This is a genomic window from Pectinatus sottacetonis, from assembly GCF_015732155.1.
Lineage (GTDB): Bacteria > Bacillota > Negativicutes > Selenomonadales > Selenomonadaceae > Pectinatus > Pectinatus sottacetonis.
This window is the reverse complement of record NZ_WIQK01000001.1, coordinates 940,001-997,671: the sequence shown is the minus strand read 5'-3', so window position 1 is coordinate 997,671 and position 57,671 is coordinate 940,001. Positions and strand designations below refer to the sequence as shown.

The 57,671-nt window shown below is 36.8% G+C and carries 42 protein-coding genes, 1 tRNA gene and 2 rRNA genes (2 of these 45 running past the window's edge); 38 read left to right on the top strand and 7 right to left on the bottom strand.

The window, feature by feature from the left end:
• The 3 genes in view from I6760_RS04575 to I6760_RS04565 are tightly spaced (at most 32 nt apart) and all read left to right on the top strand, a layout consistent with a single transcriptional unit that may run on beyond the window.
• On the top strand, positions 1–779 hold the 3' portion of the coding sequence (locus tag I6760_RS04575) for a TIM barrel protein (protein WP_196593294.1). 166 nt of this gene lie to the left of the window's left edge; the window shows 779 of its 945 coding nt (coding positions 167–945); its start codon lies beyond the left edge, outside the window; the stop codon is at positions 777–779.
• Positions 780–811: 32 nt separating this feature from the next.
• Positions 812–1,900 carry an adenosylcobinamide amidohydrolase gene (locus I6760_RS04570; protein ID WP_196593293.1) on the top strand — a complete coding sequence of 363 codons (1,089 nt, stop codon included), beginning with the start codon at positions 812–814 and terminating at the stop codon, positions 1,898–1,900.
• A gap of 11 nt (positions 1,901–1,911) precedes the next feature.
• Complete coding sequence (locus I6760_RS04565) at positions 1,912–2,895, top strand: ABC transporter substrate-binding protein (RefSeq protein ID WP_196593292.1); 984 nt, start codon at positions 1,912–1,914, stop codon at positions 2,893–2,895.
• A 73-nt stretch (positions 2,896–2,968) separates the two neighbouring features.
• On the opposite strand, the gene I6760_RS04560 is transcribed toward I6760_RS04565, so the two are convergent.
• The 3 genes from I6760_RS04560 to I6760_RS04550 form a co-directional block, all read right to left on the bottom strand.
• The gene (locus I6760_RS04560; protein WP_196593291.1) at positions 2,969–4,294 is read right to left on the bottom strand and encodes a (Fe-S)-binding protein; all 1,326 of its coding nucleotides are present in this window, start codon (positions 4,292–4,294) and stop codon (positions 2,969–2,971) included.
• 1 nt (position 4,295) lies between these two features.
• Positions 4,296–5,681: an FAD-linked oxidase C-terminal domain-containing protein gene (locus I6760_RS04555; RefSeq protein WP_196593290.1), complete on the bottom strand. Its 1,386-nt coding sequence runs from the start codon at positions 5,679–5,681 to the stop codon at positions 4,296–4,298.
• A 745-nt stretch (positions 5,682–6,426) separates the two neighbouring features.
• Positions 6,427–7,269 (bottom strand): MerR family transcriptional regulator, encoded by an 843-nt coding sequence (locus I6760_RS04550; protein WP_196593289.1) that lies wholly within the window; start codon positions 7,267–7,269, stop codon positions 6,427–6,429.
• A 169-nt stretch (positions 7,270–7,438) separates the two neighbouring features.
• Between I6760_RS04550 and I6760_RS04545 the strand changes: the two genes are divergently transcribed.
• The 14 genes from I6760_RS04545 (at position 7,439) to I6760_RS04480 (ending at position 27,874) form a co-directional block, all read left to right on the top strand.
• Entirely contained in the window at positions 7,439–9,316 is a 1,878-nt protein-coding gene (locus tag I6760_RS04545) for a TonB-dependent receptor plug domain-containing protein (RefSeq protein ID WP_231036092.1), read from the top strand.
• Between the two features lie 54 nt (positions 9,317–9,370).
• Positions 9,371–10,327, top strand: a complete 957-nt coding sequence (locus I6760_RS04540; RefSeq protein WP_196593288.1) for an ABC transporter substrate-binding protein — start codon at positions 9,371–9,373, stop codon at positions 10,325–10,327.
• A gap of 36 nt (positions 10,328–10,363) precedes the next feature.
• Positions 10,364–12,310: a TonB-dependent receptor plug domain-containing protein gene (locus tag I6760_RS04535; RefSeq protein WP_196593287.1), complete on the top strand. Its 1,947-nt coding sequence runs from the start codon at positions 10,364–10,366 to the stop codon at positions 12,308–12,310.
• A 267-nt stretch (positions 12,311–12,577) separates the two neighbouring features.
• Entirely contained in the window at positions 12,578–14,527 is a 1,950-nt protein-coding gene (locus I6760_RS04530; RefSeq protein ID WP_196593286.1) for a TonB-dependent receptor plug domain-containing protein, read from the top strand.
• 109 nt (positions 14,528–14,636) lie between these two features.
• A complete protein-coding gene (locus I6760_RS04525; protein WP_196593285.1) occupies positions 14,637–14,966 on the top strand; it encodes a hypothetical protein in 330 nt (109 codons plus the stop codon).
• Between the two features lie 189 nt (positions 14,967–15,155).
• Positions 15,156–15,968 carry a nucleotide-binding protein gene (locus I6760_RS04520; protein WP_196593284.1) on the top strand — a complete coding sequence of 271 codons (813 nt, stop codon included), beginning with the start codon at positions 15,156–15,158 and terminating at the stop codon, positions 15,966–15,968.
• Complete coding sequence (locus I6760_RS04515) at positions 15,952–17,250, top strand: nitrogenase component 1 (RefSeq protein WP_196593283.1); 1,299 nt, start codon at positions 15,952–15,954, stop codon at positions 17,248–17,250. The genes I6760_RS04520 and I6760_RS04515 overlap by 17 nt, the downstream gene beginning before the upstream one ends.
• A complete protein-coding gene (locus I6760_RS04510) occupies positions 17,243–18,553 on the top strand; it encodes a nitrogenase component 1 (RefSeq protein WP_196593282.1) in 1,311 nt (436 codons plus the stop codon). Before I6760_RS04515 ends, I6760_RS04510 begins: the two co-directional genes overlap by 8 nt.
• The gene (locus I6760_RS04505) at positions 18,540–19,574 is read left to right on the top strand and encodes a FecCD family ABC transporter permease (RefSeq protein WP_196593281.1); all 1,035 of its coding nucleotides are present in this window, start codon (positions 18,540–18,542) and stop codon (positions 19,572–19,574) included. The genes I6760_RS04510 and I6760_RS04505 overlap by 14 nt, the downstream gene beginning before the upstream one ends.
• 12 nt (positions 19,575–19,586) lie before the next feature.
• Positions 19,587–23,306 carry a cobaltochelatase subunit CobN gene (gene cobN, locus I6760_RS04500; protein ID WP_196593280.1) on the top strand — a complete coding sequence of 1,240 codons (3,720 nt, stop codon included), beginning with the start codon at positions 19,587–19,589 and terminating at the stop codon, positions 23,304–23,306.
• Complete coding sequence (locus tag I6760_RS04495; protein WP_196593279.1) at positions 23,290–24,324, top strand: radical SAM/SPASM domain-containing protein; 1,035 nt, start codon at positions 23,290–23,292, stop codon at positions 24,322–24,324. Before cobN ends, I6760_RS04495 begins: the two co-directional genes overlap by 17 nt.
• 26 nt (positions 24,325–24,350) lie before the next feature.
• Positions 24,351–25,406 carry an ATP-binding protein gene (locus tag I6760_RS04490; protein ID WP_196593278.1) on the top strand — a complete coding sequence of 352 codons (1,056 nt, stop codon included), beginning with the start codon at positions 24,351–24,353 and terminating at the stop codon, positions 25,404–25,406.
• On the top strand, positions 25,390–27,321 hold the full coding sequence (locus tag I6760_RS04485; RefSeq protein ID WP_196593277.1) for a VWA domain-containing protein: 1,932 nt from the start codon (positions 25,390–25,392) through the stop codon (positions 27,319–27,321). Before I6760_RS04490 ends, I6760_RS04485 begins: the two co-directional genes overlap by 17 nt.
• A gap of 4 nt (positions 27,322–27,325) precedes the next feature.
• On the top strand, positions 27,326–27,874 hold the full coding sequence (locus I6760_RS04480) for a hypothetical protein (RefSeq protein WP_196593276.1): 549 nt from the start codon (positions 27,326–27,328) through the stop codon (positions 27,872–27,874).
• A gap of 87 nt (positions 27,875–27,961) precedes the next feature.
• On the opposite strand, the gene alr is transcribed toward I6760_RS04480, so the two are convergent.
• The gene (alr, locus tag I6760_RS04475) at positions 27,962–29,131 is read right to left on the bottom strand and encodes an alanine racemase (RefSeq protein ID WP_330997942.1); all 1,170 of its coding nucleotides are present in this window, start codon (positions 29,129–29,131) and stop codon (positions 27,962–27,964) included.
• Between the two features lie 121 nt (positions 29,132–29,252).
• Here alr and I6760_RS04470 point away from each other — a divergent pair.
• Positions 29,253–29,329 (top strand) — tRNA-Val (locus I6760_RS04470).
• Between the two features lie 30 nt (positions 29,330–29,359).
• On the opposite strand, the gene I6760_RS04465 is transcribed toward I6760_RS04470, so the two are convergent.
• The gene (locus tag I6760_RS04465; RefSeq protein WP_196593275.1) at positions 29,360–30,283 is read right to left on the bottom strand and encodes a DMT family transporter; all 924 of its coding nucleotides are present in this window, start codon (positions 30,281–30,283) and stop codon (positions 29,360–29,362) included.
• A gap of 206 nt (positions 30,284–30,489) precedes the next feature.
• Here I6760_RS04465 and I6760_RS04460 point away from each other — a divergent pair, with 206 nt between their 5' ends.
• The 5 genes from I6760_RS04460 (at position 30,490) to rpe (ending at position 35,199) form a co-directional block, all read left to right on the top strand.
• Complete coding sequence (locus I6760_RS04460) at positions 30,490–32,385, top strand: ABC-F family ATP-binding cassette domain-containing protein (protein ID WP_196594765.1); 1,896 nt, start codon at positions 30,490–30,492, stop codon at positions 32,383–32,385.
• Between the two features lie 77 nt (positions 32,386–32,462).
• Positions 32,463–32,792, top strand: a complete 330-nt coding sequence (locus I6760_RS04455) for a PTS lactose/cellobiose transporter subunit IIA (protein ID WP_196593274.1) — start codon at positions 32,463–32,465, stop codon at positions 32,790–32,792.
• Positions 32,793–33,403: 611 nt separating this feature from the next.
• Complete coding sequence (locus I6760_RS04450) at positions 33,404–33,682, top strand: hypothetical protein (protein WP_196593273.1); 279 nt, start codon at positions 33,404–33,406, stop codon at positions 33,680–33,682.
• Position 33,683: 1 nt separating this feature from the next.
• A complete protein-coding gene (locus tag I6760_RS04445) occupies positions 33,684–34,295 on the top strand; it encodes a hypothetical protein (RefSeq protein ID WP_196593272.1) in 612 nt (203 codons plus the stop codon).
• Between the two features lie 238 nt (positions 34,296–34,533).
• Complete coding sequence (rpe, locus tag I6760_RS04440; RefSeq protein WP_196593271.1) at positions 34,534–35,199, top strand: ribulose-phosphate 3-epimerase; 666 nt, start codon at positions 34,534–34,536, stop codon at positions 35,197–35,199.
• 347 nt (positions 35,200–35,546) lie between these two features.
• Here the strand turns inward: rpe and I6760_RS04435 are convergent, their stop codons facing one another.
• On the bottom strand, positions 35,547–36,359 hold the full coding sequence (locus I6760_RS04435; protein ID WP_196593270.1) for a DeoR/GlpR family DNA-binding transcription regulator: 813 nt from the start codon (positions 36,357–36,359) through the stop codon (positions 35,547–35,549).
• 447 nt (positions 36,360–36,806) lie between these two features.
• Here I6760_RS04435 and I6760_RS04430 point away from each other — a divergent pair, with 447 nt between their 5' ends.
• The 7 genes from I6760_RS04430 (at position 36,807) to truA (ending at position 43,579) form a co-directional block, all read left to right on the top strand.
• The gene (locus I6760_RS04430; RefSeq protein WP_196593269.1) at positions 36,807–37,637 is read left to right on the top strand and encodes a transketolase; all 831 of its coding nucleotides are present in this window, start codon (positions 36,807–36,809) and stop codon (positions 37,635–37,637) included.
• Entirely contained in the window at positions 37,634–38,575 is a 942-nt protein-coding gene (locus I6760_RS04425) for a transketolase family protein (RefSeq protein ID WP_196593268.1), read from the top strand. The genes I6760_RS04430 and I6760_RS04425 overlap by 4 nt, the downstream gene beginning before the upstream one ends.
• 34 nt (positions 38,576–38,609) lie before the next feature.
• On the top strand, positions 38,610–39,080 hold the full coding sequence (rpiB, locus tag I6760_RS04420; protein ID WP_196593267.1) for a ribose 5-phosphate isomerase B: 471 nt from the start codon (positions 38,610–38,612) through the stop codon (positions 39,078–39,080).
• Positions 39,081–39,240: 160 nt separating this feature from the next.
• Positions 39,241–40,758, top strand: coding sequence for a phosphohexomutase domain-containing protein (locus I6760_RS04415; RefSeq protein WP_196593266.1), 1,518 nt, complete (start codon positions 39,241–39,243; stop codon positions 40,756–40,758).
• Positions 40,759–41,138: 380 nt separating this feature from the next.
• A complete protein-coding gene (locus I6760_RS04410; protein ID WP_196594764.1) occupies positions 41,139–42,008 on the top strand; it encodes an energy-coupling factor transporter ATPase in 870 nt (289 codons plus the stop codon).
• Positions 41,998–42,801 carry an energy-coupling factor transporter transmembrane component T family protein gene (locus tag I6760_RS04405; protein ID WP_196593265.1) on the top strand — a complete coding sequence of 268 codons (804 nt, stop codon included), beginning with the start codon at positions 41,998–42,000 and terminating at the stop codon, positions 42,799–42,801. Before I6760_RS04410 ends, I6760_RS04405 begins: the two co-directional genes overlap by 11 nt.
• A gap of 4 nt (positions 42,802–42,805) precedes the next feature.
• A complete protein-coding gene (truA, locus tag I6760_RS04400; protein ID WP_196593264.1) occupies positions 42,806–43,579 on the top strand; it encodes a tRNA pseudouridine(38-40) synthase TruA in 774 nt (257 codons plus the stop codon).
• Positions 43,580–43,816: 237 nt separating this feature from the next.
• Here the strand turns inward: truA and minD are convergent, their stop codons facing one another.
• Positions 43,817–44,608 carry a septum site-determining protein MinD gene (gene minD / locus I6760_RS04395; RefSeq protein ID WP_196593263.1) on the bottom strand — a complete coding sequence of 264 codons (792 nt, stop codon included), beginning with the start codon at positions 44,606–44,608 and terminating at the stop codon, positions 43,817–43,819.
• Between the two features lie 785 nt (positions 44,609–45,393).
• Here minD and I6760_RS04390 point away from each other — a divergent pair.
• From I6760_RS04390 to I6760_RS04355, 8 genes are all read left to right on the top strand, one after another.
• Positions 45,394–49,620 carry a 2-hydroxyacyl-CoA dehydratase gene (locus I6760_RS04390; protein WP_196593262.1) on the top strand — a complete coding sequence of 1,409 codons (4,227 nt, stop codon included), beginning with the start codon at positions 45,394–45,396 and terminating at the stop codon, positions 49,618–49,620.
• Between the two features lie 187 nt (positions 49,621–49,807).
• Complete coding sequence (locus tag I6760_RS04385) at positions 49,808–50,824, top strand: PhoH family protein (protein WP_196593261.1); 1,017 nt, start codon at positions 49,808–49,810, stop codon at positions 50,822–50,824.
• Positions 50,808–51,269: an rRNA maturation RNase YbeY gene (ybeY, locus tag I6760_RS04380; protein WP_196593260.1), complete on the top strand. Its 462-nt coding sequence runs from the start codon at positions 50,808–50,810 to the stop codon at positions 51,267–51,269. The genes I6760_RS04385 and ybeY overlap by 17 nt, the downstream gene beginning before the upstream one ends.
• Before the next feature lie 90 nt (positions 51,270–51,359).
• The gene (era, locus tag I6760_RS04375) at positions 51,360–52,295 is read left to right on the top strand and encodes a GTPase Era (protein ID WP_196593259.1); all 936 of its coding nucleotides are present in this window, start codon (positions 51,360–51,362) and stop codon (positions 52,293–52,295) included.
• Between the two features lie 17 nt (positions 52,296–52,312).
• A complete protein-coding gene (locus I6760_RS04370) occupies positions 52,313–52,927 on the top strand; it encodes a DUF502 domain-containing protein (protein WP_231036090.1) in 615 nt (204 codons plus the stop codon).
• Positions 52,924–53,661 (top strand): DNA repair protein RecO, encoded by a 738-nt coding sequence (recO, locus tag I6760_RS04365; protein WP_231036089.1) that lies wholly within the window; start codon positions 52,924–52,926, stop codon positions 53,659–53,661. The genes I6760_RS04370 and recO overlap by 4 nt, the downstream gene beginning before the upstream one ends.
• 383 nt (positions 53,662–54,044) lie before the next feature.
• Positions 54,045–55,593, top strand: a 16S ribosomal RNA gene (locus tag I6760_RS04360).
• Positions 55,594–56,017: 424 nt separating this feature from the next.
• Positions 56,018–57,671, top strand: a 23S ribosomal RNA gene (locus I6760_RS04355) (it continues 1,266 nt past the right edge of the window).
• Together the 16S and 23S rRNA genes form the textbook arrangement of a ribosomal RNA operon.

Sequence of the window (57,671 nt, the reverse complement as noted above, 5' to 3'; positions counted from 1 at the left end):
GAGTACATTTGGCTTATTGGCCGCAGTGGCTTGATTTTTGGCGGGGAAAATCGGCCGATGATATTTTTATTCTTAAAAATATGGGCATAAATAATGTAAATGTGTGGTTGGAGATTATTAGGGAAAATATTTATGCGGCACTTAAAGAACTCCCTGAATATCTTGTATGGCATATTGCTGACTGCAGCCCGGAAGAAGCATATACTTTTAAATTTAGATATAGTGATGATGATGTAATAACGGCAGCGGCAGAAGTGTTCAATGAAGTTGCTGATTGTATACCAGATTCTGTTTTAGTCTTATTTGAAAATTTATGGTGGCCAGGACTACGCCTTTTAGATGCTAAAACTGTTGAAAAGTTTTTTGCACTGGTCAATAAAAAAAACGTAGGAATAATGCTTGACACGGGCCATTTAATAAATACGAATCCTAATATAGAAGATGAGCAGGAAGCTGTTGCCTATATTTATAAAGTTATTTTACAACTGGGGGATACAGCTAAACGGATAAAGGGGATGCATTTAAACTGTTCACTTTCTGGCAGTTATCAGCGCTCATTTAGTCGTAAAGTACCAGCAGATAATAATTATAGTGGTTTGATAAAACATATAATATCAATTGACCAGCATAAGCCTTTTACACAAGATGGCATAAGAAAAATATTTAATGTAATAAACCCTGAATATGTAACACATGAGCTTATTTATAATGATTTTACAGATTTAGGGAAAAAACTGTCCAAGCAGATGAAGGCTTGTGGTAGATTCTGGCATAAATGAATCTAAGGGCAGATTAATTATGGAGGAAACATATGGCAGTAAAACTTTGTACAGTATCAACAGGTGATGAAGTTTATTTTTATGATAAAAGTATTGTAGTTTTTTTTGCAGGCAGGCGTAAAGTTTTAAGTACATCTGTTTATAATGGTGGATATCATGAAGATTTTAAAGCAGTTTATAACCATGATGCCAAGCAGGGAGAAGGAATGCCTTGTGAAATGCTGGCAGATACATATGTTGAAAATATGCGGCTGGTGTCAAAAAAATTAGCACTTGATCCTGATAAAGTTAGTGGGATGGGAACTGCTGCTAGTATGGAAAATGCAGTAGTAGAAAAAATGAGTTACAAAGATTTAACAGTGACAGCTGTTGTTACTGGGGGGATTGAAACTAATGGTGGCAGGGTCGGGGATCCGGCAGATTATTATCGCCCGATAGAAAAACCGGACAAATTCGGTACTATAAATATAATATTGGTGTTAGGCAGTGATATGCCGCCGGGAACATTGGCAAGAGCTTTAGTTACCTGCACAGAAGCTAAAACTGCTGCTATTCAGGAACTTTTGGAAGGTAGTAAATATTCTACTGGGATTGCCACTGGTTCCGGAACCGATCAAACTATAATAATTGCTGATGCAGCAAGTCCTTTATATTTGGAAGGCGCTGGTAAACATTCTAAAATGGGGGAATTAATCGGTAAAGTTGTTATTAAAGCGGTTAAGAGAGCTCTTGATAAGCAATCAGGTCTTAATCCAGTAAAACAGCATGATGTTTTTCGCCGTTTGAAACGCTTTTCTGTTACACCAATGAAGATTTGGCAGGAATATAGTAAAAAAGGTAAAAAAATTTTAAAGCCGCAATATTTACTACAAGTAGAAAAATTGGCAGTAGAAGATGCAATGCTGACATATACATCACTGTATGCTCATCTTCTGGATCAATTTTTATGGCAGCTTTTACAAAGACAGGAAACGATAAGGGCAGCTAATAAAATATTAAAAGTTTTGGCGGAAGAATATACTGTGGAAACAGCAGTAATAAAAGAAGCTGCTGTTGATGATATGATGGATGCATGGATAGTTGTTTTTAACCGTATACTCGACAAAAGAATTACGGTATAAAAGGAGAAAATATGAAAAAAGCAATATTCAGTAAAGTAATATTTATTATATTCTGCTGTGTTTTTTTTGCTGGGTGTGGAAATAATAGAGCTGATATAAAGGATACAGCGTATAAAGTTACTGATTATCAGGGGACTGTAGTTAATTTTAAAACAAGACCTAAACGCATATTAACGTTATCTATGAGTACTGACGAGATAGTGCTGGGCTTAGTTAAGCCAGATAAATTAGTAGCAGTTAATACACTGCTGGATGATCCAGTAAGTTCTAATATTGCTGCTTTAGCTAAGCAGATCCCGACAAAAATAAAAAATCCTTCAGTAGAAAGAATTTGTTCTTTACAGCCTGATCTTGTTATTGTACCAGATTGGAATAATATATCTATAGTTGATAATCTGCGCGATATGGGAATTAATGTTATAGTAGTTCCCGGGCCTAAAAATATTGCGCAGGTAAAACAATCAATAAATATTATTGCTGATGCATTGGGAAGACATAGTGAGGGAACAGAATTAACAGCACTTATGGATAAAAAGATAGCAGAGATAGAAAAAAAAGTGTCAGCTATTCCTAAGGATAAACGCAAGAAGATAGTTTTGGTTTCTTTGATGACTACCTATGGAGGAATAGGTTCTACTTTTGATGATGCATGTAAATATGCTGGTGTAATAAATGGGGTTTCTGCTGCGGGAATCCATAATGGACAAGCTTTGACGAAGGAAATGCTTGTTAAAATCAATCCTGATATTTTGTTGATGCCTGTATATGACGATCATGGTAAATTTAATGTAAAAACATATAATGAAAAATACTTAAATGACCCTTCATTACAAACAATAAAGGCCATTAAAAATAATGCACTTGTATATCCGCGGGAAGGTTACATCTATAATGCCTCGCAGGATATAGTTTTTAGTATACAGGAAATTGCTAGATGCGCTTATGGTAAAGAGTTTGATTTTCCTGCTAATATGCATTTGTCCGTAGTAAAATAAAAATAGCAATATTAAAAGATTTCCTTTTAATATTGCTATTGGGTTATAAAATCAGCATAAAAATACTACCATACTAATGATTGGATTTACCTGCCTGATAAGCTTTGTCCAGTAATTGTATGACATGCATGACTTCAACGTTGTCTATTTTGTTTTGTACAAGGCCATCAGTGATATGCATTCGGCATGTTCCGCAGCTTGTTACAACAATATCAGCATTTGTTGATTTTATGTCAGCAACTTTTCGGTCGTTTATTTTGCGCGAAATATCATAGTGAGCTAAGCTGAAAGATCCTCCTGAGCCGCAGCAGCGGGCAGGTTCTTTCATTTCTTTAAATATTATTCCCGGAATAGATTTTACTATTTCCCGTGGTTGTTGCGTGACTTTTATACCGCGTACCATATGACAGGGATCATGCATTGTTACAGTAGCATTTAACGTGCCTAAATTGTCCTTGCGGAATTTAACAATATCTACGAGGAACTCACTGATTTCATATGTTTTTTCGGCTATTTTTTCGGCACGTATTTTCATAGATGGATCATCTTTGAACATTTTGGGGTATTCATATTTTAAAGCTTCTGTACACGAACCGCAGGCAGCTATAATATAATCTACATTATATCGTTCAAATGTTTGGATATTATGGCGGGCAAATGCTTTACCTGACTCGATATCACCGGAAGTAAAGACTGGGGTTCCACAGCAATGCTGCATTTTAGGCATAACGATTTCTATGTTATTTTCTTTTAGAACATTTATAACAGCTTTACCAACATCCGTGTAAGCATAATTAATTGTACAGCCAGTAAAAAAGGCTATTTTAAATTTAGCATTGTTAATCTTAATTGTTTCAGGGTATTGCTTTCGTAGCGGGACAGCAGCAAAGGGAGTTAATACTCTTTTTTTGTCCATACCAGGCATGGGAAAACGGGACACTACAGCCATAGGACGGGGAAGCTTTTTCATGCTTATTGGACCGAAAATTCCTGCAGTGCGTAAAGCTAGATCAAATAGAGGCCGATTTTTTAACAAGGCAAATACTTTCTTTTTTACAGGACTCAGCCCATGTGCTTTTACAATAGCTTGTCGACCACGAATAATTAATTCATCGGCTGGAACACCACAAGGACAATTGGCAGCGCAGGCTTTGCAGGAGAGGCACAATCCCATGGACTTTTCAAAGTTGTCGGAAAGGGGGATAACTCCTTTTAAAACTCCTTCGATTAGGGATAATTTGCCGCGGGCTACACCTGTTTCTACGCCGAGTTCCTTGAAAATGGGGCATACAGCCATACAATTACCACACTTCATACAGTTAGCAAGGGCATCCTGTATATCTAAAAGCAAGGTTTTATCACATTCTTTTATTTTTTCAACAGTAAGTTTATTATCCATTTTAACATTCTCCTACTAATTTACCGGGGTTAAGGATTAGATTAGGATCTAGGGCCTGTTTTATTGCCTTCATTGTTTTCATACCTACCGGACCGTGTTGAATATGCATCCATTGTAGTTTACCTAGTCCAATACCATGTTCGCCACTTAATGTGCCACCTAGCTTTAAAGCCGTTCGGAAAATTTCATCCATTGCTTTATGTATGCGCTGCATTTCTTCTTTGTCGCGCAGATCGCAGACAAGTGTTGGATGCATGTTTCCATCACCGGCATGACCAAAAGTACCTATAGTAACATTATATTTTTTAGCGATGTCACTTACGGCATGCAAAAAGACAGGTACTTTACTGCGTGGTACTGTAGCATCTTCACAATAAGTTGTAGGACGGAGTTTGGCCAGTGCTGGTAAAGCAGCGCGACGGGCTGCCCATAATTTGTCAACATCAGCCTGTGTTTTAGCAACTTCCACAGAAAAAGCATTATTTTTTTTCAGGACAGAAAATACTTTCTTTGCTTCTTGTTCGACAACAATGGGGTTTCCGTCAACCTCAATTAATAAAACAGCTTCTGCTTCCAAGGGAAGCCCTACTTTAGCATAATCTTCCACAGTGCGGATTGTTGCGTTATCCATAATTTCTAAAGTAGCAGGGATTATTTTATTAGCGATAATATCGGAAACTGTATTACCAGCATCATCCAGATTTTTAAAAACAGCCATCATACTTTTTTTGGCTTCTGGAGCAGGAACAATTTTTAAAATTAATTTAGTGATAATGCCAAGGGTGCCTTCAGCACCAGTAAATAATTTTGTCATATCATAGCCGGAAACATCTTTTACATTTTTACCACCGCAAGTCATTATATCACCGCTTGCCAGAACAACTTCCATGCCCATAACATAATGTTTTGATACGCCATATTTCAAGCCGCGCAAGCCGCCGGCATTTTCTGATACGGTTCCGCCTAAAGTAGCGGTTGCTACTGTACCTGGATCAGGTGGGTAAATTAGTCCCAAGGGGGCTACTGTTTTGTTTAAATCAGCAACGATTACTCCTGGTTCGACAACGACAACAAGATTTTCTTCATCGATTTCGAGAATTTTATTTAAGCGTGTTGTTACTAATACAATGCCTCCTTTTACCGGACAGGTTCCAGCACTTAAATTAGTGCCAGAGCCACGGGTATAGACGGGAATTTTATGAATATTAGCAAAAGATAAAATCTGCGATATTTCCTGTGTATCAGCAGGAAATACGACTGCTGTAGGTAAATGTTGATGTCCAGGTGAAGCATCATAGGAATAACTGTAAAGACTTTCTAGATCACTTAATATGTGTCCAGGGCCAACAATTTGGGTAAGGGTATTGATAATAATATTGTTTTGCATTTTAAAACACCTCATATTGTAATAGATTAGAATAATAAATTTTGTCTAAATGTTTTCAGTTTAAATTGATAAACTGCTCATTAAGGAAAATACCAAGGTATAAATGTATGGACAATAAGAATAGATAATGATTATAATAGCAAAAAAAGAATTTTTGCTTATTTTAGATAAATATATTTATTCTGATTTAATATTGAATTAATAAAAATTACTTGTGTACTAGTATTAGTTTTATTTATGAATTGTAGCATGCTTAATTCTTTTTGTAAATATACAAGAATACATGTATGTATATAATGAAATATTTAACTTATAAAAAGAATGAATTTTATTATAGTAGAAAAGGCTTTGATGATGATAGCATAAAAAATAAAATTATTATATGAAATTTTTATATCTCATTATTAGAAGAATATATGATAATTGTTGTTATGGATGTTTTGAGATTTCATTTGTACTTAAAAGATGTATGATGGCTACCATATTGAAGCTGTTTATCTATAAGAAAAAGTCTGGCATAAAAGATATATATCTATTACCAAAATTAAGAATATTCAAATCTATTATACAATAAAATAACATAATATTTATTATACCGCAATTTTAACAGAATAGTAAAAACTTGTAAATATAGTGAAAAATTTAACTAAAGGAACTACTTATGTTATGATAAATTTGATAAAAAAAGTGCTATAAAATCTTCTGAAAATGAAGTTATTACAGCACTTTACCAGTAAATAGTAAATTAACAGATATTATCTACTTGTAGGATTATTTTATTGATATACTCTTTTGTGTGGGCAGTAAGCCAATGATTTTCTAGAGGAATGACAAATATATTGCTTACAGGATACATATTATTTACCTGCATGAATTTTTGCAATTTTAGCATAGCTTGTGGGGCATTTTGATAGTAAGTTCCTTTAACGGTTAGAGTAAGATATAATCCAGCAGGACGAATAGAAAGGGGGGGCTTTAATGGTAGGCAATTTTGATCATATACTGAGTAAAAGGCGGTTGATTTATTATATATACCAGAAAAAAAATCCTTTTTATTTATTATCCACCCGACATTTTTTTCTTTAAATTGATCTTTAGAAAATACTTTATATACATGGCGGGCAATCATTTTTATGATATTTTTACCTTTTTGTTTTTCGTTGATAAGAGTCAGGCAAAGTGTCTTCGCCGGTTCATATGTGAGAAATATTTGGTCAAATATTACCTTATTTATGCGTAATGTATTTTCTTTTACTAAAGATAAGCTGCGATGGACTTTTTGTAGATCAGCAATGTTTTTTTGACATTCCTGGTCTTTTTTTTCTATTAGTTTTAGAAAATTTTCCGGGGATCTGTTAGCAATATAAGATTTTATTTCAATAATAGGGATATCAAGTTTGCGTAAATTAAGAATGATTTCTAAAGTCAGATATTGTGTTATATTATAATGCCTGTAACCATTACTGCCGATAAATTCTGGTTTTAGGAGGCCAATACGGTCATAGTACAGTAATGTTTGTTTAGGAATTTTATAAAGGCTGGCCAATTCACCGCTGGTAAAATAATCATCGCGTTCATATTTATTCATTATTACACCTACTAATTAATAAATATAACATACCATATCATTTAATAAATGGCAATCAAAAAGTAAGAATTTCTCTTGACTATATATGTACTATATGGTTTACACTCAACAAGATATTTATGTTTTTATATAATAATAAAATTTATTTATATTAAAGGATGATGGAAAAATGAAAAACGAATTGAACAGTTCTATACTGTTATCAGTTCTTTTAACAGGGAGTCTATTAGTAGGAAGGATGGCTGTTGTTCATGCACAGCAGGATGAACAATCTTTTAATCTGGATCAGACGGTAGTAACAGCTACAAGAACAGCAGTGGATAAATTTAAAGCTAATAGTAACATTTGCATTATTACGGCAGAAGATATACAACGCAATCATTATACAGACCTCAGCGAGGCATTAAGATCTGTTCCTGGAGTGAATATCAGTCAATATGCACCAGCTGGGTATAATGACAGTAATAGCGTATATATAAATGGTTCTAAGAATATTGTTGTACTTATAAATGGAGTAAAACAGAATTTTGCCGGAGGTAATCCTGCTTCATTAATTTTCTCTATGAGAAATCTTGATGATGTAGATCATATTGAAGTGTTACATGGATCTGCTTCTACTTTATATGGATCTGATGCTAAGGGTGGAGTAATTAATATAATAACGAAAAAAATTACCCAGAATAAAACACGATTGAAAACATCCACAGGAAGTTTTGGTAAAAAGACTTATGCTGTAGCTAATCAAGGAGTGAAAAATAGCTGGACTTGGGATGTAATTTATCAAAAAGATAAGAATGGCGATTTTGAAGATGCTCATGGGGAAAATCAGCGTTCTAAATTAGATGCAGATACGTTTAATTTTTCCCTTAATAATCAAGTAAGTAAAAAGTCTGCCATTGCGTTCCATTACAGATTATATAAGGATAAAGAAAAGTTTGCGGCTCCCTGGGAAAAGTTAAAGGATGGAAGTATTGATAAACATGGTTGGGATATAATATACAACTTAAAGCCAAATAATAAGAGTAAAAATCAATTTAGTATTTCCGATGATACATATTATTCGGAAATTGATTCTTATCTTACGGATGTACAGACGTGGCGTATAGCCGACCAGTTTGACCAGAAATTAGGAAGAAATCATTTACTTACAAGTGGATTTGAGTATACACATGATAAAATTCTTCATGATAATGGCATAAGCAAGAATACATTGACCAATAGATCTTATTATTTGCAGGATCAATGGCAGCTTACACCAGCTTTAAAATTGACAAGCGGTGTTCGCTATGATGATAATTCTGGTTTTGGAAAACATTCAACACCAAGTTTTAATTTAGGTTATTTGGTAGATTCTAAAACCAATGTGTATATTTCTTATAGTGATTATTTTTTAACACCGACGCCTAGTCAGCTTTATAATACATATTATGGCAATCCTGATATTAAACCAGAAACAGGTATCAATAAGGAAATAGGAATAAATCATCGTTTTACAAATAGCCTATCAGGATCGGCTCACTTTTTCAAAAGACAGTCAGAAAATACGATTGGTTATTTGTATAGTACAGGCCATTATGGCAATGTTGGAAATGAACATTCCCAAGGCTGGGATGTTCAAATGCAGAAAAAATTTAATGATTTTATTTCCTCTTCAATAGGATTTACACATGTACATATTGATCCAACACAACAGCGGACAGCCAATATAGATGGCTATATTCCAGAAAGTGAATGGAATATAGCAACAAACTACACTAATAAGGAATTTGATGCATCTGTAAATGGCCGCGGAATAATTAATCAAATGGGACCGCAGACTGCCGATGTTTTGGGAAACTTTTTTCCACAGACAACATATTGGGTATGGGATCTGGCCATGAATTATAAATTGACAAGCAATGCGAAAGTCTTTTTCAAGGTAAATAATGTTTTCAATCAGTTTTATGCGGAATGTTCAAATGCCAGAAGTAATTGGTGGGGACAAAAAAATGAATGGTGGAACGCACCTGGGCGCAGCTTTATGATTGGTGTTCAATATGATTTCTAAGGAATATAAATTTTTTGCGGATACTTTTTTATTGCTCTAAGAGGATTTTATGTCATGAATAGAAGATTTTTGCTATTAATATTCAGTCTGGTTTTTGTCAGTATAAATATTTTAGGCTGTGCGGCTGATAATAAAAAGCAGTCACATAATATTTTATATACAGTGACAGATACTCAGGGCAGTGTTTTAAATTTTTCGGAAAAACCGCATAGAATAGTTTCACTTTCTATAAGTACAGATGAAATATTACTTGGTCTGTTACCGCCAGATAGAATATTAGCGGTAACAGCGCTGGCAGATGACAAGGGTATATCCAATGTCAGGGCAAAAGCAAAAAAGGTTTCTAAACGGATACCTAAAAACAGCAGTGCGGAGTATATTTTATCTTTGCAGCCTGATTTAGTAATTGTACCTGATTTTATTAAACCGGAAATGATCAGAAATTTACAGGATATAGGATTGAAAGTTTATGTTTATAAAACACCACATACTATTGACGGAATAAAAAAATGCATAAACGATTTAGCTGTAGTGGTAGGGGAACCACAGAATGCAGCTAAACTTATTACTTATATGAATAAAAAGTTACAAGTGGTGCAGAAGAAATTAGGTTATATACCAGTGCGTAAACGAAAAAGAGTGGTATTTATGCGGTATAACGGAGTTTATTTTAGTAAAAAAACATCATTTAGTGATATTTTCCGCAATGCTGGGTTATATGATGTTACGGATGATATAAAAAACAGGCATGAAGGAATTCTGCCGCGTGAAGAGGTAGTTAAGCTCAAACCGGATATATTCATTATGGCTGATTGGAATTATGACGGAAAACATGATGTCTATGGATTAAAAGAGCAGCTTCTGTCCGATCGGGCATATGAAAATATCCCAGCATGGCAGTATAAAAAGATAATTATCGTGCCGGGAGCAGAGATGCTGTGTATTTCACAGTATGCAGCTGATGCAGTACTTGATTTGGCACAAAAAGCTTATCCAGAAAAGTTTTATTAAAAAATATGCAATAATAATTTTGGGGGAATGGAGTTAATGAATAAATATTTGAGTCGTTCAATGTTGATATCAATAATGGTAACAGGGGATCTGCTCATGGGAGCTGTTTCAACAGCTTATGCACAATCTGACCAAGCGTTTAATTTAGATCAGACAGTAGTAACAGCAACGAGAACTAAAAAAGCAATAATTGATGCACCTGCCAATGTACAGGTAATTACGGCTGAAGAAATAAAAAATGGCGGATACAGTAGTGTATTTGAAGCTGTTAGAAATTTGACACAGGCTGATGCACATACTTATCAGGAAGATGGTATGGATTATGGCTCGATGATGTCAAGAATAAAATTGCGCGGTATTGATGACGGGACATTGGTTCTTATAAATGGAAATCCGGGAAATTATATGAATCATGCTACATTGAATAATATTCCCATAGACCAGGTGGAAAAAATTGAAATTGTAAAAGGGGCAAATTCAGTTTTATATGGACCACAAGCAATTGGCGGGGTGATAAATATTATCACGAAAAAACCTGCTAAGACAGGTAAAGTTACAGGCACTATTTCCGGGACTGTCGGTAGCAGGATTAAGGGTTCAAGTTTGAATATACAGACGGATAATTTTAATGCTGGGATAAAAAAGTCGTACAGCAGGGATTTTTTAAATGTGGAACATGCTGGGATAGCAGGAGCAGGGCCGGCCTTAAATATTAAAGATAAAAGTGCTGAACAAATGTATTTGGATATAAATTTGACTAAAGAGCTAATGTTCAGTTATGGCAGGACGGATAATAAGTCAGATTTTGAAACAGGGAAATTTATTAATTATGTGCCTAATATGTTGTATAAAGGTAACATAGATACTTCTTTTAATAATTATGCATTAATATATAATACTACAAATGGGCTAAGAGCTGTTGCAGGATATAATACTTTTAATTGTAATACTATATATGATAAATCATATCCTAAACATTATACAGATAATGAATTCTGGGGGTATAATGCCAATCTTGATGTACAAAAAAAGTTTGATCTGCGCAATGATAAAGATTCATTTATTTTAGGGACAACACTCACGCGCGAACATATAAAATGCAATTATCAGCCATCTGTGGATAATGAAACAAATGACAGAAATAGTTATTCACTGTATCAGTCATATAATCACCAGATAACGAATAAATTTAATATTATAACGGGCCTGCGCGAATATTACATGACGAGTTCAAAGTTCCAGGACAGCGATTTTCAGGTTTTGCCACAGCTCCAGGGATTATATAAAGTAAATGATAAATCTTCTTATTATTTTAATATCGGTAAATCATTTGAAATGCCGGATATTAGCTCAGGATTTTTCTACAGCAGTAACTATGTAGTTAATTCTGACTTAAAACCACAGTCAGGCTGGTCGTATGAACTGGGGCATAAGTTTGCTGATGGGAAAAAGACAATTACGGCAGATGTATTTTATATGACGGTCAATAATAAATTTTACTGGGATAAAACAGATACTGGGGCTAGTATAATGAAGAATCGTGATAAATGGAAAAATACTGGGCTGGAAGTAAATTATGACCAGAAAATAAACAATGAATTATCAGCTGATATCGGGATCACCTGGCAGAACCCTAAAGCATATTCTTCAAGTACTTCACAATGGACGCAGGATTCAGCTAAATATGTTATTAACACAGGGGCAAGATACAATAAAAATAAATTCATGGCTGATGCGCGTATTTTTGCTTATTTGGATCGAGAACCGGCATATTATAATTATGAACGTACATCTTCCAAAATAAGTGACCATAATTTGAAAAACAGCTGTGATTTGACAGTTACATTGAGTTATGCGCCAACTGATGTAGACAGCTTTAAATTAGTGGGACGGAACTTGTTTAATAGAGATGATGTTATAAATAATTATGAATATTATGCGATGCCGGCAAATGTTGCTTTTACTTATGAACGGAAATTTTAATTAGGGAAATTGTTATTTGGGACTGTTATACGGAGAATATTGCTGCCATAAATATGTAAACCGTAATTATTATGCGGGTGCCTTTTGCAAGAATAAACGAGAGGTGAGAATGCAATTTATGAATGGAAATATTTGCGTGTGACAGCTCCATTTTTTAAGGAATAATTACGAAAATAGAATTTTACCAGATATATGTTGGTGTACAGACCTTATGATTCGGTGTAATATATATGTGATAAATTTCTTAAGAAGGGTCATGGGTATATTATGAAGCAGTTATACAGGAAAACAGCAATCTTGTCTGTGGTAGTTACAGGCAGTGTGCTGTTGGGGAGTGCCGCAACGGTATTGGCAGAAAATTCAACGCAGGATTTTGATCTGGGCAATGAGGTAATAACTGCTGCCAGGACCAAAAATAAACTTATAGATACAGCGGCTAATGTTTTTGTTATAACAGCCAAAGATTTTGCTGATAGAAACTACCAAAATGTAAGTGAAGCATTGGATAATGTACCAGGCGTAATTGTAAAACGCAGCGGGGTTGGGGGAGAAGATCAGCATATTTATATAAATGGTGATTCACGGGTATTGATCATGGTAGACGGACGCCCGCTTAATCTCAGCAAGGGAACAGAAATGGGCGGCAGATCCGGCTTTGATATTTCTAATTTACCATCACCTGAGTTTATTAAAAAAATTGAAATCGTAAAGGGTGCTGCTTCTTCATTATATGGTTCGGATGCTGTGGGCGGGGTTGTTAATATTATAACTAAAAGTGGCAGTAAAAATGAGATTACATTGAATGCCGATGCGGGTTCATGGGGAACAAGAAATTACTCTGCATCAATGGGCGGCAAGGTAAAAAAGACAGATTATTTTATTACACTGGCAAAATCGCACCAGGATTATATAAAGTATAAAAATGCGCAGACTGGACACGATGAAGAGTGGCCTAATTCTGCCAATAATACTAATAGTGCAACTGTTAAACTGGAACAGCATATAGGAACTGACCAGAGTGCCGCGTTATATTTTTCTCATTTTTTTAAGGATGGACGTGATCCCTATGCCTCCCCGGAAAGTGGAAAAGTTTTTAAGACTGGAGCATGGGGAACAGATCTTGATAATGATGCTGCTTTTAAATACATATGGAATGAAGATAAAGATAATAATGGGTTTGCTCAGGTTTACCGCAATTATTCTTTTACTAACTTTGCTTCTGATACTACACGCGGCAATTATGGAGAAACCAGAGACGGGGCAGAGGTACAACAAAATATACGCTTAAATAAAGCTGATAGATTAGTAACAGGTATTGAATGGCATAAATCTAAGATAAAAAGTTCTTATTATGGACAGGAACATGAAATCAATACGAAAGCGGTCTATCTTCAAAATATTTGGGATATCAACAGATTATGGAACTTGACATCCGGTGTACGCTATAATAAACATAATTATTTTGGACATAAAACAACACTGCATATGGCTGTAAATAGAAAAATAGCTGATAATGGACATGCATATTTTTCTTGGGGGCAGGTATTTGATGCACCGCAAGGCAATGATATGTTTTATTATCTGCCTAATGGATATTATGGACCTGTTATAGGCAATCCAAATTTGAAACCAGAAACCGGCAATGTATATACTCTGGGATATGACAGCAAGCTGGATAATAAAACTAATATAGGTGTGAGTGCTTTTTACAATGATCTGACAAATGCTATTGAGTGGGATTATATAGATCCGGCTAATCATGCGGCGGGCAGGACCGTCTACAATATCGGCCGGCAGAAAAGAAATGGTATAGAAATAGATTTCAATCATCAGTTTGATGATACATGGTCAGCAGATGCCAGTTATACATATGTGAGAAGCAGAGAAGACAAGGGAACCGGGGATGGGTTCCAAAAAGATTTGAAGTTGCCGCCCAACCAGTATAAGTTTGGCATAAACTATCATAAAAATCGTTGGAATGGTTCATTATTTGCCAGAGGAATAAGTGGGGCCTCCAGAGAAGAATATGTGGCTTCAAAATGGCTGGTTCTTGATCTGGCAGCACAATATAAAGTTAATAAAAACATGAAGGTTTATGCGAAAGTTTATAATTTAACTAATGCTGCTTATGCAGAAAATGCAGGACTTAAGGGTGATTATTATGAATTCCCGATGCCGGGACGAACGTTTTTGGCAGGAATAAGTTATAATTTCTAAAAAAAACTTGACAGTATTCCGACAACACGGTATATATTGAAAATATAGGTTATATTATTCAACAGATGTATACATCTGTTGAATAAATAAAATATATGGAGGTGATAATATGAATTGTAGTCCGCATCCAAAGTTTCAGATACCTGATGATCCTCATGGAAAAAGTCGTTATGAGAGTGCTATGAGGCACGTAGAAGCTGCTAAAAAGCAGGGTAAATCGACAGCAGAATTGCATGCCATTTTTAAAAAAGTAATGGCTTTTGATCCGAAAGATGTTGAATCTATTCCCAAAGATGCAGCTCATGCTAAATATCGCAGTGCTGTTATTCATGCGCAAAAAGCAATGGCTGCCGGGAAAAGTTCCAAAGAAGTTCATGAAATTTTCCATAGAATAAAAAATGGCGAAAGCAGTGGAAAATGCACACACCATGATAAATGATGAAATTTTGTATAGTTATTCCCTTTTTATGATATGAGTTATCATAGAAAGGGAATTTTTTATTGTTTATAATACTTGACTGTATAATAAGTATATAGTTTAAAATTATGAAAATATATATGTTATTTTTGATATAAAATTATATAAGTGTGAAGCAGGATATTATTTTATGAATATGAAGGGATTTTTTTGAAAAAAATTGCAATTTATGGTAAAGGCGGCATTGGAAAATCCACTACATCAGCAAACCTTTCTGCAGCATTTAGTCAGAAGGGGTTAAAAGTATGTCAGATCGGCTGTGATCCCAAAAATGATTCCACGCGGCTGTTGTTAGGATATATATGCAGAAATACAGTTTTAGATGTGTTGCGGGATAAGGATGAAATTAAAACAGAAGATATAGTAAACATTGGTTATAATGGTATCAAATGTGTTGAGGCAGGTGGACCTGAGCCGGGTGTAGGCTGCGCCGGCCGGGGGATTATAGTTGCGCTGGAAAAATTGAAAGAGCTGCAGGCTTTAAAGGGAGAAGATCTAATTTTATATGATGTGCTGGGAGATGTCGTATGTGGTGGATTTGCTGTTCCCATAAGGGAAAATTATGCGACAGAGATATATATTGTTTCTTCAGGGGAATTAATGAGTTTGTATGCAGCTAACAATATAGCCAAAGGCATTAAGCGTTTTGCATCACGGGGTAAAGTCAGACTGGCAGGGATTATTGGTAACAGCCGTAATATGCCGGATGAACAAAAATTATTGAATGAATTTGCAGAAAAAATAAATACGCGGTTAATTAGCTTTATTCCCCGCAATATTATTGTTAATAAGGCTGAAAATAAACGTCAGACGGTTTTACAGTATGCGCCGGAGCATGAACAAGCACAAATTTATCGCGATCTTGCTGCTGATATTTTACAAAATGAACATTTAACAGTTCCTACACCGCTAAGTTTTGAGGAACTGGAAATGATGGTGGATAAATATGATAGCCAGTGTTAAAAGATTTATAGCCAAAAAGAAAAGCTGTAGCTGCAGTATGCCGGGAGTATGGCGCGCTGCTGCCTACTGTAAAGGGGCTGTAGTTATTTTTCACAGTCCTCAGGCCTGTACGAACATTGTAAATAATATGGAAATAAATTCTTTGTATAGAAATGCTGCTTTGTCAGACGATGCATTTTTCAAGGTACCTGTTCCATTGATTTCTAGTCAGCTTAAAGAAAAAAATGCTATATTTGGCGGTAATGAGAAATTAGCTGACTGTATAGATTTTGTGGTAAAACAATATACACCTGATTGTATTGTTATTGCTAATTCATGTGTCGCAGGTATTATAGGAGATGATGTGGATGCAGCAGGCAGAAAAGCGGAGGAAGAATATAATTTGCCAGTGATTACAGTTAATTGCTGTGGTTTTTTGGATGGAGAATATTATCAGGGATATATAGAAACGGCAGAAAAGCTGGTAAAAAAGTTTTTTAAAAAACAAAAAGATAGTTTACCAAAAACAGCATTGTTGCTGGGGGATAATGGCGGCCCGGCGGGCAGTTATGTCAGGGAAGTGACACGTTTACTCAATGCATTGGGAGTGTGCATTGTTGGGCAATTCCCGGGCTATATGCCGATAAATGAGATGCAAGAAGCGGCGAAGGCTGAGGCTGTTATTGTATTAGGCAGTGTGCAGCAGGCACAGGCAGGACTGGCACAACTAGCGAAAATGCTGGCAGAGAATTTTGGGATGAAATATATACCCAGTGTATATCCAATAGGCAGTAAAAAAACTAAACAATGGCTTGCAGATATGGGCAGGTTATTCAACTGTGCAGAAAAAGCGGCAGAATTAGCTGACAGGGAAGAAAAGAACTTGTTATGCGCAACAGCAGAATTTTGTTTAAAGACGGCCCAAAAATCGACGGTTTTATTTATAGGAAGATTGACTGTATATTTTGATCCAGGACAGGTTATAGAAATTGTAAATAAACTCCGAATGCATTTGCGGGGAATTGTAATGCTGGATGTTTATGAAGAAAAAGAACGTAAAAAAATGGAAAATTTACTGAAAAAATATACTGATGCAACTATATATAATGGTGAATATCCTAATAAATTGTTAGAAAATGTTCAGGTGATACTAACTACGCATGAGTTAAAAAACTGCCGGGTAAAACAAATTTTTTTACCGATGCTTCCCAAAGCAGGCACAAGTGGAGAGATTGGTTTTATGCAGATAATATATCAGACTTTATGTAGTCGCAGTCATAAAGGAGGGATAGTGTATGTCTGAATTTTGGGATTGTGGGAATACTGAACCATGTGCATTAGCCGGGGCAGCAGCTTTTTTTGCTGGTATTCCCGGAGGAGAGATATTAGCTAACGGGCCTTTATGGTGTTATTTTTATGCTCTGCGGTATTTGGAACACGCTGCTTATGGTATAGCTGAAAGATTTCATGGGTCACAGCCGGATAATAATGCGGTTGTTTACGGAACAGAAAAGTTTTTATTGGCAGCATTGGACAAAATAAAGAAAAAACAAGTGAAACCAGCTGTTTTATTAATAGAAAATAGTTGTTCAATAGGGCTTATAGGTGATGATATTGCCGGTATAGCAAAAGAAGCAAAGTTGGATTTTCCTGTTGTTACAATGGACTGCGGGGGATTGATGGGAAACTTTGCTAAGGGATATGCAGGTGCGGCCGTAAAACTATTTGAAACGATTTCTATCCGATCTTTTGCGAAAAAAGAACCACGGTTAATAAATGTATTAGGTCTTACTGATTTTTATTTTAATGGCAAGGCCGATCGGGAGGAAATCCTGCGTATTCTGGCAAAGGCAGGTTATAAGATCAATGTAGTTTTAGGGGCAGGAAGTCCTTTGGATAAAATACGGGATATAGATAAAGCAGCCTTAAACGTAGTGATAAATGAAGAATTAGGAATGCCTGTTGCTCAGTATCTGCAACAGAAATACCAGATACCATTTGTTATAGCGGGAATGCCATATGGCATAGAGGGAACAAAGTCATGGCTGCAGCGTATAACCCGGCAGATAGCGGCCAATATGACAGCCGTTTATGCCGAATGTGATGAAATGTCAGAGCATTTATTAGCGTGGAATAATGATATATGCTGCAGCTGGGGAAATTTGTGGTTTGATAATGTTGTAATATATGCAGCGGGAACAGCAGCTTTGGGATTAGCTGGAGCATTGCGCGGCGAGTGGCTGGATACAGCTTATCTGCAGGTTGTTTGTCAGCAAAAAATAATAACGGTAGATTTATATTCCAGTATGCCGGACAAAGTTTATAATATGGAAGATGATGCTGACATAGTTAAGGAAAAGCTGAAAATATCAAACAACACCTTGGTTTTGGGTAGTAGTAATGAAAACAGAGTAGTACTTAGACAGAGAAAAAATAATAATGTTTTTTGCAATATCGCATATCCGTCCAAAGAAGAAGTGCAATTGATTAATTATCCTTTTGCTGGAATTAAGGGCAGTGCATATATGCTGCAAAGATTATGGAATGTGTTTATACACCAAAAAATAAATAGGTCGTTTGGAGTGGATATGTATGCTGATAAATAGAAAAAATAATCAGTTGTTTTTAGTGGGACTATTTATTTTTTTATTAGTAGTTTCCTGTTTTTCTATGACTTGCGGGCAAATTAATATTCCTGTAAAAAATACTCTGGCTGTTATTGCCAGCCATATCGGTTTGCCGGTAAGCCATAGCCAGTTTAATGCGGAACAGGCAGCTGTTATATGGTTTATCCGTATGCCGAGAATGCTTGTCGGTGTATTGGTAGGAGCGGCATTGGGGACTTCTGGGGCCGTGATGCAGGGAGTATTTAGCAATCCTTTGGCTGGACCGGGAATGATTGGTGTTTCGGCAGGAGCGGCCACAGGAGCAGTGATTGCCATAGCACTTGGCTTTTCGGCCCAGAATATGTTTTTACTGCCGGCTTTTGCTTTTGCGGGGAGTTTATTCGCTATTATGCTGACAGTCTTTTTATCGATGCATAACGGAAAAATTCCTGTAATGACGTTACTGCTTGCCGGAGTGGCTGTAGGGATGTTTTTAAGTGCTGTTACATCAGGAATTTTAACAATAATAGATGAGCAAAAGCTGCAGAACTATCTTTTTTGGATTATTGGGGGGCTGGATTATCGCCGCTGGCAGCATGTATATATAGCTGTAGGGCCGATAATTATAGGAATAGTGATGATGATTTTACTATCACGGCAGCTTAATATATTGGTCTTGGGAGATACTGAAGCCCGCGCAGTTGGAATGTCTGTGCTGCCATTTCGTATGATAATGCTGTCCCTGGCGGCAATAGTTACGGCAGCGGCAGTGTGTGTAAGCGGCAATATAGGTTTTGTCGGGCTAGTGGTGCCGCATATGATGCGGATGATTATAGGTCCCGACCATCGTATATTGCTGCCCGCAAGTGCCTTGGCCGGGGCAATTATTTTAGTAATATGTGATTCCCTGGGAAGAATAATAATGCCACCGACAGAGATACGTGTAGGGATAATGACAGCCTTATTGGGAACACCATACTTTTTGTATTTACTGCGCAGAATGCAAAAACACTATTTTTAATGGGAGTTAATTATGTATAAGATTTTGTTTTTAAGTAATGTGAATAGGCAGTTAGCAGCTATGCAGACTGCTGTCAGTGAACTGCAGCATAAGGCTATTCTTAATGATAAATGTCGTTGTATATGGATAGACCAGGTAGAAACATGGGGGGAAAAATGGCTGGACATAATGCCAGGAACAGGCTGTGTAATAGTAAAATGGATGGGCAGCGGGCTGGATACTCCTTTTTTAAAGCATTTATTAACTTATCTGCAGGATAATAATGTTATTTACTATATTGATTCTTCTGGGACTGAAGCGGGGAAATATGTTAAGGGATTATCTTGTGCGCAGATTACACAGATAAAAAAATATTTTTTATTCGGTGGTCAGCAGAATTATATGAATTTCTGGCTGTTTATAAAGAATATTTTATGCAGAGAGGATATTAAAGTTCCGATGCCACTCCTTTTGCCTTGGTGTGGTATATATCATCCTGATGCCGATCATATATATAATAATTTGACTGAATATAAGAATAAGTTTTGTCGAAAAAACAGGATTACACTTGGTATTTTATTTTATCGTGAGGAATGGATATGGAAAGATTTGTTTTATCAGGAAACATTGATAAGAGAAATTGAAAGACAGGGAATGAACGTAATTTGTGTATTTAGCAATGGAATGCCGTCCGAGGATATGGGGGCACCCAGTCTGAAGGAAGTTTTTGAATGTTTTTTTTATGAAAATGCAAAGCCATATATTGATGTATTGATTAATACAATGAAGTTTTCTATGACTAACAGTGCTTCTATGACAATAGCGGCACTTAAGCATTTTAATGTACCAGTTCTACAAGCATATACGCTGATGTCCACTTATAATGACTGGAAAGCGGATTTTGCCGGTATGAATCCTATGGAAATATCTATAAGTGTTTCGCTGCCGGAATTTGATGGTGTTGTACACGGAGGACCAGTAGCTGCTAGGGAACTGGCTGATGATGGCAGTATGAAATATATACCAATTGCTGAACGTATACATATTTTAACCAATAAAGCCCGTAAATGGGGGATTCTGCGGCATAAGGACAATAAGAATAAAAAAATAGCAATAATTTTTCATAATTATCCGCCGCGTAATTCTAATATTGGCAGTGCTATTGGGTTAGATACTATTGAGAGCATAAGATGTTTATTAATAAAAATGAAGCAGCAGGGATATATTATAGATGATATTCCCGCAGATAATAAAACATTTATTGCACAATTGACAGATAATGCTACTAATGACAGAACTATGCTCAATGAAGAAAAATTAACAAAAGCCCAAAAACTGGAACGGGAAAAATACATACAGTTTTTTACAAGTCTTGATGAATCAGTGCAAAGACAATTAAATGCTGACTGGGGAAAAGAACCAGGCAGTGTGATGTATTATAAAAATGCATTATTGGTGCCGGGAATGATAAATGGCAATATTTTTATCACTGTACAGCCGCCGCGCGGCTTTGGTGAAGATCCGGCCAAAATATACCATTCTCCATTTACTGCTCCGACACACCAATACCTGGCTTTTTATAAATGGCTAAGAGATGAATGGCAGGCTGATGCTGTGGCACATATTGGTACGCATGGTTCATTGGAATGGCTTCCGGGGAAAAATGCCGGGTTGTCCAACTGTTGTTATCCTGACTTGGCAATTGGGGATATGCCTAACATATATCCATATTTAATGAGTATAACAGGCGAGGGAATACAGGCAAAACGAAGAAGTAGTGCCTGTCTCATTGATCATTTGCCGGCACCACAAGCACAGGCAGGAACCTATGATGAATTGGCAGAACTGGAAAAATTATTGGAAGAATATGTCCATTTTTTCCGGCAGGAATCAGCTGATTTGGTAAAAATACAAGAATTAATTCAGGAAAAAGTAGCACAGGCTGATTTAGGTAATGAAGTTATTTATAATGCAGAGAAACCATTTAATGAATATGTTGCGGCCTTGCATAACTATATAACTGATTTAAAAAACATGCAGGTTCATACGGGATTACACATTTTGGGAAAACCACCTGAGGGAGAACAGCTTATTGACTATATATGGTTGTTGACAAGACTTGACAATAACAATATTGTTGGGCTGCCCGGCATAGTTTCCCGGATATATGACACCGATTATTATTATATGCTGGAACACAGCAGTGAAGTTTATAAACCACTTCAGATAACCTATGGACAGCTGATTGATAAAGTTATAGAAGAATGTCAGCAGATAATAGAAAAACTGCGAATTAATAATTTTAACAGCGAAAAAATACGATATATTTTTTCTTTAGATTTTTTAAAAAATGTATCGGTAGATATAAGCGAAAAAATAGATAGTGCAGCCAGGTATATTTGTGAAACTATTTATCCTAATCTGCAGCTTACTATACAGGAGAGCAACAATATGCTGCGGGCTTTTGCTGGAGAGTATATTGAACCGGGACCATCTGGAGCGCCCACAAGTGGTGGGGCTGACCTGCTGCCGACAGGACGTAACTTTTATGGCATTGACCAGCGTACGCTGCCCACACCAGCAGCTTGGGAAATAGGAAAAACACTTGCAGAACAGGCTATAAGCAGATTTATTGAAGAGGAACACAGATATCCGGAAAATATAGGAATTATACTATGGGCTGGGGCAAATATGCGCAGTCATGGACAGTGTATTGCGGAGTTTTTATATTTAATGGGTATAAAACCGATATGGCAAAGAGGCAGTTTGCGAGTGACTGGACTGGAAATTATTCCGGCAGCAGAATTGAAACGCCCCCGCATAGATGTTACAGCACGTATAAGTGGCTTGTTTCGCGATGCTGTGCCTGTTTTAATGAAACTTTTAGACAAAGCTGTTCTTTTAGCAGCAAAACTGGATGAATCATTTGAAGTTAATTTTGTCAGGAAGCATGTAAGTGAAGACAGCAAAGAGCTGCAAAATGAAGGACTGCCAGCTAAAGATGCATGGCGGGAGGCTGCTTTCCGGATATTTGGGGATGAACCGGGAACTTATGGTGCGGGAATTGGTGCTTTGCTTGAAGCCAAGAACTGGCAGAATATTGATGATCTGGCTGATGTATATGTCCGCTGGGGAGCACATGCCTATGGAGGAAAAACCAGGGGGAAGTACCTGCCGCAGCAGTTTAGAAAACGTATGGGGAGTATAGATATAACAATAAAGAATGAAGATAACCATGAAACTAATATGCTCAGCAGTGATGATTATAATGCGTATCATGGTGGTATGATCGCGGCAGTAAAAAGCATAAAGGGACAAGCACCACGTTCTTACTGTGGTGATAGCACAGACCGCAGTAAAGTGGTTATGCATAGTGTGCAGGAAGAAACTAAAAGAATTTTTCGCAGTGAAGCAGTCAATCCTAAATTTATCGCAGGAATGATGAAGCATGGTTATAAGGGAGCAGCAGATATGGCTAATTATTTAGCACACAGCTTCCAATGGGATGCGACAAGCAGCGTTATGGAAGACTGGATGTATGAAAAATATGCGGAAAAATATGCTTTAGATGAAAAAGTGCAAAAATGGCTTACTGATGTTAATCCATGGGCGCTGCAGAGAATGACAGAAATATTACTAGAAGCTGAACAGCGTAAAATGTGGCAGGCTAAACCGGAAACCCGGGAAAAACTACGGAAACTGTATCTTTCGATCGAAGGTGATTTGGAGGATAGAAATGACAGCAGTCAGTAAAATAAAAATGCTTGCATTGAGTCTTACGGGCCAATGTAATTTTGCTTGTCGTTATTGTTATGCGGCTGGACATGATAAAAATGCAATGTCGCTGCAGACAGCAATAAAAGCAGTTAATCTCGCGGCTGCTAGTAAAGAAAAATTTATCCTTCAGTTCAGTGGTGGTGAGCCGCTTTTGAATTTTACTTGTTTGGCAAAAATAACAGAGTATGTAGAAGAACACAATTTGCCGACGGAGTTGCAGCTACAGACAAATGCATCGTTAATAACTAATTCTATAGCTGAATTTTTAGTTAGGCATAAAATTGCTATTGGCGTAAGTTTGGATGGGAAACCCACAGTTAATGACAAGCTGCGGATTACGCCGGAAGGGAAGGGAACAACAGACCGTGTTTTAAATGGACTGGAAGTATTGAAACGCCATAGAATAGCTGTAGGGATAACCTGTGTCGTAACTAAGGATAATATAGCATGCTTGCCGGAGCTGGTAGAGTTTGCTTACTTTTTGGGAAATATACGCAAAATAGGGTTTGATATTCTTCGTTCACAGGGACGGGGAGTGCAACTTGAACCGCCGTCAGTTGAAATGATGCGGAAATATTTATATAAAACCTATAAACGGGCTGATGAATTATCGCTATTAGCAGGTTATAAAATTATATTTTCCCATAAACAACATGTGAAAATGCTGGATAAAAATATGCTGGGAGAATTTGCACATTGCTATGCAATGAAAGGAGAAGCCGCTTTTGTGGATGCCTCGGGCAGAATATATGCCTGTTCATCTTTGGTGGGGAATGATGATTTTTATATTGGGAATGTCAGTACGGGTATAGATAAAGTAAAAGTAAAAAAGATATGTTCTCAAATTGAGAATGTGATGAAATATTGCTGGGAATGTGATTCATTTGAGCACTGTGGCGGTGGCTGCTTTGCCAGATGGTATGGATGCAGCGGTGAAAAAATAAGTCTGCCTGAATGTGAATTGAAAAAGATAACTATTAAATGTATGCGATAATTACTATATATCAAGGGGAAAGTAAATTGAAAAGAAAGAGTGTTTATCCGTTTACGGCTATTGCCGGACAAGAGGACATGAAATTGGCATTAATATTGAATGCAATAAATCCATCATTGGGAGGAGTTTTGATTAAAGGAGAAAAAGGAACGGCTAAATCAACTGCGGTAAGAGCCATTGCTGAATTGCTCCCCGCAATGAAAAGTGTGCAGGGATGCAAATTTCACTGTGACCCTGATGAAGACAGTATGCTGTGCGATGATTGTACGGAAATGTTGTCGCGGGAAGGAAAGTTGCCAATAGAACTGATTAAAATGCGTGTTGTGGAACTGCCGGTAAACGCGACGGAAGACCGTGTCGCAGGAACACTGGATATGGAATATGCAATAAAATATGGCAAGAAAAAATTTGAGCCAGGGATATTGGCGCAAGCTAATCGCAATATTTTATATGTGGATGAAATTAATTTGTTGGATGACCATATAGTTGATTTGTTGTTGGATTCTGCTGCTATGGGAATAAATACCGTTGAACGGGAAGGTATTTCCTATTCACATCCGGCACGATTTATACTTGTAGGTACGATGAATCCAGAAGAGGGAGATATCAGGCCGCAGCTTTTAGATAGATTTGGATTATCTGTTATGGTAAAGGGTGAGCAGGAACCAGAAAAAAGAGTGGAAGTTATAAAACGCCGGTTGGCATATGAAAGAGATCCAGAAATGTTTGCAAGTCAGTACGCAGAAAGGCAAAAACAGCTGGCAGATAAAATTATTGTGGCAAGACAGCTACTGCATAAAGTATGTATAACAGATAATCTTATGCAGGCTGTGGCTGAACTGGCAGTAACAATAGGAGTAGATGGACACCGTGCTGATATCACTATTATAAAGACAGCCTTGACTATAGCTGCATTCAATGACGAACAATCTGTGTCTGCCGATGACATAAAAGCAGCGTCCCGACTGGTTCTGCCGCATCGTTTACGCAGACAGCCGTTTGAAGAAAGTGATTTTGACTGGAATAAAATACAAAATATTCTCGACGAAAATATAGAGGCTGATAATGCGCAGGAAATATAATTATCCATTTACTGCTGTTGTAGGGCAGGATCAGGTAAAAAAAGCCCTGTTGGTAATTTTAGTCAATCAGAAAGTCGGCGGATTGCTTATAGGGGGGCCGAGTGGTACTGCAAAGACTACTTTAGTCCGTGCTTGTGAAAGTCTTATGAATAAACAGAAAATAATTGAATTGCCGTTAAATATAACGGAAGACATGTTTTTTGGCAGTATTGATTTTGAATATGCAGTTAATAAAGGACAAAAGAAGTGGCATAAGGGTATTCTTGATAGGGCCGATAATAATTTATTGTATATTGACGAGGTCAACTTACTGCGCACAGAGCTGCTTGATGCGGTATGCAGGGTTCAGCAAAGTAACTTCAATTTTATGGTGCGGGATGGGGCACAGGCGAATTCAGTAAATTTTGCCCTGGTAGCTACAATGAATCCGCATGAAATGCTTTTGCCGGAATATATGCTAGATAAATTTGGCTTATATGTGGAAAGCACTAGTGAAAAAGATGCAGGTAAACGTGTAGAAATAGTTAAAAGAAGGATGGCTTTTGAAAATAATCCATGTGGTTTTTGTGAAGCTTATAAAAAGGAAACATCAGTATTGGCGAGAAAAATAGCGAAAGCACGCATAATATTGTCTCAGGTTCAGTTTAGCGAAGCTGTTATACTTTTGGCAGCACAGATGTGCGCAAAAGCTTTTTGCGTGGGACATCAGGCAGAATTGTATTTATTGGAAACAGCCAGAGCTTTGGCTGCGTTGGCAGATAGAACATATGTTCTGCCTAAGGATCTCAACGAAGCAGCAGTGCTTGTATTGGTGCATCGTAGTCATAAGCAGTCACAGAACAAGGAAAACAAGCATAATGATTCTGATAATACGACAGAAAATAATAGTGATGCAATGGATAGGGACGATGAAAAACCGAATGAAACTCCTCCTGCGGAAAATGAAGCGGCTGATACTGAAAATACGGGAAATGAAACACAGGATAATGATAGTAAGCCAGCAGCTGATAATATTGAAAATAAGGATCAAAATAAGGAACAGGAAAGTAATAGCCCTGCACCAGAAGAAAAAATATCTGATATAGATAAAAGAATTAGTATGCCGCAGCTAGAACTGGCAAGAAAGATTGATAAAACTCATCGACGCGGCAGCGGCAAAAGAAGTATAACTAAAACTGATCTAAAACGGGGGCGGTATGTCCGGGCCCGAATTCCGCATGGGATGATTGATGATATTGCGCTTGATGCTACAATAAGAAATGCAGCAGTTTATCAAAAAGCACGGTCTAAAAATGATTGTGCCTTGACAATACTATCAGAAGATATAAGGCAAAAAGTACGAGAAAAAAGAATTGGCAGTATGTTTCTGTTCGTGGTAGATGCCAGTGGCTCAATGGGTGCATATGAAAGAATGCATGCGGTAAAAGGGGCTATATTTAATATGCTGCGGCAGGCATACCAAAAAAGAGACCGTGTAGGGATGATTGCTTTTCGCAAGGATAAGGCTGAAGTATTGCTTCCAGTAACACGCAGTATCGATCTTGCGCAAAAATGCCTGCAAAAAATGCCAACGGGCGGGAAAACGCCGTTGGCACAGGGCTTGAATAAAGCATTGCAGGTATTAAAAATGGAAAGGGAAAAAGATATTGATGCTGCTGCAGTATTAATATTGATCACTGATGGTCGGGCGAACAGCAAGCTTGAAAACAGCGATGATCCGGTAAAAAAAGCCTTAGAAACAGCACAAGAAGTAAAACGGCAAAAAATTGATTCGGTTGTTATTGATACCGAAACGGATTTTATAAAGCTGGGAATAGCTGGTGATATTGCAAAAGCTATGGGTGGAACTTATTATGAGTTAACAAAATTAAAAACAGAAAATGTATTACGTATAATAGATAATATTGGAGAGTGAAAATATGAAAAAAATAATAATAATTTACTGTTGTTTATTATGTATGACAACTACTGCTTTTGCAGCAGCAAAAGATACGAATGAAGTTCAAGATCCCCTGGACTGGAAAATCAGCGCACAGCCTGATATTTCTCCAACAAAAGAACAAATATGGTCATTGGTTTTAGAAAATAACATAGGAGTATATGCTTATGATATTAATTCACTGCAGTTTATGAAAAAAAATAATGGAAAAATAGATAAGGATAAAATAACTGTAATAGTAAAAACCATCTTCACCAATAAAGATATCCTGCATAAATTGCAAATGCAGTATGCCCGGGATATGGCAAAGGGGGAAAAGGTTTCATATTGTAAAATATATATGAATTTTGCTATAAAAGATAAAACGTATACTGATACAAAAACAGAAATTTATACCAATAAGGATCGTATTGTTAACAGTAGGACAGAAAAAAGAAGATTTACTGCTGTACCAGCAAAAACTTTTGCTGAAGCTATGCTGGAGATCTGTCAGAAGTTTGCCGGCAATGAAAATAATGATGCTGGATAATATATAGTGTATAAAATTTTGTGTAGGAATATCGCTAAAAAGCCATTACAAAATATAATACCCAGCATTAGTATGATGATAACATTATTAATATAAATAATTTTTGTAAAAAGCAGGCTGATGTTTTTTCATATAGACACGTGGTAGACGGCGAGCCATCATACAGACTATTTCATAGTTTATAGTCCCGAGTTTTTGTGCTAGTTCATCAGCAGATATGGAAGCAGTTCCTTGCCTTCCAAATAATATTACTTCATCACCGGCTTTTACATCAGGAACAGTAGTTACATCTATCATGCATTGATCCATGCAGATGTTGCCTACAACAGGAACGGGCTGTCCGTGAACGAGTACATTTGCTTTGCCGGAGAGCATACGTGTATATCCATCAGCATAACCTACTGGCAGTGTGGCAATGATTGAATTACCAGGCGTAATAAATTTACGGCCGTAGCTGATGCTGCTGCCTGTAGGTAGCTGTTTTATGTGGGTAACCCGGCATTTGAAAGACATTACGGGTTTTAAGGCTGTTTTTGTAATATTTATTTCTGCTGAAGGAGCCAAACCGTAAAGGATAATACCGGCACGTACCATATCCAGATGGTATTGCGGTAAGTCAATTATAGCAGCACTGTTTGCACAATGGCGTGTATTGATTTTTATGCCCTTTTGTGAAAGCGTGTCACAAACATATTTGAATCGTTTAAACTGCTCATTAGTAAAGGTTTTGTCTATACAGTCAGCAGTAGCAAAATGAGTAAATATTCCTTCCATGACTACATTAGGCAGCTGGCTTATGTGGATGATTTCTTCAATACTTTTTTCATTAGGCTGATAGCCGATACGGCCCATGCCGCTGTCTATTTTTATATGGAAACGGATATTGCGGTGCTGTTTCAAAGCTTCATCAGAAAAAGCCTTAGCACTATTATAGTCAAAAATAGTTATATCTATACCATAAAGTACAGCTTCCTTAGCCTGCGTTGGAAAGACGGGGCCAAGAACAAGGATGGGGGCGGTTATTTTATGCAGGCGAAGTTCGATTGCTTCGTCCAATTCAGCTACGGCAAGGCGATCAGCTCCGTTTTCCAGTAGTATAGTTGCGGTTTCGCAGGCTCCGTGACCATATGCATTGGCCTTTATTACAGCAGTAATCTGGGCAGTTTTTTCAGTAAGCCGGCGGATTTCACGCATGTTTTGGGCTAAGTTATCAAGATCAATTTCCAGCCAGGCAGGACGTAATGATTTAATATCCACAAGAATTCCCTCTTTTGTATTTAATACGTAATATAATATGCTGAATAGTGAAAAATAGTGTATTATCAGCAAGGGTTGACAAATAAACAAAATTATAATATATTATAAAAATAATATATATGGGGCTATAGCTCAGTTGGTTAGAGTGTTACGTTGACATCGTAAAGGTCACAGATTCGAATTCTGTTAGTCCCACCAATTTTATAAAAGCAGCATGACATTATAGTGTCATGTTTTTTTTTGTATAATATGATGTTTTGGTTTTTGTTTGAGAGAAAAGCGGTTTTCGGAGATAATAAGACCAAATAAAGTAAGAAAACAACCGATAATAGTGGAACCGGTTATTGTTTCATTAAGAAAGATGAAGGCTGTTACTATGGTAATAATAGGAATCAAATATATATAGGCACTGCAATTAGTAGCACCAAGACGGGCAATCGCCATGTTCCACGTGATAAAGCAGATAGCTGAAGCACCGATACTTAAAAACAATATATTGAAAAGATAAAGATGATTTGTGAACAGCATAAAATTTATAGAAATATTTTGCTGATAAGCTATTGGCAGCATGAATAATAGACCGTAAAAGAACATTTTGCGGGTAGCAGCAATTATATTGTAATTCATTAAAGTTATCCGTTTGGTTATTATAGAATAAACCGCCCATGTAATAGATGCTGCTATGGACAGTATATCACCTAACGGATTTAGATGAAAAGTTGATGTATTATTGAATGTTATTATTATAATACCAGTTATTGCAAATATAAACCCAATAAAAAATGTTTTATGTAAAGGTTCATTTACTAGAAATAAACTTGCCAGGAGTGCGGTAAAAAAGGGAGAAACTGATACTATAATACCAACATTTGACGCAAAAGTATAAGTCAGGGCAATATTTTCCAATAAATAATAAAGTGTTATTCCGGTAAGACCGGCACCGGCAAAATAAAATTCCTGTTTTTTATTGAAATGGAGCAGATCATAAGGATATATCAGGCATAAAGTTATAAAACCAATTAGAAAACGTAAAAATAAAATTTCTATGGGAGAAAAAGCCACTAGCAGATATTTTGTAGAAACAAAGGTAGTTCCCCATACGACAGCAGTGAGAAACGCCAGTATATGACCGGTAGTTTGGATATTTTTCAATACATCACCTCATTAGTAGTAATATATTTTATATATTACTGGAGAAAATATTTTTGTCAATATAATTACTTTATAATAACAGTGATAGATTATAGTTAAAAACTTGTGGTAATTATGTTAGTATATAAATAATAACAGATTATATTATGGCTATTTTTAGCTAGTATATAAAAAGTAAATAATAATTATAGATGGAAAGAGTAAATATGATTTTAACAATGGAACACTTAGCGAAAAGCTATGGAGAAAAAGTATTGTTTGGGGATATAAATTTTTCAATTGAGGCAGGAGATAAGGTAGGAATTGTCGGCGTCAATGGAACAGGAAAGTCAACTTTAATTAAAGTCATAGCAGGAGCTGTACCCACCGACGATGGTACATTTGCTTCTATGAAAAATATACGTATTGAATATTTGCCACAAAATAAAAACATTAATCCTGAGAATACAGTACTAGCAGAAGCTTTTCGCGGTAGTCAGCCAATAATGCAGGTTTTACGCGATTATGAACTATTGCTTTATAAAATGCAGGAAAAGAATGAAGATAAGGCTGTACAGGATAAAATGGTCAGGCTTTCTGAACAAATAGATGGACTTGATGGCTGGCAACTGGAAAATGATGCTAAGGCTATATTAACCAGATTGGGAATTGCTGATTTTACTAAAAAAGCAGGAGAGTTATCAGGCGGACAGCAAAAAAGGCTGGGACTGGCGGCAGCACTTATTCAGCCTTGTGATTTACTGCTTTTGGATGAACCGACAAACCATCTTGACAGTGAAACTATCGGTTGGCTGGAAGAATATCTAAGCAAACTAAAATCAGCAGTTATGTTAGTTACACATGACCGGTATTTCCTGGATAATGTTGCAAAAAAAATACTGGAATTAGATAGAGGTAAATCTTATATTTATACGGGAAATTATAGCGATTTTCTGGAACAAAAAGCTGCGCGTCTTGAACGTGAAACTTCTTCAGAAGAAAAAAGACAAAATTTTTTGCGTAATGAACTAAAATGGATAAGACGGGGGGCACAGGCTCGTTCTACCAAACAAAAAGCAAGAATACAGCGTTTTGAGACAGTTAAGCAGCAAAAAGTTGATTTAGACAACAGTGAAGTCAATATATCACTTGGGGCAAGTCGTCTGGGCAGAACAATAATTGAAATAAAGGATGTTTCTTATGGGATTGCTGACAGAAAAATAATAAATGATTTCACGTATACGCTGTTAAGACATGACAGAATTGGTATTTTAGGACCTAATGGGATAGGAAAATCAACGTTACTCAATATAATTGCAGGAGAACTGGAACCAACAAAAGGCAGTGTAAAAATTGGGGAAACTGTTAAGATAGGTTATTTTAGACAAAAAAATCCGACAATGGATGAAACTGTGCGGGCTATTGAATATATAAAAGAAGCTGCCAATTATATTACACTGGCAGATGGAACACAGGTTTCAGCATCGCAGTTAATGGAATTGTTTTTATTTGACGGCAGCTTACAGTGGACACCTATCGCCAAGTTATCAGGCGGAGAAAAAAGGAGGCTGTATTTACTGCGCATCTTGATGAGTTCCCCTAATGTATTGCTCCTTGACGAACCTACAAATGATCTTGACCTGCAGACTATGGCAGTGTTAGAAGATTTTATTGATAAATTTAATGGAGCTATTGTCTTTGTTTCACATGATCGATTTTTTATTGACAGGTTAGCAGAGAAAGTCTTTGTATATGAGGATAATGGGAAACTTCAGCAATATCCGGGCGGTTATTCTTACTATAAGGGAATAATAGCTGCGGCAGCTGATAAAGAAAAAATAAAAGAAAAGAAAATAGTTGTCCCGGCAATAAAAAAAGAGAAAAAAACAAATGGAAATAGAAAATTTACATATAAGGAACAACGAGAATATGAACAAATAGAAGGCGTGATTGCCGAAGTTGAAAGTCAGATAAGTATCATTGAAAAACAGATGCAGCAAAATGTGGCAGATTATGTAAAAATAAAGGACCTCAATGAACAAAAAGATATATTGCAGGACAAGCTTGATACACTTATGGAAAGATGGGAATATCTGGAAGAAATTGCTGAAAGTATTAAGTAAATAATAGTATATCATTACATTGGTGTTAGAGGTATAATAAAAGAAATAAATTAAGCTCAAGCTAAGGGGGAGTCAATATGAAAAGCAAGAAAAAGACCAATACTGAAAACGTATGTCTTGATATAGTGAAAATGGCTAATAAAGCTAAAATGGGTTATTTACAAGGAATACAGTTGGCAAAACAGAATAAGTTTGAAGATGCGGTAAAGGAAATAAATGAGGCAGATGAAGCGTTTAGCAAGGCACATGGCACACATACCAAGCTGCTGCAGTCTGAGGCCGATGGAGGAAAAACCGAAGTTGACTTACTGCTTGTACATGCAGAAGATATTATGATGAATGCAGAGATGTGTAAGGTTTTTGCCATGGAAATTATTGCGCTTTATTTAAAATTATCCGAAAAATAATTTATATAGAAAATACATATAGTGGATTCATAAACGGCTGGCACCGAAAAATAATTGACATCATAAAGGATGTGGCCTGCTATTGTTATGATATCATCTGTCTTTTATTGAAGGGAGAGTAAGATGAGTTGTCTGATAAATAATCATTTACAAATATTAGGGTATTTTGTGCCTTTTTATGTTTTTGGGGCGGTTTGTTATGGAGATTGTTCTTTTTCCAGTTTGGAAATTTGTAAGTATTCACTTTTCTATTTGGTACCTAAATACTGATAAAATTGTCCATAATGCAATTGTATGGGGACAACTTATGGTATTTATCTTTGACAAGGGGTTCTATTTCGCAAATTTGATTTCTTGTGGCCGTGTAATATGATGAACGATTTTATAGTACTATCCCTTATGGTATAAGTTTTTAATAGATTATTGTAATTAGGCATAGTGGTTAAATTGCTGTGTTTGTTATTTTGACTATTATTGTCGAACGCGTTAGAATATATATAATATTTGTAGCTTGCAATAAAAAAACTATAATAAAGATTCTATTGTAATTTATGTATAGAATATATATAATTGAAGAGATTTTATATTAATGAATGACTGGGAGGATAAAAATGTCAGAAAGATTAACTTTGCAGGAAGTACTCAAAGAGTATGGTGTCCCAGAAATTAAACTGGATATTCATGCCACGCGTACAGAGTGCTTGAAACTTCGCGAAAAACTGGTAGCTATTCGCGATGTGAGCCAGGCCACAGAGCAAGGCTATCTGGATATTAACTGCAAGCTATATATTGACGTACATGATATTGACCGTTATCTATCGGGCGAACTTGATACTTTAGGAGAAATATATGCTTTTCCAGAAGATATAAAGGCTTATAAGGAGGAATAAAATGAATTTAAAAAAAATAATTATCCTTATGGTTGTCTGTATATTTGCAATGTCATCTCTGACTTTTGCAGCTAGAGGAGGGTCTAGATTGTCGGCACCAAGGCCTTCTATATCAAGAACTACACCGAGTTTTTCAACGCAGCAGAAAAAGCCGTCAGATTTTAGGACGAAGGAATATAAACCATCGCAGGATGCTAAATCCATAAATAAAAATGCACCAGCAACGGCAAAGTTACCATTGAATGCAGCACGTAGCAGTTCTCCCTGGGGTGGTATTATGAGAAACATTGGTTTGTTTGCTGGTGGAATGTTTTTGGGCGGATTGCTTAGTCATTTCCTTGGCATGGGATCAATGGGAATGTTTTCCGACATCATGGGTTTGTTATTCAACATAATATTAATTTGTATGGTTATCATGGTTATTCGTATGATATGGTATAAGTTTAAAAATAGATCTGGTCAGGGAACAAATCCTTATCGACGCGAAGACAAGTCTTCGAATTCTATACATCAGACATCATCTCAGGAAGATTTTATGGATGTGACGCCACCGCAAATTAGGGGCAATGATTATAACAGTAAAACAAAGGCAGACGAATATCGCCGCCGGTGAAGATGACAAATGAATAATAGTTAATAATAATAAGCGCACTGTTACTTTTTAGGCAGTGCGTTTTACTGTTTATATGGTAAGCTTCTTCTAGTTAATAAGAACGGAACAAGAGTTGGTTTAACTTCTGCTTGAGAAGTAAGCTGATTACTTATATAATTATATATGGATAATTTATAACTGTTCATAGTTAGGCAACTTAAACAACTTATGAAAAAACTTACAAGTAAAGGGGAATACTATGGAAATAATTTTATCACCATCAATTTTGTCAGCAGATTTTTCTTGTCTGGCAGATGATGTACAAAGGTTAGAAAAATGTGGAATAAAACAGATTCATTTGGATATTATGGATGGACATTTTGTGGATAATATTACTTTTGGAGTTGGTGTCATAAAGTCTCTGCGGCCACATACTAAAACTGTATTTGATGCGCATTTAATGGTTACAAATCCTGATTCATTGACAGCAGGATTAGCTGATGCTGGTGTTGACAGTGTTACTGTACATAAGGAAGCCTGTATCCATTTATATCATACATTAGAAATGATACAAAAAAAAGGAATGCATAGTGGAGTAGTTTTAAATCCAGCCACTGGTTTTAAATCATTACGATATGTTGCTGAAGATGGACTTTTGGAAAAAGTGCTTGTAATGTCAGTAGAACCTGGTTTTGGTGGACAAGCATATTTACCGGCAAGTACAGAGAAAATAAAAGAATTGGCAGAATGGCGGGCTGAAAATGGTTATAAATTTGATATACAAGTAGATGGGGGAATAAATCTTAATAATTTGCAAACGGTCATTCAGGCAGGTGCTAATGATGTTGTTATAGGGTCATCTATGTTTAAAAACCGTCAGTTAGAAAAAAATGTACATGATTTTTATCATATACTTGAAGTATGATAGAGATAAAAACCACTATGAGGGCTGCAGGGTTTGTTATCTGTTGTGCTGTGGAGAGTGATTAATGTATACTTTTTATATATTAATATTAGATAGTCTGAGTGATGTCTGGGGAAAGTGCTGCCTGATAATATTTTCTGATGGTTTACAAGTTTTGTTTTGAAATAATATAAAATATTCTGATTATACAGTATAAATATTTATACTGTATTTTATCTAATAGGGTATATTGGGTTTTACAAAAAATATTTATTACTTAGTTTTGTCTCCATCAAATGTTTTTTAAATGATGGAGACAATTTTTTATCCCTGATGTTGTCTCATAAAAATAGTAATTATGCAGGTAATTAATATACGATATTAATATTTTTATTTTGGTATTCTTTTAATACATCAGGCGAAACACTGGGGTCAGTAATTATTGTGTCGATATTTTCTGTAGGACAAAAACTGGCAGTGGATATGATATCAAACTTTGAAGCATCAGCCAGGGCAATTATTTTGTGGGAATGTTTTACAACAAGGCGTTTTAATTCTACTTCATAAGGGTTAAAGTCAGTAAGCCCAGATTTCATTGTTAATCCATACCCAGATAGAAAGGCGATATCAATTATCAGGTTGTCAAATATACCAGCACCTAAAGTACCTTCAATATAAGCAGCATCTTTACCTACTATTCCGCCGACAAAGATTACAGTTATATCAGGATTCTTTATTAATGCCGACATTATGTGGATACCATGTGTTATTACTATTAGTTTCTTTTTTATAGCGACAAGTTTTTCCGCTATGGCTAATGAAGTTGTTCCTGAATCAAGATAGACGGAACCTCGGTCAGTTATAAATGATAGGGCTTTTTCTGCAATGTGTTTTTTAGCCTCAATACATTTTTTTTTGCGGAAAAGAAAACTGTAACTATTATCTTCAGACTCAGATACAGAAAAAGTTAGATTACTATTGGTGGAATTTTTTAACTGACTTTCTCCTAACGTAGCTCCACCATGTGTTCTAGTTATGAGTTGTTTTTCTTCTAGCTCTTTCATATCATTTCTGGCAGTGGTTGCTGATACAGAAAATTTTTCACAAATTTGTTGGGTAGTAATTTTTCCGTGTTCCTTTATATGTTCTAGTATGATATTTTGCCGTTCTATTGCAAACATAGCATACCCTCCTTCATAAAATGCAATTCTTTTTTACATTATATAGCACAAAAGAAACTTTGACAATCTCAGCTGATTATTATCGATAATAAAAGAAAGAAAAAACATAAAAATAATATATAAAAAAAACTAAAAGAAAATAAATAATATTTATAAGAAAAAAATAATGATTATAAACACTTGAAAAAAGAAAAAAATTTGCTATAATAAAAAATAAATAAAACTTAAAATATATTAAAAGTAATTAATAATAACTAAACAGCAATTAAAACAAAGCATAACAATAATTATCTATGTTTAATGGATAATTAATAGTTAATTTTATAGTTTATATTTAATGGGGATATAAAAATATTGTTGTTATATGGTGTTTACTGTAGTTGTTCTACAGATAATGATAAATATTTATAACCAGTTTGGCTGGCAGGTATTTAGAGGAGGCTCTTAATGGATAATTTAGATTTAAAAAAAATTGCTAATGAGTTGCGCAAAAATGTAATAACAGCAACTTTTTATGCTAAGTCAGGACATCCGGGCGGATCATTATCCGCAGCTGATATTTTAACTTATCTTTACTTTGAGGAAATGAATGTGGATTCACAAAGAGCTGGAGATGAAAATCGTGATAGATTTGTTTTATCGAAGGGCCATGCTGCACCAGCTCTTTATTCAGTATTAGCATTAAAAGGCTATATTCCTGTTGACGATTTAAAAACTCTGCGTCATATTGATTCTTATTTACAAGGTCACCCTGATATGAAACATACTCCTGGTGTTGATATGTCATCAGGTTCTTTGGGACAAGGAATATCTGCTGCTGTGGGAATGGCATTGTCAGCTAAAGTGCAGCATAAGGATTTTCGTGTATACGCAATGCTGGGAGATGGTGAACTGCAGGAAGGTCAGGTTTGGGAGGCGGCCATGTTTGCCGGCAGCCATGCGTTGGATAATTTAACAGTAATAATCGATAATAATAATTTGCAGATAGATGGCAGTGTGGCTGAAATTTGTTCTCCTTATCCGATCGATAAAAAGCTGGAAGCTTTTAATTTTCACGTGATAAACATCAATGCCCATGACTTTAATGAAATAAGAGCTGCTTTTAAAGAAGCTAGAACGATAAAGCAATATCCAACTGCAATTGTAGCGAAAAGTGTAAAAGGAAAAGGTGTTTCTTTTATGGAAAATATCGTTGGCTGGCATGGGAAAGCACCTAATGAAGATGAATATAAACAAGCAATGACTGAATTAGAAAAAAATGGGGAGGCGCTGGTATGACAGTAACTAAAATAGCTACGAGAGAAAGTTATGGAAATGCACTGGTGGAATTATATAAAGAACATGATAATATAATTGTACTTGATGCTGATTTAGCAGCTGCCACAAAAACAGTTATTTTTAAAAAAGCTTTTCCAGAACGTCATTATGACTGTGGTATAGCTGAGTGTAATATGATGGGAATTGCTGCGGGAATTGCTACTACAGGGCTGGTACCATTTGTAAGTTCTTTTGCCATGTTTGCCGCAGGCCGTGCTTTTGAACAAGTAAGAAATTCAATAGGATATCCACATCTCAATGTTAAAATAGGTGCTACTCATGCTGGAATTTCAGTAGGTGAAGATGGAGCTACGCATCAATGTAATGAAGATATTGCATTGATGCGTACTATACCAGGAATGGTGATTATCAATCCGGCAGATGATATAGAGGCGAGGGCAGCAGTGAAGGCGGCATATAATTATAATGGTCCTGTTTATATGCGGTTTGGCAGATTAGCAATACCTGTTATAAATAATAAAGCAGATTATAAATTTGAGTTAGGCAAGGGGGTAATTTTGCGTGAAGGCCATGATGCAACAATTATTGCTACGGGTCTTTGTGTAGGAGCGGCTTTAGCAGCAGCTGAAAAAATGGCGAAAAAAAATATTGCTGTTGGTGTTATAAACATTCATACAATAAAACCTATAGATAGGAAGCTTATTATTGAAGCTGCTAAAAAAACTGGCAAAATTATAACTATAGAAGAACATTCAATAATTGGTGGACTGGGAGGAGCTGTAACAGAAGTTCTTACAGAAAGTTATCCTGTACCAGTCTTACGCCTTGGTATAAATGATTGTTTTGGTCATTCTGGTCCAGCAATAGCACTTTTACATGAATTTGGTCTTGATGCTGCAGGAATAGAAAAAAAAGTAAGTGAATATTTGAAAAAATAGATTTAGTGGATTTATTATACGAGGAGTGATTATAATGAAAATAGCCATTGGTTGCGATGAAGCAGCATATAATTTAAAAATGGTTTTGAAAAAACATTTGGAAGAAAAAGGATATGAAGTTGACGATTTTGGTGCCGACAAGGGAGAAAAAATACTTTATCCTGATGTTGCTTATAAAGTTGCTGATGCTGTTGCCAGGGGAAAATATAAGCGAGCAGTATTAGTATGTGGCACAGGATTGGGAATGTGTATTTGCGCTAATAAAGTACCAGGAGTTCGTGCGGCTGTGTGCCACGATTCTTTTTCGGCAGAACGCAGCCGAAAAAGTAATAATGCTCAGATAATATGTATGGGAGAACGAGTTATAGGTATGGAATTGGCAAAATCGCTGTTGGATATATGGTTAGAATGTGAATTTTCAGAACAGTCAAGATCACAGCCAAAAGTGCAGCGTATTAATGAATTAGAACAAAGCCATATAAAAGCAGCAATGAAAAAATTATAATACAATTAACAATGCTATGAAAATGAACGTAAAATTAGGCAAAATAGTGTCATGTTTTACGTTCTTTTTTATTAAAAGGTATTGAATTTTCTATGTTTAATGTGGTTTAATTTTAATAGAGTATTTTAAAATGGCAGTAAAAAATGGAAGGAATGGTTTTATGTCAGAGGATAAGACTATATTAAAACTGCAAAATGGCAGTGATGTTCGTGGTGTGGCAATAGAAGGTGTAGAAGGAGAACCGGTTACTTTAACTAATTTATATGCTAATACAATAGCGGCAGCTTTTGTAAAATGGCTGGTAAATAAATTAGAAAAGCCTGTTGAAGACATAAAGATTGCTGTTGGGCATGATTCACGTTTGTCAGCAGAACGGTTGAAAAAGCAGGTGTTAAAAGCAATTTTGGGCAGTGGAGCTGATGCATATGACTGTGGATTGGCTACAACACCTTCAATGTATATGTCATTGGTGTACGAAGAGACTAAATATGATGGTTCAATAATGATAACAGCAAGTCATTTGCCATATAATCGCAATGGTCTGAAATTTTTTACAATTGATGGTGGAATGGAAAAAAAAGATTTAACAGATGTGTTAAATATAGCAGCAGAAACCAGATATACAGAAGAAAACATTGATAAAGTAAAAAAGTGTGATATTATCAATATTTATGCGCAGGATCTTTGTGAAAAAATACGCAAGGGAATAAATTCGACTGAATTTTATCATCCGCTTAAAGGATTGCATGTAGTCGTTGATGCTGGTAATGGGGCCGGAGGTTTTTTTGTCGAAAAAGTATTGGGGCAGCTGGGGGCTGATATTTCCGGTAGCCAGTTTTTAGAACCTGATGGATGGTTCCCTAATCATATACCTAATCCAGAAAATAAGCAGGCTATGGAGGCCTTGCGGACGGCCGTTGTTGAAAATAAAGCAGATTTGGGGCTTATTTTTGATACTGATGTTGATAGAATGTCAGCCGTGCTTTCTGACGGACGGGAAATTGCCCGTGATACTCTTATTGCAATGATGGCAGCAATCTTGGCACCGGATTATCCATGTTCAACAATTGTTACTGATTCGGTTACCTCTGATAAATTAACAGCTTTTTTGGAAAATGAATTACATTTGAAACACCATCGGTATATGCGAGGCTATAAAAATGTTATAAATGAATGTAAAAGACTTAATGCTAAAGGAGAAGTTTCTCCATTAGCAATAGAAACAAGTGGGCATGGAGCATTGAAAGAAAATTATTATCTTGATGATGGAGCCTATCTGGCAGTTAAACTTTTAATTGCAGCGACTATAGCAAAAAAAGAAAATAAATCATTAGAAAGTCTTATAGAGAAACTTCAGCCTGTATTTGAAGAGGTTGAGTACCGCATGTCAATAAACGGAGAAGATTTTAAAGAATATGGGGGAAAAGTTCTTGAAGCTTTTGCGGAACGGGCCAGGCGGAAGGGCTATACAGTAGTAGAGCCGTCTTATGAGGGAGTACGTTTATCATTTACGGGAAATATAAATGGCTGGGCATTATTGCGACAGTCATTGCATGACCCTAAAATGCCGCTTAATATAGAAGGTAATGGAATAGGGGATTGTGATAAAATAACTACAGCAGTTAGAGAACTTCTTACTGATTTTTCCAGGTTGGACGTTAGTGTATTAAAAAAATGAACATTGGTAATTTACTGTTAATTTATAGTATGCACTCAGTTGTTTATAATCAGCTGAGTGTTTTTTTTAGTATAATCTGGCTAAAAACAAAAAGTTTTGGCATAATATGATTAATAACCTTTTACATAGAGATATATAATAGTAAAAAAGCAGAAAATACAGAGAATAATATAAACAGTTTATCTTAACAAAGAGGATAGGAGTAATATAGAGTGATTACAAAGTATATGGCGTAAATTTATCGCCGACTAGGCTTTTAAAATTGGATAAAATTTAGAAAATAGTATTCTTTATTGTTAACATCAATATTAATTGTATTAACAATGTTTAGGTTGTATAATAATTAGTTACAGCAAAATAAAATAAAAATGGTGAGATTAGTGGCTATTGAAATAAAAAATGTTACACATGTTTATATGAAGAAAACTCCATATGAGAAAAATGCTTTAAAAAATATTTCATTGACTATATATGAAGGAAGTTTTATAGCAGTAGCCGGGCATACCGGTTCAGGTAAGTCAACATTAATGCAGCATTTGAATGGGCTGCTTAAACCAGACAGTGGCATGGTCACTGTTGATGGAATAGATATAAATGGGAAGGGAAGGGAAAGTGTAAAGGCCAGAAGGTCTGTCGGTATGGTTTTTCAATATCCGGAACAGCAGCTGTTTGAGGAAACGATTGCAGCGGATATTGCTTTTGGTCCGAAAAATTTTGGGCTAGCGGAAAATGAAATAGAAAATAGAGTAAAAAAAGCAATGCAGTTTGTCAATCTTGACTATGAAAAATATAAAGATATATCCCCGTTTTCCCTGAGCGGCGGCCAGATGCGGCGTGTTGCTATTGCAGGAATTATTGCTCTTGCACCAAAGTATCTTGTACTGGATGAACCCACAGCAGGACTAGATCCCAGGGCAAAACATGATTTGCTTGGAAATATTAAGAAACTTTATAATAAAAGGGATTGCACGGTAATCATGGTATCACATAACATGGATGATATAATGAGTATGGCAGAGCGGATAGTGGTTTTAAATGATGGAGTAATTGTAGCTGATGGAGCGCCCAAAGATGTTTTTAAGCAAACGGAAATACTGACAGCAGCAGGGTTAAGACCACCACATTTGACACAGCTGCTGCAGAAAATAAATGATGAAGCATTACCAGTTGCAACTGATTGTACAAATTTGACTGCTGCTGTTGATTCTATATATAAATCCTGGAGCAGGAGGAGAAAAAATGCTGAGTGATATAATGATTGGGCAGTTCTTTCCGGCAGATTCAATTATTCACAGGATGGATGCCAGAGTAAAAATATTGATGTTATTTGTATTTATTCTAAGTATTTTTTTATTTGATAGTAAGTTTGATTATGTAATACTTATAATGGTAAGTATGGGGTTGGTATTTATTTCACAGATTCCGCTGATTATGTATATAAAATCACTAAAACCGATGTTTTGGATAGTTTTATTTACTTTTATAGTACATGTATTTAGTGGAACTGGACCAGAAGTATTTAAAATATGGCTTTTTTCTGCTACGTGGAATGGTATTTATGAGGGGCTGTTTATAACAATTCGATTATTGTTATTGGTACTATTGGCGTCAGTTCTTACCTTCACTACATCACCGCTGGTCTTGACTGATGCGCTGGAAGCCTTGCTGAGACCGTTTAAGGCTATAGGAGTACCAGCACATGAGCTTTCTATGATGATGACGATTGCGCTGCGTTTTATTCCTACATTAATAAATGAAACAGATAAAATTATAAAGGCACAAAAATCACGCGGAGCAGATTTTACATCAGGAAGTATAATAAACAGGATACATTTTGTTATGCCTATATTAATTCCTCTTTTTGTGGGGGCTTTTCGTCGCGCCGATGAATTAGCATTGGCCATGGAAGCTCGGTACTATAGAGGTGGGGAAGGGCGTACACGAATGAAAGAGATGCAGTTGACACGGCTTGATTATATATTGATAGGTCTTTTCAGCATAATGATTGTTATATTGGCTGTATTAAAGGTAAAAGGTATTTAGTGGTATGAAATCAGAACATAAAGCAATAATGAAAAAAAGGCAGCGTAACATAAGGTTGACAGTAGCTTATGATGGAACGAATTATCATGGATTTCAGCGCCAGAATAATTGTGTGGCTGTGCAAAATGTATTAGAAGAAATTCTGCCGTCAGTTTTTGGTGATAGAATAGAATTGGCAGCGGCGGGTAGAACAGATGCCGGAGTACATGCCCGGGGGCAGGTAATAAATTTTTTTTCTGATGGTACTATACCGGTGGCGAATATTCCGCGGGCAGTGAATAGATTACTGCCAAAAGATATTGTAATAACTGATGCACAGGAGGTTGAGCGCGAATTTAGTGCTTTACATAGTGCAAAAAGCAAGATTTACATTTACAAGCTTTATCATAATGCAATTTCCGATCCGTTTTTGTGCCGGTACAGCTGGCATTATCAGTATGGTTTACAGCTTGAACCAATGCAGGCGGCTTTAAAGTACATAGTCGGCAGACATGATTTTTCCGCATTCAAGGCATCAGGAAGTGCTCCTAATGTTAATCCGGTCCGTAATTTGTATAAAGCAGAGTGTATTCAGGATGGAGATATGTTTATTTTTCGTTTTTGGGGAGATGGCTTTTTATATCATATGGTACGGAATATTGTAGGTACTGTAGTTAAAGTTGGGAATAATCGCCTTACACCAGCAGCTTTTAATGATGTCTTATTAGGAAAAGACAGAACAAAGGCAGGCCGAACCGCACCACCGCAGGGACTGGTATTATGGCATGTTAATTATTGAATTTGTGTAACTTAATATTTTTTGCAGGTAATAAAAAACTTACCGTTTTATGATATGCGGTAAGTTTTTTTACTAATTTATTAAATTGAATGTAGTATTTTAATTTAAGGGTTTATCTAAATGAATTAAAAATATAATTGTGTCTTTTCCGGGACTTGTACATTTTACTGCATTGAATTTTGAGGAAGCAGTAGGTATATTATATGTGTAATGTCCATTGCTGTAATAAATATATTATTATTTTTTGAATAAGTTTTTTAATTTGCCCCAAAATGTAGTTTGGCTATAAAAATTCATAATGGGAATGTTTTGCCCGCATATCCGCAGGGCAATATTTCGAAAAATTTTTCCTGACAAAGAATTTTTGTCTTCAATGACAGATTGCCCTTTGTTAGTATATTTTATTATTGCTTCTTCATCCGGCAATTGACCTATGACATCAATACCAAGTATTTCCTTTATATCAGAAATATCAAGCATATCATTGCGCTGGATCATGTTAGGTCGGATACGATTTATTATTAATGTTATATCATTTAGTTCAGCTCTATTTAATTCACCAACTATTTTGTCAGCATCACGTAGGGCTGCCATTTCCGGCGTCGTTACGATTATTGCAGCATTAGCTGCGGCGATAGCTGTTTTAAAACCCTGTTCAATACCGGCAGGACAATCAATAAGTATATAATCAAAGTCTGGTTTCATTGATTGACATATACGAATAAGATCATTTCCAGTTAAAGCTGATTTATCGTATTTTTGCGAAGTGGGAATAAGATATAGGTTTTTATATGTAGGATGGCGTATAAGCGCTTTATCATAAGAAATTTTACTTTTTACTATATCAATAAGTGTATAGCAGATATGATTTTCTAAACCTAATACTAAATCAAGATTTCTAAGACCGGTATCTGTATCGATTAGGGCAACTTTTTTCCCTAAAACAGCAAGTGCTGCACCAATATTGGCAGTAGCAGTTGTTTTACCTACACCGCCCTTGCCAGATGTAATGACAATTATTTTACTCAAGATGATTCCTCCGCACTATTTATTGAAAATAAAAAACATTATTTTAATAGTTTATTTATTAATGTTATTATAACATAAGTTTGTTATAGAAATGAGCTTTTATAGTGACTGATTAAATGGAAGATGTACACTCGTGACTTTAGTCTGAGTTAGGCGACCAAACTAGTCAGTATGTATATAAATATGCATATATAGATTGGCCTAAGACCAATCCATACTGCCTGAAATGCTGGAAACTCCTAAAGACAGCATAGCGACAACGCAGAGATGAAACAAGCTTAAACGTGGCGTCTGCGAAAGTAAAAAAATATTATATGTCTATGCTGCCTAGTTTAGAAGACTAAAATTGACATATTCCTTATTGAAATTAATTATTACTTATGGTATAACATAATCATGAAGATTATGTTATTATATGTGATTTATATAGTAAATTGTCATAAAAATAAGGTTATTGATTAAATAGTTTAATTAAAAAGGCGGTATTTTTCTACTTTTAAGTGATAGTGTGAGTGAAAGGTTAATTGTAAAACTGTGGGACATATAGATTTATCTTGCCTATACTCATGGCATTTAGTCTTTAGTGTAAGGAATAAGAAGTTCCAATTTCAAATATCGTCAGATATTAAGAGAATGAAGTATGTCATATACTTATCCAATTATCATATAGGCTGGAGTTCAGTGAGGTTGTTGTAGCTGAGCCAGTCCTATAATATACTGCTTTAACGTAAATTATATTTATAATATAATAACTATTAATAATTATACGTTCCGGGGTGTTAGCTATGAATCCTATTTGGAAAATTGGGATAGATATAGGGTCTACGACTATTAAAACAGTAGTTTTAGATGAATTAGATAAAATTGTGTTTAAAAAGTATAAACGTCATTTTTCAGAAATTTATAAGGCTTTAAGTGAGGATGTTACAGATCTTAAAGAAAAATTACAAAACAGAACTTTTGCTCTTACTCTTACTGGTTCAGCGGGGATGGGAATGGCTGAAGCTATGCAGCTTCCTTTTGTTCAGGAAGTTATAGCTTGTACACAGGCTGTAAAAAAATGGATACCAAGAACAGATGCGGCGATTGAGTTAGGTGGAGAGGATGCAAAAATAACCTATTTTGGTATGGCACCAGAACAGAGGATGAATGGTGTATGCGCAGGAGGTACAGGATCCTTTATAGATCATATGGCAGCTCTTCTGCATACCGATGCTAAGGGCCTTAATAAATTGGCTCAGCAGGGTAAACAGGTTTATACTATTGCATCACGCTGTGGGGTATTTGCTAAGACTGATGTACAGTCACTGATTAATGACGGGGTATCAAAAGAAGATATCGCCTTGTCGATTTTTCAGGCAGTTGTAAATCAGACTATTGGTAATTTGGCGCAGGGACGTCCGATAAAGGGTAATATAGCTTTTTTAGGCGGACCACTTCATTTCTTATCTGTATTAAAAAGACAGTTTATAAAAACTTTGAAAATTGATCAAGCACACACAATGGAGACGCCGGAGGCGTGTTATTTTGTAGCAATGGGAGCAGCTCTGTCACAGGAAGCTGCCATAATTGACTATAGAACTTTAGAACAGTGTCTTGGACGAGGAAAAAGGGTAAAAGTAGACACGAATAAAGTTCCTTTTGTATTATTTAAAAATGATGAAGAGTATCGTGCTTTCAAAAAAAGACATGATAAAGATATTGTAAAAAAAGGCAGTCTCAAAACCTATGAAGGCCCATTATATGTAGGAATAGATGCTGGTTCAACTACTACTAAAGTAGTTGCTATAGGTAGTGCAAAGCAGCTTCTTTATACTTCTTATGGAAGTAATAAGGGCGTGCCATTGGACAGTGTTGTAACATCGTTGCGTCGGCTTTATTCTGGAATGAATAATAGAACTTATATCAAGAGTGTAGGAACAACAGGCTATGGAGAACATATTGTAAAAGCGGCAGTGCATGCTGATTTTGGCGAGGTAGAAACATTTGCTCATCTTAAAGCTGCTCAGGAATTTTGTCCTGATGTAACGTGCGTTTTGGATATTGGTGGACAGGATATGAAATGTTTCTTTGTTAAAGATGGACACATTTCACAAATAGTATTAAACGAAGCTTGTTCAGCCGGGTGTGGCTCGTTTATCGAAAATTTTGCCCAGGGGTTATCAATGACAGCTGCTGATTTTGCGCAGAAAGGGATAAAGTCTAGACATCCTGTAGATTTGGGAACACGGTGTACGGTCTTTATGAATTCACGGGTCAAGCAAGCGCAAAAAGAAGGGGCAGCAGTTGCCGATATTTCAGCAGGTATCGCATTGTCCGTTATAAAAAATGCCTTGTTTAAAGTTATTCAAATAAAAAATACGGAAGAACTGGGAAATGCTGTTGTTGTCCAGGGCGGGACTTTTTATAATGATGCAGTATTGCGTTCTATGGAGCTTTTACTTAATAAAGAAGTTATAAGACCTGATATATCTGGACTTATGGGGGCTTATGGAATAGCACTTTTAGCTATAGAGCGGAATGATGAGAAATCAACTGTTCTGCCTGTACAGAAGCTGGATAATTTTAAAACATCATCTATTTCCTATCGCTGCAAAGGCTGTGGCAATAAATGTCTTGTAACAATGCAGAAGTTTCCAGATGGTGGTAAATATTTCATAGGTAATCGCTGTGAAAAAGGTGCAGGTGGAGAAAAGAAAAAGAAGAATACTGTACCTAATATATATGAATATAAATATAATCGTTTATTTAATTATTACAAGCCAATGGAAAATGCTCCCAGAGGAAAAATAGGCATACCGCGCAGTTTGAATATGTATGAAGATTATCCTTTCTGGTTTACTTTTCTTACTGAACTTGGTTATGAGGTAGTTTTATCGGGCGAATCTTCACCACAGCTTTATTATAAGGGAATGGCTACAGTTCCTTCAGATTCGTTATGTTATCCGGCCAAATTAGTGCATGGGCATATAATGGACCTAATAGAAAAAGGAATTAATACGATATTTTATCCGTGTATTCCTACCAATATAGCTGATGAAGTTAATGAGTCAGATAGTAATTATAATTGTCCAGTGGTGGCATCTTATGCTGAAAATATAAGAGCTAATATGGATGTTTTACGGGAAAAAAATATTCATTTTGTCCAGCCATTTTTACCGATAAATAATAAAAAGGCAATGTATAAAAGGCTGGTAGAAGAGTGTAAAGAAATATCATGTGACAAGAAAATAATACGTAAAGCCGTAGAAAAGGCTTATAATGAACTTGACCATTATAAGCAAGATGTTCGCAGCTATGGAGAGAGTGTTTTTAAAAAAATAAAAAAAGACAACTTAAAGGCAGTTGTTTTGTGTGGGCGGCCGTATCATATTGACCCGGAAATTAATCATGGGATTCCTGAAATGATCCAGAGTTATGGCATTGCTATTCTGTCAGAAGATGCATTGTACCATTTGACAATTGAGAAGGAAAATTTGAGTATAGTTAATCAATGGAGTTATCATGCACGCTTATATCATGCAGCAGAATATGTGGGAGAACATCCAGAATTGACATTGATCCAACTGAGCTCATTTGGTTGTGGACTTGATGCTATAACTACAGGACAGGTAAAAGAAATTTTAGAAAGACATCATTGTGTATATACAATGATAAAACTTGATGAGGTTAGTAATTTAGGCTCAGCACGTATACGGCTTCGTTCGTTGATGGCAGCATGGAAATATGGAATGAAACAAGGCCGGGGTATACCAAAATCTTTGCCACAGCGGGCTTACTTTAGAAAAGAGTGTCAGCATGAGCATACAATACTCGCACCACAAATGTCACCACTTCATTTTGAATTGATAGAAACAGTAGTAAAGAAGCATGGTTATCATGTTGTTATTCCTGAACTGCCTAAACAGGCTGCTATTGATGAGGGACTGCGATATGTCAATAATGATATGTGTTATCCAGCAATTATTGTTATTGGACAGCTGCTGCATGCTTTAAAATCAGGTAAATATGATGTCAATAATACATCGATAATGCTGTTTCAAACCTGTGGAGCATGTCGTGCTACTAATTATCTTAATCTTATGCGTAAAGCATTGCAGGATGCGGGGATGCCGCAGGTACCTGTTTTTGCCTGCTGGGGGAGAGATACAGATTCGTTCAAAATGACAACTGACTTGTTTGTTGATGTATTAAAGGCAACTGTTTATGCAGATTTACTACAACAGCTGCGTCACCGTACGCTGCCATATGAACTGGAAAAAGACAGTGTTATAAAACTTTTTGGCAAATCAATGGATTTATGCAAAAGTGATCTTAGAAATAAAAAAGCCCGGTATAGTAATTTTTCCGATAATATAAAAAAGATTATAAATGACTTTGACAATATACCTATTGATGAAAATAGGGAGAAACCGCGCATTGGCATTGTTGGCGAAATATTAGCCAAATATCATCCTACAGCAAATAATAATATAGAAGAAGTCTTATATAATGAAGGAGCGGAAGTTGTGATGCCTAATCTTATGGACTTCTTTATGTATATGGCATATGATGACATTATTTCATATAAGCTACTTTCTGGTAAATGGATTGATAAGTTTAAGTCAGAAATGTCTATAAAATTAATGGAATTTTATCGGCGCCCCATGCGCAAGGCACTGGCAGCTAGCAAAAGATTTACAGCACCAATTACTATAGGTCAGATTGCTGCTCTTACAGACGGTCATGTTTCTTTGGGAAATATGGCAGGTGAAGGTTGGTTTTTAACGGGGGAAATGCTTAAGCTTATTGATGAAGGAGTAAAAAATATTATTTGTCTGCAGCCTTTTGGCTGTCTACCTAATCATATAACAGGCAAAGGCATGATAAGAGAACTTATGCGGTCACATACGGATGTTAATATTGTGCCTATTGACTGTGATGCCAGTGTTAGTGAAGTAAACCAGCTTAATAGAATAAAATTAATGCTGTCGGTTGCAAAAGAACATTTGCAAAACAATATAATTGCATGAATTTAAACGTGAATAAAATCTGCCGTATTAAGTGTCTAATTTAATGCGGCGTTTTTTATATTGATAATTTTATAATAATTATTCAAAAAGAGTATTTGAAATAGCAGATACTTACTACTTGACATTTATAGTTGATGCTATAAAATTAAATTATAATTTATATACATAATAGGAGGATTATTTTCATTTGCGAGGATTTGATGAACGAAAAATAATTTTTCAAAATAAGCAGGAAACAGTTGCCTTATTAGGGGAACACGATGAGTTTTTTCGAGTTTTAAATGATGATTTTTCATGCAAAATTGCGGGTCGTGGAACGGAAATAATAATAAACGGAGAAGAAAATCAAGTTGCTGCTGCAGCAAAAGTTTTTGAAGAATTATTGGGATTATATCGTCAGGGTGCGCAAATAACCATTCATGAAGTGAAGTATGCAATTAAGCTGGTGAAAAAAAATGAAGCTGAAAAATTGCATAGCTTATTTAGTGATACTTTATTTGTGTCTGCCAAGGGACGTACTATCCGGCCCAAAACGCTAGGACAAAAAGTTTATATTGATACAATAAGAAAAAGTTCTATTACTTTTGGGATAGGACCAGCAGGCACAGGAAAGACTTATTTAGCAGTAGTTATGGCTGTTATGGCTCTTAGAAATCATGAGGTCGATCGGATAATTCTTACCAGGCCGGCAGTAGAGGCAGGCGAAAGGCTGGGATATCTGCCAGGAGATTTACAAGAGAAAGTAGATCCCTATCTGCGTCCATTGTATGATGCCTTGCAGGATATATTGGGAGCAGAAACATATAAAAAACTCATGGAAAAAAATATTATAGAAACAGCACCGTTGGCATACATGAGAGGACGTACACTCGAAAGGGCTTTTGCCATATTAGACGAAGCACAAAATACTACGGGACGTCAAATGAAGATGTTTCTTACACGTTTGGGTTTTGGCTCGAAAATGATAGTAAATGGTGATTTAAGTCAGGTGGATCTGCCGCGGGGAGCAGTTTCAGGATTAGCTGAAGCAGTTAATATATTGCATGATATAAAAGGGATTGGCTGTGTGTATTTTAATGATACTGACGTTATAAGGCATGATGTAGTAGCACGTATCATTAAGGCTTATGACATATATGAAACAGCAGCTCTGACAAAGACGGGAAAACAGATAATGGAGAATAAATATGGAAATATTAATTGATAAAATACCTGAAACACTGGCAGTCGATGATGACGTGGTTGAAACTATAAACCGTACAGTGAAAAAGATAGCTAAAATTTATGGTTTACAAAATAGTGAAGTAAGTATAACTTTAACTGATAATAAAAACATACACGAATTAAATAAAAAATATCGCAATATTGACAGATCGACAGATGTCCTTTCCTTTGCCCTTAATGAGGCGCAGGAGCCAGAACTTTCAGGTGGACCTGATATTGATATTTTAGGCGATATAGTTATTTCAATGGAAAAAATTTTTGAACAGGCAAGAGAATATGGACATAGTGTTGAAAGAGAAATTGCATTTATCACTACACATGGTATGCTTCATTTGTTGGGGTATGACCATATAGAAGAGGCAGATCGCATAAAAATGCAGAAGGAAGAAAAATTTATAATGGAACAGCTGCAGATACTGCGCTAGAAAAATAAACAGATTAATAAAACGGAATTTTAGTTAGAACAGTTGTAAACATTAATAAATTTATGAAAATTAGCAATAAAAAGGAGTATTATGAAGAAAGAATATAAATCGGGGTTTGTGGCAGTTATCGGGCGTCCTAATGCTGGAAAATCTACACTTATAAATAGCCTTATAGGGCAAAAAATTGTTATTATGTCTGATAAGCCGCAGACGACAAGGAATAAGATACTTTGTGTATTGACTCAGGAAAATATGCAGGTAATATTTATAGATACACCGGGGATTCATAAGCCACTTCATAAATTGGGAGAATATATGATGCGAGCGGCGCAAAACACATTGAAAGAAGTAGATGTAATATTATTTCTTATAGATGCCACAGAAAAAATTGGCAGTGGTGAACGATATATAATGAAACAACTGCAGGCTACAAAAAAACCGGTAATTCTTGTCATAAACAAAATAGATTTATTAGAAAAAAGTAATATTTTACCAATAATTGCTAAGTATGAGTGGGAGTATCAAAGAAATCGTGCAGCAGAAAATAGTAATAGCACTGAAAATCAATTTGCTGCTGTTATCCCTATTTCAGCTAGAGAAAAAAATAATCTGCCAGAGCTTTTAGAAGAAATAAATGCCAACCTGTCTGAAGGACCGCAATATTTTCCGGAAGACATGATAACAGATCAGCCAGAGCGCTTGATAGTAGCAGAACTTGTGCGTGAAAAAGTTTTATTATCAACCCGTGATGAAGTTCCTCATGCCGTGGCTGTTGATGTTGATGAAATGGCGACTAGAAAAAATAATGATGTTTATATTCGAGCTACTATATATGTAGAACGTGAGTCACAAAAAAAAATAGTAATAGGGACAAAAGGGGCTCTTCTAAAACAGATTGGGGCTGCGGCTAGAACTGAAATAGAGAAGCTTTTAGGCTCAAAAATATACTTGGATTTATGGGTTAAAGTAAAAAAAGACTGGCGTGACCGTGAACGCTTGTTAAAGGAGTTTGGTTTTAATAATTGAGGTGGAAACATTGTATCATGAAAAGATTAATGAACAAATTATCTAAGTGTTTTATAAATGGTATTATGATAATAACGCCTATTTTTATTACTTATTTGGTTTTATCTACTGTATGGTCGATGATGGATGTGTTGATGGGACATTATATTCCCATTAAATTCCCTGGAATGGGAATAATAATGGCTATTATTATTATTTTGGCTGTGGGAGGATTATCTTCCAATTGGATTTCTAAGCGGTTTTTGGCATTGGGAGAAGAAATGATTGGGAAGATTCCCGTAGTGAAATTTATATATGGTAGTGTGAAGCGTTTATCAGACACAATATTTAAATCAGGGAATATGTTTGAAAATGCTGTACTTGTACCTTATCCTCATCCAGGTGTGCGGTGTTTAGGATTTTTAATGACACCAGTTTCTCCTGTGATGGCCGAGTATCTGGGGGAAGAGGAATATGTTTCTGTTTTTATACCTTGGAGTTTGAATATGACATCAGGTTTCAATGTTTTTGTACCGAAAAAAGATATTACATTTATAGATATCCAAGGAGAAGATGCTTTGCAATATATTATAACTGCAGGTGCAGTTATGCCTGGAAGTCATAATGATAAGAAATCCAGGGGCAATTTATGATGTCTTTATATAATACGACAGCAATTATTCTTGGGACAGTAAATTGGGGCGAAGCAGATAAAATAATTACATTATTTTCTCGGGAAAAAGGGAAAATAAAGGCAGCAGCCTATGGAGCACGCAGGCCAAAGAGCCGGTTGGCAGGAACAACGCAGTTGTTCAGTATTGTGGATGCACAGCTGGCACAGGGGCAATATATGGATATTATAAGGAACTGCGAACATAATGGGTTTTTAGCTGATTTTTCTATGGATTATACTGCGTTAGCATATGCCTCATTTGTTGCTGAATTTGTTTCAGAAATCTTTGAAGAGGGGCAGCCTCAAGAAGAAGTTTATGATAAACTGCTAAAGGTAATACCAGCAATGCTTAAACGCAATCCACGAATAGCCGCATTAGCGGCTTTTTTTCAGATACTCGAGTATACAGGAAATCAATTGCAATATGATAGATGCGTTATCTGCGGAAAAAAAATCACCGGAGAGGCGTTTTTTTCTTATGAGGATGGGGGGGCTCTATGTGCAAAATGCAGGCAACAGCAAAAAGATAAATATTCCCAAACTCTGCGGCAATTAATTTTGCGGTTGTTGAACTTGAACTGGAATAAAATAGAAAATTTTAATGTTCAGGTTAAGGATTTAGTTGCAGCAGAAAATATAATGTTGCATTATATTGAATATATTTTAGAAAAAAGATTGAAGTCGCTGGATTTTATTCAGCAAATTACAAAATGAACAGATAAAATTGGTTTACAAGGCTGTAAAATAAAGCTTGGCGGCAGTGTTATGATAAATAGAACAGGGAAAAAGATAAAAAAGGAAGAAAAAAGATAAGAAAAAGTATTGACAAAATATACAGGATTAGATATAATAATTTCTGCGCTCGAGAGAGCGGCCGGGACTTAGAGGGCTAAAGAAATTTAACTTAAAAAAGTTCTTGACAAACGAAAAGGTTTTTGATAGAATATAAAAGCTGACTCGTTGAGGCAGGCACCTTGAAAACTGAACAATACATCATTATATGTTTTCTAAAATATACCAGATGTGCGGTTTAAATATAAACCTGAAACAATTCTTTAAACAACAAATGAAAGAGCCAAATTGGCTCTCCGATAAATTTAATGGAGAGTTTGATCCTGGCTCAGGACGAACGCTGGCGGCGTGCTTAACACATGCAAGTCGAACGGGGCTTTTATTTCGGTAAGAGCCTAGTGGCAAACGGGTGAGTAACGCGTAGGCAACCTACCTTCAAGATGGGGACAACATTCCGAAAGGGGTGCTAATACCGAATGTTATAAAAGCTTTGCATGAAGCTTTTATCAAAGATGGCTTTGGCTATTACTTGGAGATGGGCCTGCGTCTGATTAGCTAGTTGGTGACGGTAACGGCGCACCAAGGCGACGATCAGTAGCCGGTCTGAGAGGATGGACGGCCACATTGGGACTGAGACACGGCCCAGACTCCTACGGGAGGCAGCAGTGGGGAATCTTCCGCAATGGGCGAAAGCCTGACGGAGCAACGCCGCGTGAACGAGGAAGGTCTTCGGATCGTAAAGTTCTGTTGCAAGGGACGAATGGCAATATCGCTAATATCGGTAATGCATGACGGTACCTTGTTAGAAAGCCACGGCTAACTACGTGCCAGCAGCCGCGGTAATACGTAGGCGGCAAGCGTTGTCCGGAATCATTGGGCGTAAAGGGAGCGCAGGCGGATAGTTAAGTGGATCTTAAAAGTGCGGGGCTCAACCCCGTGATGGGGTCCAAACTGGCAATCTTGAGTGCAGGAGAGGAAAGCGGAATTCCCAGTGTAGCGGTGAAATGCGTAGATATTGGGAAGAACACCAGTGGCGAAGGCGGCTTTCTGGACTGTAACTGACGCTGAGGCTCGAAAGCTAGGGTAGCGAACGGGATTAGATACCCCGGTAGTCCTAGCCGTAAACGATGGATACTAGGTGTAGAGGGTATCGACCCCCTCTGTGCCGGAGTTAACGCAATAAGTATCCCGCCTGGGGAGTACGACCGCAAGGTTGAAACTCAAAGGAATTGACGGGGGCCCGCACAAGCGGTGGAGTATGTGGTTTAATTCGACGCAACGCGAAGAACCTTACCAGGGCTTGACATTGATTGACGTATCCAGAGATGGATATTTCTTCTTCGGAAGACAAGAAAACAGGTGGTGCATGGCTGTCGTCAGCTCGTGTCGTGAGATGTTGGGTTAAGTCCCGCAACGAGCGCAACCCCTATTATCTGTTGCCAGCACGTCAAGGTGGGAACTCAGATGAGACTGCCGCGGACAACGCGGAGGAAGGCGGGGATGACGTCAAGTCATCATGCCCCTTACGTCCTGGGCTACACACGTACTACAATGGGATACACAGAGGGAAGCGAAGGAGCGATCTGGAGCGGAACCCAAAAAATATCCCCCAGTTCGGATTGCAGGCTGCAACTCGCCTGCATGAAGTTGGAATCGCTAGTAATCGCAGGTCAGCATACTGCGGTGAATACGTTCCCGGGCCTTGTACACACCGCCCGTCACACCACGAAAGTCATTCACACCCGAAGCCGGGAAAGGGCCTTATGGAACCGACCGTCTAAGGTGGGGGCGATGATTGGGGTGAAGTCGTAACAAGGTAGCCGTATCGGAAGGTGCGGCTGGATCACCTCCTTTCTAAGGATTTTTAATAAAATCTGTCGAGTGCATCTGGAAACAAGCATATCAGGGGCAGGTAGCTGCAACTGGGAAGCTTGATGTATTGTTTAGTTTTGAGGGTTTCTTCCCTCAGAATAATTGATTTATAAAACAGTAATGTTTAAAATAAATTAATCTTGCACATTGAAAACTACACAGAAGAAAAGCAAAGAACAATTATCACCAATGCCAAACTTGTGAAAATGAGAATGGCGAGGGAATAGTTGGACCAAGCACAAAGGATTATAAAGAAATACGCCAAGATAAAACGTATGAACTTATAGCAAAGGTGGCATTTTATAAGTAAGATTATGAAATGCAAAAACAGATTGCGGCAGTTATTATGATACCAGGCAGAGCTTAAAGCACTGGCAGGGATAATAATAACCAAGCAATACTGATAAGTTAAGTGAACAAGGGCATATGGTGGATGCCTTGGCGCCAGGAGTCGAAGAAGGACGCGGTAAGCTGCGAAAAGGTACGGGGAAGAGCAAGCATCTATTGATCCGTACATATCCGAATGGGGCAACCCGATAGAAAAAGTTCTATCATCCGAAAGGAAGACAAACCCGGGGAACTGAAACATCTAAGTACCCGGAGGAAAAGAAATCAAACGAGATACCCAAAGTAGCGGCGAGCGAAATGGGTAAAAGCCCAAACCATATTACTTCGGTAATATGGGGTTGAGGACTGACAAAAATGCTGAAACATTTAGCCAAATGACTTGGAAAGGTCAGGCATAGAAGGTAAAACCCCGGTAGGCAAAAAGTGGGGCAGCATGGTCAGTATCCAGAGTATCGCGGGGCACGAGAAACCTTGCGAGAAGCTGGGGGGACCACCCTCCAAGGCAAAATACTACCTGGCGACCGATAGCGCATAGTACCGTGAGGGAAAGGTGAAAAGAACCCCGGAAGGGGAGTGAAATAGAACCTGAAACCGTATGTCTACAAGCAGTCGAAGCTCCGTAAGAGAGCGACGGCGTGCCTATTGAAGAATGAACCGGCGAGTTACATTATATTGCGAGGTTAAATGGAAAACATGGAGCCGAAGCGAAAGCGAGTCTTAATAGGGCGGCAAGTAATATGGTGTAGACCCGAAACCGCAGTGATCTATGCATGCCCAGGTTGAAACGCAGGTAAAAATGCGTGGAGGACCGAACCCGTGAGTGTTGAAAAACTTTGGGATGAGGTGTGCATAGGGGTGAAATGCCAATCGAACGCGGAGATAGCTGGTACTCCCCGAAATAGCTTTAGGGCTAGCCTCAAGGGAAGATTACAGACGGTAGAGCACTGATCAGGCAAGGGGGCGTAAAGCCTGCCAACCCTAGTCAAACTACGAATGGCTGTAATAAAATACTTGGGAGTCAGACTGTGAGTGATAAGACCCATAGTCGAAAGGGAAACAGCCCAGACCACCGGCTAAGGTCCCAAATGCTGTGCTAAGTGGAAAAGGATGTAGGACTTCATAAACAACCAGGATGTTGGCTCAGAAGCAGCCATCATTAAAAGAGTGCGTAATAGCTCACTGGTCGAGAGGCTCTGCGCCGAAAATATCCGGGGCTCAAGCACAGAACCGAAGCCGTGGCAGGATGTAGCAGTACATTCTGGGTAGGGGAGCATACTGTATGCGACTGAAGATGTACCGTAAGGAGCATTGGAGTGTACAGCAGAGAGAATGCCGGTATGAGTAACGACAAGAACAGTGAGAATCTGTTCCACCGAAAGCCTAAGGATTCCTGGGCAACGCTCGTCGACCCAGGGTAAGTCGGGACCTAAGCCGAGGCGAAAAGCATAGGCGATGGACAACAGGCAAAAATTCCTGTACCGTTTTATTTTGTTTGAATGATGGAGTGACACAGCAAGCAGTTTGAGCGTACGGATGGAAGAGTACGTCGAAGCCGGTAGGCTGTGCAGCAGGCAAATCCGCTGCATAAGAGCCGAGAAGTGATAGATAGGTAAATCTACGGATGAGCCGAATTCAAATGAGCTACACTGTCGAGAAAAGCTTCTAGTGAGAAATAAAGCGCCCGTACCAAAACCGACACAGGTAGGCACGGA

What these genes read in the sequence shown, in the direction of transcription:
- I6760_RS04495 (WP_196593279.1), top strand. Translation starts at nt 23,290, where the DNA reads ATGACAGCAGTCAGTAAAATAAAAATGCTTGCATTGAGTCTTACGGGC.
- I6760_RS04445 (WP_196593272.1), top strand. Translation starts at nt 33,684, where the DNA reads ATGAATTTAAAAAAAATAATTATCCTTATGGTTGTCTGTATATTTGCA.
- I6760_RS04405 (WP_196593265.1), top strand. Translation starts at nt 41,998, where the DNA reads ATGCTGAGTGATATAATGATTGGGCAGTTCTTTCCGGCAGATTCAATT.
- recO (WP_231036089.1), top strand. Translation starts at nt 52,924, where the DNA reads ATGATGTCTTTATATAATACGACAGCAATTATTCTTGGGACAGTAAAT.
- I6760_RS04455 (WP_196593274.1), top strand. Translation starts at nt 32,463, where the DNA reads ATGAAAAGCAAGAAAAAGACCAATACTGAAAACGTATGTCTTGATATA.
- I6760_RS04425 (WP_196593268.1), top strand. Translation starts at nt 37,634, where the DNA reads ATGACAGTAACTAAAATAGCTACGAGAGAAAGTTATGGAAATGCACTG.
- rpe (WP_196593271.1), top strand. Translation starts at nt 34,534, where the DNA reads ATGGAAATAATTTTATCACCATCAATTTTGTCAGCAGATTTTTCTTGT.
- I6760_RS04435 (WP_196593270.1), bottom strand. Translation starts at nt 36,359, where the DNA reads ATGTTTGCAATAGAACGGCAAAATATCATACTAGAACATATAAAGGAA.
- I6760_RS04430 (WP_196593269.1), top strand. Translation starts at nt 36,807, where the DNA reads ATGGATAATTTAGATTTAAAAAAAATTGCTAATGAGTTGCGCAAAAAT.
- I6760_RS04570 (WP_196593293.1), top strand. Translation starts at nt 812, where the DNA reads ATGGCAGTAAAACTTTGTACAGTATCAACAGGTGATGAAGTTTATTTT.
- era (WP_196593259.1), top strand. Translation starts at nt 51,360, where the DNA reads ATGAAGAAAGAATATAAATCGGGGTTTGTGGCAGTTATCGGGCGTCCT.
- I6760_RS04515 (WP_196593283.1), top strand. Translation starts at nt 15,952, where the DNA reads ATGATAGCCAGTGTTAAAAGATTTATAGCCAAAAAGAAAAGCTGTAGC.
- I6760_RS04545 (WP_231036092.1), top strand. Translation starts at nt 7,439, where the DNA reads ATGAAAAACGAATTGAACAGTTCTATACTGTTATCAGTTCTTTTAACA.
- I6760_RS04415 (WP_196593266.1), top strand. Translation starts at nt 39,241, where the DNA reads ATGTCAGAGGATAAGACTATATTAAAACTGCAAAATGGCAGTGATGTT.
- I6760_RS04550 (WP_196593289.1), bottom strand. Translation starts at nt 7,269, where the DNA reads ATGAATAAATATGAACGCGATGATTATTTTACCAGCGGTGAATTGGCC.
- I6760_RS04370 (WP_231036090.1), top strand. Translation starts at nt 52,313, where the DNA reads ATGAAAAGATTAATGAACAAATTATCTAAGTGTTTTATAAATGGTATT.
- I6760_RS04560 (WP_196593291.1), bottom strand. Translation starts at nt 4,294, where the DNA reads ATGGATAATAAACTTACTGTTGAAAAAATAAAAGAATGTGATAAAACC.
- I6760_RS04525 (WP_196593285.1), top strand. Translation starts at nt 14,637, where the DNA reads ATGAATTGTAGTCCGCATCCAAAGTTTCAGATACCTGATGATCCTCAT.
- I6760_RS04460 (WP_196594765.1), top strand. Translation starts at nt 30,490, where the DNA reads ATGATTTTAACAATGGAACACTTAGCGAAAAGCTATGGAGAAAAAGTA.
- I6760_RS04565 (WP_196593292.1), top strand. Translation starts at nt 1,912, where the DNA reads ATGAAAAAAGCAATATTCAGTAAAGTAATATTTATTATATTCTGCTGT.
- I6760_RS04535 (WP_196593287.1), top strand. Translation starts at nt 10,364, where the DNA reads ATGAATAAATATTTGAGTCGTTCAATGTTGATATCAATAATGGTAACA.
- I6760_RS04530 (WP_196593286.1), top strand. Translation starts at nt 12,578, where the DNA reads ATGAAGCAGTTATACAGGAAAACAGCAATCTTGTCTGTGGTAGTTACA.
- cobN (WP_196593280.1), top strand. Translation starts at nt 19,587, where the DNA reads ATGTATAAGATTTTGTTTTTAAGTAATGTGAATAGGCAGTTAGCAGCT.
- rpiB (WP_196593267.1), top strand. Translation starts at nt 38,610, where the DNA reads ATGAAAATAGCCATTGGTTGCGATGAAGCAGCATATAATTTAAAAATG.
- I6760_RS04510 (WP_196593282.1), top strand. Translation starts at nt 17,243, where the DNA reads ATGTCTGAATTTTGGGATTGTGGGAATACTGAACCATGTGCATTAGCC.
- I6760_RS04540 (WP_196593288.1), top strand. Translation starts at nt 9,371, where the DNA reads ATGAATAGAAGATTTTTGCTATTAATATTCAGTCTGGTTTTTGTCAGT.
- ybeY (WP_196593260.1), top strand. Translation starts at nt 50,808, where the DNA reads ATGGAAATATTAATTGATAAAATACCTGAAACACTGGCAGTCGATGAT.
- I6760_RS04485 (WP_196593277.1), top strand. Translation starts at nt 25,390, where the DNA reads ATGCGCAGGAAATATAATTATCCATTTACTGCTGTTGTAGGGCAGGAT.
- I6760_RS04555 (WP_196593290.1), bottom strand. Translation starts at nt 5,681, where the DNA reads ATGCAAAACAATATTATTATCAATACCCTTACCCAAATTGTTGGCCCT.
- truA (WP_196593264.1), top strand. Translation starts at nt 42,806, where the DNA reads ATGAAATCAGAACATAAAGCAATAATGAAAAAAAGGCAGCGTAACATA.
- I6760_RS04390 (WP_196593262.1), top strand. Translation starts at nt 45,394, where the DNA reads ATGAATCCTATTTGGAAAATTGGGATAGATATAGGGTCTACGACTATT.
- I6760_RS04505 (WP_196593281.1), top strand. Translation starts at nt 18,540, where the DNA reads ATGCTGATAAATAGAAAAAATAATCAGTTGTTTTTAGTGGGACTATTT.
- I6760_RS04480 (WP_196593276.1), top strand. Translation starts at nt 27,326, where the DNA reads ATGAAAAAAATAATAATAATTTACTGTTGTTTATTATGTATGACAACT.
- I6760_RS04450 (WP_196593273.1), top strand. Translation starts at nt 33,404, where the DNA reads ATGTCAGAAAGATTAACTTTGCAGGAAGTACTCAAAGAGTATGGTGTC.